A 57671-nucleotide genomic window follows, 5' to 3' on the forward strand; every position below is an offset into this window, starting at 1 on the left:
TAACCCCTTGAGCCGCGCCTGCGCAGCCGAACGACCTGCGAACGGCTGTTCAGGCGCGGTCCGCGGACGCAGGCGGCGTGGACGGCGGAGGACCCGTCCGTTCTGGTCGCCGGACAACCCCTAACCGTCCAGGTGCTCGGCCCAGACGTAGGCCTCGGGGAGCAGGTCGAGGACGGGCAGGGCGAGCAGCTCCGGTCCCCGCTGGACGATGATCCTGGCGTCCGGGAAGTAGTCGAGGAGCACCTGTCGGCAGCGCCCGCACGGCGGTACGACGCCTCGGCCCTGGTCGGCGACCGCGACGACCGTGGTGAGGTCGTACGCGCCCTGGCCGGCGGCCGCGCCGATGAGGACGAGCTCCGCGCACGGACCGCCGGTGAAGTGGTAGACGTTCACGGCCGTGACGATCCGCCCGTCGGCGTTGCGTCCGGCGGCCGCGACGGTGTGGTTGTCGGCGCGGGTGTAGCGCCGGGCCACCGCCCGGGCGGCCTCGACGAGCTCGTGATCGACGGCCTGCTGGTCGACGGCCTCGCGGTCGGTGGCCTCGCGGTCGGTGGCCTCGCGATCTCCGGCGGACATATTCGCTACACCTCCCTGATCGAACATGCCAGGCTTCGAGCATGGACCGTCCGCCCCTGATCGTGCCAACGCTCACCGCCGGGCCCTTCGCCCTCCGCCCCTGGCGCCTCACCGACCTCGCCGTGGTCCGGGAGGCGGCCGCCGACCCGTACATCCCGCTGGTCACCACCGTCCCGGCCGCCCCCGCCGGGTGCGACGACGCGGCCGGCCGGGCGTTCGTCGAACGGCAGTGGGCGAAGGCGGTGGACGGCACCGGCTACTCCTTCGCCGTGGCGGGCCGGGCGGACGACCGGGCCGTCGGCTTCGTCGGGCTGTTCCCGCAGGCCGACGGCCGGTCCTCGATCGGCTACTGGACGGCCGCCTCGGCGCGAGGCCGCGCGGTGGCCGGGCACGCCCTGCGGACGGTCGCCGACTGGGCGCTGGACGATCTCGGCCTCGCCCGGCTGGAGCTGTCCATCGAACCCTGGAACACCGCCTCCCTCCGGGTCGCCGAGCGGATCGGCTTCCGACGCGAGGGCCTGCTGCGCAGCCACCGCACCGTCGGCGACGAGCGCCGCGACATGTACCTCTACGCGCTGCTCCCCACCGACCCCCGCCAGGGCCCGTCCTGATGGACCGCCGCCAGCAGTTCCCGGGTGTACTCGGTGTGCGGGGCGCTGAACAGGCGGTCGCGGTCGGTGGACTCGACCAGCCGACCCCGGTGCATCACGGCGACCCGGTCGCAGAAGTGCCGTACGACGGCGAGGTCGTGCGAGACGAACAGGAAGGCGACGCCCAGGCGTTCGCGCAGCTCCATCAGCAGGTTGAGCACCTGCGCCTGGACCGAGACGTCGAGCGCCGACACCGGCTCGTCCGCGATGATCAGGCGCGGCTGCGGGGCGAGCGCCCGGGCGATGCCGATCCGCTGGCGCTGCCCGCCGGAGAACTCGTGCGGGTAGCGGTCCAGGTGGGCGGCGGGCAGTCCGACCTGCTCCAGCAGTTCGGCCGAGCGCTCCCGCCGCTGCGCCGCGTCGAGCGAGGTGTGCAGGCGCAGCGGGGTGTCGAGGGCCTGGGCGACGGTGCGACGCGGGTTGAGCGAGGCGTACGGGTCCTGGAAGACCAGCTGGATCTCACGGCTGAGCCTGCGCCGCAACTCCCGGTCTGGCCGGGTGACGTCCTGCCCGTCGTACAACACCCGTCCTCCGGTGGGCTGTTGGAGGCCTGCCAGGACGCGTGCGGTGGTGGACTTGCCGGAGCCGGACTCGCCGACCAGTCCGAGCGTCTCACCGGGCGCGATGCGCAGTCCGACGCCCTCGACCGCCCGGACGGGCTCGGCGCGCAGCCCGGGGAAGCGGCGCCGCCCGGGGAAGTGGACGGTGAGGTCCGCCACCTCGACCAGCCAGCGCTCTGGTTGTCCGATGACCCGGGGCGCGAATCCGGCGACGGGTGACGGATCGTCAACAGTCGGAAGTGGAGCGCCGGGTACCGACTCCAGGGTGAGCGCCGCCCCCACCAGCGCGCGGGTGTACGGCTCGCGCGGCGCGGCCAGCAGCTCGGCGGTCGGCGCGGACTCGACCTGGACGCCGCCGCGCAGTACGAGCGTGCGGTCCGTCATCCCCGCGACCACGCCGAGGTCGTGGCTTACCAGCAGTACAGCGGTGCCGTGCTCGCGCTGCAACTCGTCGAGCAGGTCCAGGACCTGCCGCTGCACCCGGGAGTCGAGCGCGGTGGTGGGCTCGTCCGCGATGAGCACCTTCGGGTCGTTCATCAGCGCCATGGCGATCATCACCCGCTGGCGCATCCCGCCGGAGAACTGGTGCGGGAAGTCGCGCACCCGGGCGGCCGGGATGCCGACCCGGTCGAGCATCGCGGCCGCTCGCCGACGGGCCTCGGTGCGGCCGGTGCCGGGGTGGTGGAGCCGGTACATCTCGGCGAGTTGGGCGCCGACGCCGTGGAAGGGGCTGAGCGAGGTGAGCGCGTCCTGGAAGACCAGCGCGGCCCGGCCGCCCCGGACCGGGCGCAGTTCGGACTCCGTCGCGCCCACCAACTCCTGTCCGTTCAGCCGGATCGAGCCGGTGACCGTGGTGGTACGCGGGTCGTGCAGGCCGAGGACGGCGAGGCCGGTGGCCGACTTGCCGGAGCCCGACTCGCCGACCAGGCCGAGGACTTCGCCGGGGGCGAGGTCGAAGGAGAGCCCCCGGACGGCGGTCACGGGTGCGCCGCCGCGCGGGTCGGCGAAGGTGACGGTCAGATCCCGAACGCTCAGCACAGGCTCGGAAGCGGGCCCGGAAGCCAGCCCGGAAGCGGGCCCGGAGACCAGCCCGGAAGCGGGCCCGGAGACCAGCCCGGAAGCGGGCCCGGAGACCAGCCCGGAAGCGGGTCCGGAGACCAGCCCGGAGGCAGCCCCGAAAGCAAGCCCAGGACCTGGCCCGGGAACGGCCCCGGAAACGGACTCAACAGTGGACGTCATCGAACGGCTCCAGTCAGCTCAGGCGGATTCGCGGGTCGAGCCAGGCCACCACCAGGTCGGCCAGCGCGACGAACAGCACCACGAAGCAGGCGGCCAGCAGCACCGCGCCGACCACCGCGGGCAGGTCCTGCCCGGACACGGCCTCCGCGGTGAACCGCCCGACCCCGTTCAGCCCGAACACCGTCTCGGTGATGACCGCCCCGCCGAGCAGTGCCCCGGTCTCCAGACCGAGCAGCTGCACCAGCGGTCCGGCCGCGCCGCGCGAGGTGTACTTGAGGTGGGCGCGCAGTCGGCCGAGGCCCTTGCCGCGGGCCGTGCGCACGTACTCCTCGTTCATCGTCTCCAGCAGCTGGGAGCGCGAAAGCCGGGCGAAGACCGCCGAGTTGACGAATCCGAGGACGAGCCAGGGGAGCAGCATCCCGCCCGCCCAGGCGGCGAGGTCCTCGGCCGGCGGGGTGTAGGAGGGAAGCGGAAGCAGGCCGGTGGAGTAGACCAGCGCCCACTGCGCGACGTACCCGAGGAAGTAGATCTGCACGCTGGCGCCGACGAGGGTGAAGCCCGAGAGCAGCCGGTCGGTGCGGCCGCCGTGGCGCAGCGCCGAGACGAACCCGGTGCCGAGGCCGAGCACCAGCAGGACGGCGAGGGCGCCCGCGGCCAGCGAGAAGGTGACCGGCAGGTGGTCGACCAGGGCCTCGGTGACGGGCTGGTGCAGCCGGTAGGAGTAGCCGAGGCAGGGCGCGTCGCAGTGGATGACCGAGCCGTCCACGTCGCCGATGTCCCGCCCGGTCACGACTCCGGCGAGGTAGTCGGTGTACTGGGTGAGCAGGGGCTGATCCAGGCCCATGCTCTGGCGCACCGCCGCGACCTGGCCGTTGTCGCAGCGCGGGCCGCAGGCGGCGCGGGCCGGGTCGGCGGGCGCGGCGTAGAAGAGGGCGAAGGCGGCGGCGGAGACCGCGACCAGGACGGCGAGGGCCTGGAGGGTCCGCCGCAGGGCGAAGGAGAGCATGGCCGGTCCAGGGTCGACGAGACGGGGGGAGTCGGTAGGGGCCCGCCCCCGCGGCGGGCGCGGCGGGGGCGGGTAGCGGCGGGGGCGGTAGCGAGGAAGCGGCTACGACGCTCAGGACTTCAGGTACAGCCAGGCCAGGCTCACCGTGCCGTAGATGGGGTGGACGAACGCCCCGCCGACGTTGGAGCCGCGCAGCTGGTTGACGGTCGGGTAGGCGAACGGCAACACCGGGACGTCCTTCATCACGGTCTTCTCCAGCGCGTACAACTCCTTGGCCTTGGCGCGCGGCTCGCCGATCTGGTTGATCCGGTCGATCTCCTTGTCGACCTCGGGGTTGCGGTAGCGCGCGGAGTTGAGGTCGCTGCCGGCGCGGCCGTCGAAGGAGAACGGGATCAGCGTGGACGGGGTCGGCCAGTCGACGGACGAGGTCTCCTCGAACAGGTCGTACGGGGAGTCGGCGCGGTGCACCTCGTCCAGGAACGCCTTGGGATCGATCGGCTTGGGCACGATGGTGATGCCGGACTTGGCGAAGCCGTCCACCAGCACCTGCGCGACGCGCTGCCCGTCCGGGGTGTTCTTGTATCCGTAGGTCAGGCTCGCGGGCGCCTGCTTGGCCTTGGCAAGCGCGGCCTTGGCGGCCTCCGGGTCTCCCTCGGGCCTGGCCGGGTAGAGGTCGTACTTCTCCCAGTCGATCAGCGCGGGCGAGCTGAGGGTGGTGGCGAGTTCGCCGATCCGGGAGCCGCCCTGGACCTGGCGGGCCTGCTGGCGCGGGTAGCCGAGGTGCAGCGCCTTGCGGACCTCGACGTCCGGCACCCGCTCGTTGTTGATCACCAGCTGGGTGACGAAGGCGCCCTGGCGGCCGGAGACGACCAGGTCCTTGGCCTTCGGGTCGGTGTCGGCGGTCTGGTACAGCTCGGGGGAGAGCACGTCGGAGGCGGTGGTGGCATTGGCGCCGCCGTCGCGTCCGGAGAGGATCTCCTGGTTGCTGTTGAGCGCCTCCTTGCCGTACGTGAAGACGAACTTGTCCGGGTACTGGCTGCGGATCGGGTCGGTCTCCGCCTTCCAGTACGGGTTGCGCTCCAGCACCATGCGGGTGTTCTGGACGTGCTCGACGATCCGGTACGGGCCGGTGGCGAACGGCTGCCGGTCGTAGTCCGTCCCGGTGTCCTTGTCCCGGCGCACCGGCGAGGACGAGGACTGCGCGGCCATGTACGGGACGTCGGCCTGCGGCTGCGGGAAGTGGAAGACGAGGGTGCGCTCGTCCGGCGTCTCGATCGCGGCCAGGTCGCCGTCCTGCGGGCCCGCGTACTTCGTGCGCGCCGCCTCGTAGCTCGCCTCGCCGGTGAGCCACTGCGGCCAGTACGGCGGGCCGACCTCGTAGCCCTTGCCGAAGGTGCGCTCGATGCCGTACTTGACGTCCTGGGCGGTGATCGGCTTGCCGTCCTCCCAGGCCACGCCGTCCTTGAGCCGGTACGTCCAGGTGCGCCCGCCGTCGCCGGAGGTGCCGGTGTCGGTGGCCAGGTCGCCGACCAACTTGGCCTTGCCGTCCACCACCTGATACTGCGTCAGCTGGCGTCCCCAGAGCAGCGAGGCGTTGTACGCCGCACCGGCGTAGACCTTCTGCGGGTCGAGGTGGCGGAACTCGACGCTGTTGTACACGTTCACGGTGCCGCCCGAGCGGGCGCCGGGCACGGCGGGGGCCGGGCCGGCGCTCTCCTTCTCGCCGCCGAGCGCGGCGGTCAGTGGGGACGTGTCCTTGGCGGAGGCCCCGGCGGTAGCCGGACCGGTGCCCGCGCCGGCTGAGCAGGCGCTCGCCAGCAGGGCGGTGGCGACGACGGCGAGGGACGGTTTGGTCCAGCGCATGGCGAATCTCTCCTTGCCCCGCTGTCGGGGCGGGCTTGGGGTGATGGATCGGAGACTTGGGGTGATGGGATGGGGAGCAGGGCTCGGTGGGCGGGGAGGGCGGGCCCTGCGGGCGGGGAGTTCGGAGGGGGCGGGGCTCAGCGGCCGGCGCGCGGGTCCAGCGCGTCCCGGACGGCGTCGCCGAGCAGGTTGAAGGCGAGCACGAAGAGCAGCAGCGCCACACCCGGGAAGACCATGTAGGTCGGGTCGGCCTGGAAGACCTCCGAACCGCGGGAGATCATCCGCCCCCAGTCCGGGATCGGCTCCGTGATGCCGACGCCGAGGAAGGACAGCACCGCCTCGGAGGCCACGAAGGTCGGCACCGCCATCGTGGCGTGCACCAGCAGCTGCGAGCGGACATTCGGCAGCAGTTCGTGGACGACGACATGAAAGCGGCCGGCGCCCTGGGCCCGGGCGGACTGCACGAAATCCCTTTCCCGGAGCGATCGGACGGTGGCTCGCAAGGAAAGTGCGAGCGGAATCCAGCCGAACGCGGAGAAGACCAGGATCAGTACCAGGAACTGCATCCACTCCGGTTCCGCGGCGCCCGGATCGACCAGTCGGGACTGGACGACGGGGCTCAGCGCGAGAAGCAGGAGCAGGGTCGGAAAGGCCAGCAGCACATTGGCCAGAAAGCCGAACAGCCGGTCCGTGATCCCGCCGAGGTAGCCGACCGCGACCCCGGCCAGTACGCCGAGCGTGGTGGTCACGGCGGCGGAGGCGAAGGCGATCAGCAGCGAGGTGCGGATGCCGTAGAGCAGTTGGGTCAGGACGTCCCGGCCGAGCCCCGGCTCCAGGCCGAACCAGAAGTCGCCGGAGATGCCGCCGTTCGGCAGGACCGGCAGGCCGCCGTCGCTGAGCAGGCCGGGGGTGTTCTGGCCGTAGTGCTCGGCCGGGTTCTTCCCGTACAGGGCGGCGATCAGCGGGGCGGCCAGGGCGAGCAGCAGGAAGAGCAGGACGACGGCGAGGGCGGCGGCGCCGACCCGGTCGCGCAGGAGGCGGCCGAGCGGCCTCGGTGCGGCGGGTGCAGGGACGGCGGGTGCGGGCCCCGCTGCTGTTTCGACCACGGCCATGAGAGGCGTACTCCCCGAATTCTCCGCCGCCCTGTGGGTGAGGGTGCGCTGGTGTGCATTTCCGAACCGGCCACCGGGGGTTTCCCGGCGGCCGTCCGAGCGCCATCAGACCGGACGCGGAGGGAGGTTCGCAAATCACCTTCGGAGGTTTTCCCGGGCATTGTTTCGGTGCGTATTGCGGCTTCATTCGGCGTCATCGTGCCGCAATACCGGCGTTGCAGGAGAACGGACATCGAGGGGCAAAGCGGGCGGGCCGTCCTGAATCCCGAGACCTCCGCCACATCGTCCCGGGCATTGATACGATCCGGGGGAGCCGCGACTGGCGCGCAGGGATGGAACCGACCATCGGGAAGCGGCTCCGTGCACCCGCACGACAGTTGCCGAGCGCCTGGGCCGTCCGTACTCGTCCGTACACCACGTCGTACACCACGAGGAGACCGCCTTGGCCACCCCGCAGACCCCCCAGACCTCGCACACGGCCGCGAACGCCGCCGGCGACGCCCCACAGACCCCGAAGACCCCGCACACCGCCGCCACCGCGGCCGCCGACACCGCCTTCCGCAGCGCCCTCGACGTGGTCGCCGGCGTGGAGCCGCGGATCGCCGCCGCCATCGGCCAGGAGATCGAGGACCAGCGCGCCTCGCTCAAGCTGATCGCCAGCGAGAACTACGCCTCCCCGGCCGTCCTGCTCGCCATGGGCAACTGGCTCAGCGACAAGTACGCCGAGGGCACCGCGGGCCGCCGCTTCTACGCGGGCTGCCGCAACGTCGACACCGTCGAGACCATCGCCGCGGAGCACGCCCGCGCCCTGTTCGGCGCCGACCACGCGTACGTCCAGCCGCACTCCGGCATCGACGCCAACCTCACCGCCTTCTGGGCCGTCCTGTCCCAGCAGGTGGAGAGCCCGGCACTGGAACGGGCCGAGGTCCGGAGCGTCAACGACCTCACCGAACAGGACTGGGCCGAACTGCGCCAGGCGCTCGGCAACCAGCGGATGCTCGGCATGTCCCTGGACACCGGGGGCCACCTCACCCACGGCTTCCGGCCCAACATCTCGGGCAAGATGTTCGACCAGCGCAGCTACGGCACCGACCCGGCCACCGGCCTGATCGACTACGACGCGCTGCGCGAGACCGCCCGCGAGTTCCGCCCGCTGATCCTGGTGGCCGGCTACTCCGCGTACCCGCGGCTGGTGAACTTCCGGAAGATGCGCGAGATCGCGGACGAGGTCGGCGCGACCCTGATGGTCGACATGGCGCACTTCGCCGGCCTGGTCGCGGGCAAGGTGCTGACCGGCGACCACGATCCCGTCCAGCACTCCCAGATCGTCACCACGACCACCCACAAGTCGCTGCGCGGCCCGCGCGGCGGCATGGTGCTGTGCAACGCCGAGCTGGCCGAACACGTCGACCGAGGCTGCCCGTTGGTGCTCGGCGGACCGCTCTCGCACGTCATGGCGGCCAAGGCGGTCGCCTTCGCCGAGGCCCGCCGCCCCGAGTTCCAGGCCTACGCCCGCGCCGTCGTCGACAACGCCCGGGCGCTCGCCGAGGGCCTGTTGCGCCGCGGCGGGAAGCTGGTCACCGGCGGCACCGACAACCACCTCGTCCTCGCCGACGTCTCCGGCTACGGCCTGACGGGCCGTCAGGCCGAGGCGGCGCTGCTCGACGCGGGCGTCGTCACCAACCGCAACTCCGTCCCGCAGGACCCGAACGGCGCCTGGTACACCTCGGGCGTGCGCCTCGGCACCCCGGCGCTCACCACCCGCGGCCTCGGCACCGCCGAGATGGACGAGATCGCCGCCCTGATCGACACCGTCCTGCGCGCCACCACCCCGGCCGCCGGCGCGAAGGGCGCCCCGTCCAAGGCCCAGTACGTCCTGGACGCCGCCGTACGCGACGGTGTCGCCAAGCGCGCCGCCGACCTCCTCGCCCCCTTCCCGCTCTACCCGGGCGTCGACCTCGCCTGACAGTGAGGATGTGACGTGGCTCCTCCGGTAGGTCTGACCCTCCGCCTGACCGACGCCCGGAGCCTGGTCCGGGCCCGCCGCTCCTGCCTCGGCGGGCCCGGACCTGCGCTGTCCGGACCGCCCCTGACCGGACCGGCTCCGCCCGGGCCGACCCGCTCCCGGATCAGCTCCGCCCTCGGATCAGCTCCACAGTCGGACCAACTCCGCTAGTACTGCAGCGACTTGTACTGCAGGAACTCCTCCAGGCCGTGGCGGCCGAGTTCGCGGCCGAGGCCGGAGCTCTTGTAGCCGCCGAACGGGGCGAGCGGGTTGAAGCGGCCGCCGTTGAGGTCGACCTGGCCGGTGTCGAGGCGGCGGGCGAAGGCGGCGGCGGTGTCCGTGTCTGCCGCCCAGACGCCGCCGGCCAGGCCGTACTCGGTGCCGTTGGCGAGTTCGACGGCGTGGTCCTCGTCCCGGTAGGGGAGGACCACCAGGACGGGGCCGAAGACCTCCTCCTGGGCGACCGCCATGTCCGGCGCGACGTCGGCGAGTACGGTCGGGTGGACGTAGAAGCCGGTGGGCAGCCCGGGGACGGGCTCCGCGCCGCCGACGACCAGCCGGGCACCCTCGGCGAGCGCACCCTCGATGTAACCACGCACCCGGGTCAGCTGCTTGGCGTTGACCAGCGGGCCGATCCGGGTCTGCGGGTCGGATGGGTCGCCCGGGACGTACTTGGCGGCGGCCTTGGCGGCCGTCGCGACCGCTTCCTCGTACTGGTCCTGGTGCACCAGCAGGCGGGTCCACGCGCTGCACGTCTGGCCCGAGTTGGCGAAGACGTTGGCGACGTTGACGTTGACCGCCCGGGCCAGGTCGGCGCCCGGCAGTACCACGTTGGCGGACTTGCCGCCGAGCTCCAGGGCGACCCGCTTCAGCCCCCGGCCGGCCGTCTCGGCGACCTGTCGGCCGACGGTGGTGGACCCGGTGAACGAGACCACGTCCACGCCCGGGTGGGCGGCGAGCGCCGCGCCCGCCACCGCGCCCGTGCCGGTCACCAGGTTGAACACGCCCGCCGGGAATCCCGCCTCGTGCACCAGACGGGCGAACAGCCGGGCCACCAACGGGGTGTCCTCGGCCGGCTTGAGGACGGCCGGGCAGCCGGCCGCCAGGGCCGGGACGACCTTGGCCACGATCTGGTGCAAGGGGTAGTTCCACGGCGTGATCGCCGCGACCACCCCGGCGGGCTCGGCGAGCACCACCGAGTTGCCGATCCGCTCCTCGAAGGGGTGCTCGGCGAGCAGCGCCAGGTAGGAGGTCGCCACGGCCAGCGGCAGCCCGGCGTGCACGGCGGCGGCGAAGCCGACCGGAGCGCCCAGTTCGGCGACCACCGTCGCGGTGATCTCCTCCTGGGCGGCGGCGATCCCGTCCCGCAGCCGGGCCAGCAGGGTGAGCCGGTCCTCGCGGGTGGTCGCCGCCCAGCTGCCGGCCGCCCGGCGGGCCGCGGCCACTGCGGCGTCGACGTCGGCCGCCCCGCCGGCCGGCACGGTGGCGAGTACCCGCTCGGTCGCCGGGTTCAGCACCGTGATCGACCCGGCGTCGTCCCGGGAGGGCCGCCAGGCGCCGTCGATGTACTGGTCGCCGTACTCCGCGTGCTGGTGCACCGGGTGTCCTCTCATCCGATTGGCCGCTTAACTAACAGCGCTAGTCAAAGGCCAGTCAAGGCGGCCCGGGTGGCCGCACGCAAGAGCCAATCCGGCCCGGTGGACCAGCCGGTTACCTCGGGGCGAACCGCGCGGTGTACTCGTCGAACGGCTCGATCCCCACGCCCGCGCGCCGCTCGTCCAGCCGCTCCGGGTCCTCGCACGGCCACGGCACCGGGCGGCCGTCCGCGACCGTGCCGATCTGCGTGCCGTAGCGCTGCTCGCGGCCCTCGTTGACGGCCAGTCGGTCCTGCAGGAACGCGAGGTCCCGAGCGCTCGCGGCGCCCACCGCCACTGCTTCCGCCATCAGCGCCACCGCCCGCCGCTGGACGTCGAGTTGGCGGTCCGCGTGCTGTGCGACCAGCCAGGCCGACCGGGCGGCCTCCGGACCCACGGACTGCTCCGTCGGCCAGCCGTGGCCCGCCATGATCTCGGCGAGCCGGTCCCCGTGCCGGGCCGTCAGCCGCCGCCAGACAGCCTGTTCGACGAGGTCCGGGCTGTTCGCCAAGGGGGCGGCAGCGGCGTCCTCGGCCAGCATCGTGATCAACTCCTCTGCCAGGGGCCGCAACTGGCCGTCCTGCGGGTGCTGCTCCGCTGCCGTCGCCGCCGTCGTCCCTGTCGTCGTCTCTGCCGCCATCGCTCTGCTCCTCGCGTCCGGGCCCGCTCCTCGGGGGTCGCCCGAGATCACGGTAGGCGGGGAAGGAGCGACGAAGATCATCCCCGAGGGCGGTGACTTGGCGGCGCCGCTGCGCGAGAATGGACGAACCGTCCCGAAGGCGCCGTGTTAACCCTCCGGCAGCGAAACGGCGGTTCACGAAACTCATCGCGCGAAAGGCTCCTCACGCCTGTGCGCGCGGCTGTAGATTGCAGCGAACTCAGCGCTGGGCCACTACTGTTGCCAGTGGTATGTCGTGGTGCGCATGGTCCGGTACCGGTGTGTCCCACGGTCCGACGGGGGACTGCCACCGGGCTGAGGTATGGCTCAAATCCGCAGGTCATCCCGTACCGCATAAGGAGCATCCCGTGACCGATGCCGCGTTGAAGGACGAGTCGCAGCGGCCTGCCGAGCCGGCCGGGCTGGAGGACGTTCCGGGTTGGTTCTGGGACCATGACCGGCACTCGTTCGACTGGTTCATGGGACGGCAGGAGAAGGCCGGGGTCACCGGCGACCTGCTGGAGATGGGTGCGTACCTGGGCCGCAGCGCGATTGTGGTCGGTGAGCACCTCCAGCCCGGCGAGACGTTCACCGTCTGTGACCTCTTCGACTCGGACGCGCCGGACGACGAGAACGCGGCCGAGATGGACATCTCCTACCGGAAGTCGCTGACCCGCTCCGCCTTCGAGACCAACTACCTCTCCTTCCACGACGAGCTGCCGGAGATAATCCAGGCCCCGACGTCCGTCCTGGCCGGCGGGCGGATCGCGGCGGGCGCGTTCCGGTTCATCCACATCGACGCCTCGCACCTGTACGAGCACGTCGTGGGCGACCTCCAGGTGGCCCGGGTCGCGTTGCAGGAGCAGGGCGTCGTGGTCTTGGACGACTACCGCTCCCAGCACACCCCGGGCGTGGCCGCCGCGACCTGGGGAGCGGTGTTCAACCACGGGCTCAAGCCGATCATGCTGACCGAGTGCAAGTTCTACGGCACCTGGGGCGACCCGGAGCCGTTCCAGCGCGACCTGCTCGACCGGGTGGACCTCGCCGCGGGCTGCTACCTCAGCACCGAGACGCTGAACGGGCAGCAGGTGCTCCGGATGACCGGCACCTCGGAGGGGATCGGCGCCTTCCGTCCCTCCCGCCACCACCGGCGGCTGGCCGCCGAGGTCGCCCGGCACGAGGCCGAGCAGGCGGAGGAGGAGTCCCGCCGGGCCCAGGAGGAGGCCGCCCGCAACCTCGCCGCCCGCCGCGCCCGCGCCGCCGAGCTGCGCCGCCCGGCCAACGTCGCCAAGCGCGCCGCCCGCGACCTGCTCCCCCCGGTCGTCACCTCGGTCATCCGCCGCGCCCGCCGCGGCTGACGGCGGGCAGCGGGCAGCGGACGGACTTCAACCGACAGATGTCAGCGAACAGATAACAGAATCTGAAATCTGTTATCTGTTCGCTGAAACTTGTCATCTGTCATCTGTCGGCCGTCGGCCGGCCACCCGCCACCCCGCGCCAACGCCGAAGGGCCGGTCGAGGAACTCGACCGGCCCTTCACCGCTACACGCCCCTCAGGTCCGCGAGTGCTCCCGGCCGGAGGTCTCGCCGGTCTCACCAGCCGCCCCAGCCTCCCCGGCAGCACCGGCCGCGCTCTCCTCGGCCATCTCGCGCCGAACGGCGGCCAGGGAGGGGTTGGCCCATGCGCTGGCGACGCCCCAGCGGTAGAAGGCCAGCCCGAGGGCTGCGACGACCAGCATGTCCCAGCCCTCGGGCAGGTAGCCGCGGCCGCCGAAGTCGGTGCTGCCGGCCCACGAGACGCCGGCCATCACGAACAGGTACGCGACCATCCAGGCGCCCGCCCGCAGGTGCGGCCGAAGCTCGGCCCAGGGCTTGCGCAGCTCGTACCAGGCCCAGATCGGCAGGCCGGCCGCCATCAGCAGGATGACCTTGCCGGTGAGGGGCCAGCGGGCCCAGTACAGGACCAGCGAGCCGAACACCATCGCGACGGGCGCGATCACCGGCATCGCCCGCAGCTGGACCGGCCGGGGCAGGTCGGGCGCGAGGCGGCGCAGCGCCATCACGGCGACCGGGCCGGTGACGTACGAGATCACGGTGGCCACCGAGACGATCTCGGCCAGCGAGCCCCAGCCGCGGAAGACCGCGAGGAACAGGAAGGCGACCACCAGGTTGAGCACCAGGGCCGGGCGCGGGATGCCGGTGCGGGCGTCCACCTTGCCGAAGATCCGCGGCAGGTGGCCGTTCTCCTGCACGCCGTGGATCATGCGCGAGGTGGTGGCGGCGTAGATCATCCCGGTGCCGCTGGGCGAGACGAACGCGTCCGCGTACAGCAGCAGGGCGAGCCAGTTGAGGCCCCAGACCATCGCGAGGTCGGCGAGCGGCGAGGTGTAGGCCAGGCTGCTCCAGCCGTGCGACAGGTCGGCGGCCGGGATGGCACCGAGGAAGGCGATCTGCAGCGCGACGTAGATCACCAGGGCGATCAGGATCGAGCCGATGACGGCCTTCGGCAGCGACTTGCCGGGGTTGCGGGCCTCGCCGGCCAGGTTGAGCGGGGACTGGAAGCCGTTGAAGGCCCAGACGATGCCGGACACCGCGACGGCGGTGAACACGGCGCTCCAGCCGTTCGGCGCGAAGCCGCCGTGGTCGGTGAAGTGGGCGGTGTCGAAGTGCGCGAAGAGTAGGGCGCCGGCGGTCAGCGTCGGTACGACGACCTTGAAGACGGTGATCGCGGTGTTGGTCTTGGCGAACATCGTGATCGCGAACCAGTTGAGGACGAAGTAGCCGATCAGCAGTACGCTGGCCAGCGCCACCCCGCTGAGTGTGAGCTCCTTGCCGTTGTACAGCCCTTGCGCCCAGCCGAAGTGCCAGGAGCTCATGTACTGGACGGAGGCGGTGGCCTCGCCGGGGATGACCGAGACGATGGCGATCCAGTTGGCCCAGGCGGCGAGGTAGCCGGCCAGCGAGCCGTGCGAGTACTGGCCGTACCGGACCATGCCGCCGGCCTTCGGGAACATCGACCCCAGCTCGCTGTACGTGAGCGCGATGGTCAGCGCCACCGCCGCTCCGATCACCCAGGCCAGGATCGACGCGGGGCCGGCCAGCCGGGCGGCCCGCTCGGCGCCGAACAGCCATCCGGATCCGATGATCGACCCGAGCCCGACGGCAGTCAGGCTGATGGTGCCGAGCGATCGGCGGTAGTTCTGATGTGATGCCGTCGGCGACTCGGTCTCACTCAACGTATCGGTCCTCTCGCTCGGGGTTTCATCGGGTGGTGTCGTGGTTTTTGCGTTGGTTTCCGGACAAACGGAAAGCAGCTTATGGGCCAAAAACGGGCGAATACCTCAGGGGAAGCTCAAACCGTCCGATCGTTGCCATCTCGTGTCCGGTTCCCGGGCCGCAGAGCGCCCAAGAGTCGCGCGGATCACAAGGATTGGGCCGCCCGCACGAGGTCGCACGAGGTCGCACGAGGCCGCATGGGACCGGCACGGTCCACTCGGTCCACTCAGTTCGCACGGGCCCGCACACGGAACCCGCGAGCAGTGACGGCCGTGAGCATCGACGGCCGAGGGCCGCGGGCCACAGGCCGGGAAAAAGGAAATTCCCCGCGGGTTCCTTTCGGATCCCACAGGGAATTCGATTGTGTCCGAGGGGGGACTTGAACCCCCACGCCCGATAAAGGGCACTAGCACCTCAAGCTAGCGCGTCTGCCATTCCGCCACCCGGACGGGGTGTGTGCTTCGGGGTTTTTCTCGCCCCCTCGGCGACAGAGAGAACATTACCAGGGTTCTGGAGTGCTTCTCACCTGCGTTTCCCCGGTGGGGGGAGGTCCGGGCCGGTCCGGATGGTCGGGCTGGCTGGGACGGGTCGCCAGGGCGCGCGAAACCCGGCCGAAGCGGTGGCGAGCGCGAAGGAAACAGTCGACCCTGGCGGCGGCCGTGGTCGGTTCCGGCCGGAAGCGGTCCGACACGGGCAAGTTGTCGACGGTGCCACGGTCTCGCCGGTGCCTCTTCTAGCCTCTGTGGACCGAGGGCGCCATGAGCGGAACGCCTGACTCCCGGGGCGCGGACAACTCCCGGGTCGCGGACGAAGGGCGGCTGGACGTGGAGCAGATCAGCGGGGCGGCGAAGGCCGAGCCAAGACGCGGCAGTCCGGAACGCGGGCCCGCCGAGCCGGAACGCGGGCCCGCCGAGCCGGACCGTACCCCCGCCGGGCTGGTGGAGGGCGTGTGGCGCTTCCCGGTGCCGGCCGCCGAGGCCTCGGTGCCGCTCACCCGGCACGCGGTACGCGACCGCCTGCTGGCCCAGGGGATGGTCGGGGTGCGCTACCAGGAGCTACTGGACGACGTGCTGTTGATCGTCTCCGAGCTGGTGAGCAACGCGGTGACGCACGCGGCGGAGCTGTCGCCCGAAGTGATCACCGAGCTGGCCGTGCGCCGGGGCTGGGTGCGGGTGTCGGTCGAGGACGGCGACCCGTACCGGCCGAAGGCGCTGGAGAGCGATGCCGGGCGAACCGGCGGCCGCGGCCTGCTGCTGGTGAAGAGCGTGACGCTCCAGGCCGGCGGGGTGTGCGACGTGGAGCGGACCGGGGAGGGCGGCAAGGTCATCTGGGCCTCGCTGCCCGTCCCCCCGGAGACCGGCGACTGAGCCGCACCCCGCCCGCGGCGAACCGCAACCGGCCGCCGCGAACCGCACCCCGCCCACCGCGAACCGCAACCGCCCACCGCCCGCGGCGAACCGCAACCGGCCCCCGCCCGCCGCGAACCGCAGGAGACGGCCCCGCCTCCTACCAGTCCCGCCCGGCGATCTCCCGGATCCCCGGCAGCGCCGCCTCGAAGACCGTCTCGAACCAGACCGAGAACGGCCGCTCGGCACGCAGCTCCCGCAGCTCCTGCGCGGTCACGAAGGCGAAGTCGTCCACCTCGTCCGGGTCGGGCTCGACGCTCGCCGTCACCAGCCCGACGAACAGGTGGTTCCACTCCCGCTCGATCAGCCCGGAGGCCTCGTCCGGCAGGTCGTAGCGCACGGTCCCCGCCTCGCAGAGCAGCGCCGGCGCGATGCCCAGCTCCTCGGCGGTGCGGCGGGCGGCGGCGACGAACGGCGGCTCGTCCGGGTACGGGTGGCCGCAGCAGGTGTTCGACCAGACGCCGGGGGAGTGGTACTTGCCCAGTGCCCGCCGCTGGAGCAGCAGCCGCCCCTGCCGGTCGAAGAGGAAGACCGAGAAGGCGCGGTGCAGCCGACCCGGCTGCTGGTGCGCCCAGAGCTTCTCGGCGGTGCCGATGGTGACGCCCTCGTCGTCGACCAGTTCGAGCAGGATCCCGGTGCCGGCGGCGTCGGTCCCGGCCGTGGTCCCCGGGTTGACCGTCACGTCTGTCTCGACGTCGAGACCGGTGTCGATCTCGGAGTCGAAGTGTGTCGGGTTGGTCGGCAGACTCTGGGGCATGAGGCCTCTTTCGGGGGCGGGAGCAACGGAAGCATCGGGTACGTCCGGTACACCGAGTGCAGCGGACGCAGCGAGGGCACCGGCGCCGGCGTCGGGCTCCAGTCTGCCGTATGGGTGGCGGTCGGTACCGGTCCCACGCACAACCGGGCGGATCATGACCGTCCTGCGACCGATTCCGGGCACGGATGGGCCCGAGACGTGCTCGGAAGGGTCATCGGAATAGCAGGACCGTTCGGTACGCGTTCGATTCACGTTCGAGCACCGCTTCGCCACCCTCCCGTCACCTCGCAGCCCCCCGGCCGCGTTCGGGCTGGTCGCCCGGGTCGCCTACCATCGCTTACGAGACGGTGCCCGCACTCGCGACGGCACCGGCGCGCCGATTCGCGGCCCGGCCGGACGGAAAGCCGGTGCCCCGGCACCCCCCGCGCACCGCACGACGGATCAGGAGACCCCGCATGATCGGCCTCGTTCTGGCAGCCGGCGCCGGCCGCCGGCTGCGCCCGTACACCGACACCCTGCCGAAGGCACTGGTGCCGGTCGACGGGGAGCGGACCGTGCTGGACCTCACCCTCGGCAACTTCGCCGAGGTCGGGATCCGCGAGGCGGCGATCGTCGTCGGCTACCGCAAGGAGGCGGTGTACGACCGCAAGGACGCCCTGGAGAGCAAGTACGGCGTCAAGCTCCACCTGGTCGAGAACGACAAGGCCGAGGAGTGGAACAACGCCTACTCGCTCTGGTGCGCCCGCGAGCTCTTCACCGAGGGCCTGCTGCTGGCCAACGGCGACACCGTGCACCCCGCCTCCGTCCAGCGCACCATGCTGGAGGGCAACGCCCGGCTGGTCGCCGAGGGCCGGGAAGCCGGCATCCTGCTCGCCCTCGACACGGTGAAGAAGCTCGCCGACGAGGAGATGAAGGTCGTCGTCGACCCGGCCGCCGGCATGCGCCGCATCACCAAACTGATGGACCCGACCGACGCCACCGGCGAGTACATCGGCGTCACCGTGATCAACCCGTCCGCCGCCGTCGACCTGGCGGACGCGCTGCGCGCCACCTACGAGCGGGACCCGCAGCTGTACTACGAGGACGGCTACCAGGAGATGGTCGACCGCGGCCTGCGGATCGACGTGCAGCCGATCGGCGAGGTGTCCTGGGTCGAGGTCGACAACCACGACGACCTGGCGAAGGCGCGGGAGATCGCGTGCCAGTACTGACCCGGCTGGTCCCGTCACCGCTGTTCGTCGAGATCCGTTCGGGCGCGCTGGACGCGCTCGGCGGCATCCTCGCCGACCAGCGGCTGTCCGCCTCGGGCCGGATCGCGGTGGCGATCAGCAACGGCTCGGGCGCGGCGATGCGCCGGCGCCTGGAGCCGGCCCTGCCCGGCGCCGACTGGTACAACGTGGACGACGGCAGCCTGGACAGCGCGGTCAGCCTGGCCGAGTCCATGCGCGGCGGGCACTACGACGCGGTCGTCGGCCTCGGCGGCGGCAAGATCATCGACGCCGCCAAGTACGCCGCCGCCCGGGTCGGCCTGCCGCTGGTCGCGGTCGCCACCAACCTGGCCCACGACGGCATCTGCTCGCCGGTCTCCACGCTCGACAACGACGCCGGCCGCGGCTCCTACGGGGTGCCCAGCCCGATCGGCATCATCGTCGACCTGGACGTGATCCGGCAGGCCCCGCCGCGCTTCGTGGCGGCCGGCATCGGCGACGTGGTCTCCAACATCTCGGCCTGCGCGGACTGGGAGTTGTCCCACGCGGTGACCGGTGAGCCGGTGGACGGACTGGCCGTGGCGATGGCCCGCTCGGCGGGCGAGAACCTGCTGCGGCACCCAGGAAACACTCAGGATCAGGACCTCCTGACGGCCCTCGCGGAGGCCCTGGTACTGTCCGGCATCGCGATGAACATCGCGGGCAGCACCCGGCCTTCCTCGGGCGCCTGCCACGAGATCTCGCATGCCCTGGACGTGCTGTATCCCAAGCGTTCCGCCCAGCACGGCGAACAGGTCGGCCTCGGCGCCGCGTTCGCCAGCTTCCTGCGGGGCGAGCGCGAGCTGACCGGTCTGATCGTGGAGCGCCTGGCGAGCCACGGACTGCCGGTGACCGCGGCTCAGATCGGCTTCACCGAGGCGGAGTTCACCGACGCGGTGCACTACGCTCCGAACACCCGCCCGGGGCGCTTCACCATCCTTGAGCACCTTGACCTCTCCCCCTCAGCCATCAGGGACGCGTACGCCGACTATGTCCAAGCCGTCAACAGCTGACCCCTCCACCACGGGCGCCGAGCGGCCCCCGGTGGACCTGACCCGCCGGCCCTCGGTCGAGGAACTGCGCGCGGTGATCCACCCGGAGGGCATGCTCCAGCGCCGCAGCGCCGAGCACTGGGCCGGGCGCCTGTACATGCGGCGGATCTCGCTGCGGATCACCCGCGTGCTCTCCACCGTGACGGCGATCACGCCGAACGGCCTGACGTACCTGATGATGTTCACCGGCGTCCTGGCCGGTGCCGCGCTGGTCGTGCCGGGCATCGCGGGCGCGGTGCTGGGGGCCCTGCTGATCCAGGTCTACCTGCTGCTGGACTGCGTGGACGGCGAGGTGGCCCGTTGGCGCCGGCAGACCTCGCTGACCGGCGTCTACCTGGACCGGGTCGGCCACTACATGTCCGAGGCGGCCCTGCTGACCGGCCTGGGCCTGCGCGCCACCGACCTGCTGCACCGCGAGGGCGGCGGCTCGCACTGGGAGTGGGCGTTCCTGGGCACACTGGCCGCGCTCGGCGCGATCCTGATCAAGTCCGAGACGGACCTGGTGGACGTGGCCCGGGCCCGCAGCGGCCTGACGGCGGTCCAGGACAGCGCCTCGGTGCCGCGCTCGGCTTCGGTGGCCAAGGCCCGCCGGGCGGCCTCCTTCCTGAAGTTCCACCGCCTGGTCGGCGCGGTCGAGGCCTCGCTGCTGATCCTCGCGGCCGGGATCGCCGACGCCGTCCACGGCGGGCTGTTCTTCACCCGGCTCGCGGTCGTGCTGCTGGCCGCGATCGCCATGCTGCAGACCGTGCTGCACCTGCTCAGCATCGTCCTCTCCAGCAGGCTGCGATGAGCGGGCACAGCGAGCGGATCATGGACAGGCGCGCGTGGGCGACCGCCCCCGCCGAGCGAAGCGAGGTGGGCGGATGAGTGCTCCGACCAACACGGAGACCTTCCGTCTCGGTGCCGTCATCATCACCATGGGCAACCGTCCCGAGGAACTGGCCGCCCTGATCGACTCGGTCCGCGCCCAGGAGGGCGCGACGATCGAGCTGGCCGTGGTGGGCCAGGGCGCCGCGCTGCCGTCGCTGCCGGAGGGCGTGCGCAGCGTGGAGCTGCCGGAGAACCTCGGCATCCCGGGCGGGCGCAACGTCGGCATCGAGCTGTTCGGCCGCGACGGCCGGGACGTGGACGCCGTCCTCTTCCTGGACGACGACGGGCACCTGCCGCGGACCGACTCGGCCCGCCTGCTGCGCGAGGCCTTCACGGCCGACCCGGAGCTGGGCATCGTGTCCTTCCGGATCGCCGACCCCGACACCGGCGTCACCCAGCGCCGGCACGTCCCCCGGCTGCGCGCCAGCGACCCGCTGCGCTCGTCCCGGGTGACCACCTTCCTGGGCGGCGCGAGCGCCGTGCGCTGCGCGGTGTTCGAGCAGGCCGGGCAGCTGCCCGCGGAGTTCTTCTACGCCCACGAGGAGACCGACCTCGCGTGGCGTGCGCTGGACGCCGGCTGGGCCATCGACTACCGGGCGGACGTGGTGCTGCACCACCCCACGACCTCGCCCGCCCGGCACGCTACCTACTTCCACAACGTGGCGCGCAACAGGGTTTGGCTCGCGAGGCGGAACCTTCCGGCCCTGTTGGTGCCTCTCTATCTGGGAACCTGGTTCCTGCTGACCCTGGCCCGCCGCCCCTCCCCGGAGGCGCTGAAGGCCTGGTGGGGCGGGTTCCGGGCGGGCTGGCGCGAACCCTGCGGTCCGCGGCGGCCCATGCGATGGCGTACCGTTTGGCGATTGACCAGGCTGGGCCGGCCACCGGTCATCTGATCGAATGATCGATCGCCGCGGCCGGTGGCCACACACCGGCCGGACTCTCCCCGTGATCCCAGTGGATCCCCCTCGGCGCAAGGCCGGCGGACCCCCGCCGACCGGCCGCCCCGACCGATCCCGCGTGAAGGACGAATGTGTCGACAGTGAGTGAACCCGTCAGCCTCTCAGCCCCCCGCGGGGCTGACGCGGGCCTGACCCCCAAGCAGCTTGCGGACAAGTACGGCCTGGCAGTCAGCGGCAGACGGCCCGGCCTGATCAGCTACACCAAGCAGCTGTGGGCCCGGCGCCACTTCATCTGGGCCTTCGCCACCGCCCGCCTGGTGGCGCAGTACACCGACGCCAAGCTCGGCCAACTGTGGCAGGTCGTGACGCCGCTGCTGAACTGCGCGGTGTTCTACCTGGTCTTCGGCGTGATCCTGAAGAGCAAGGACAACTTCCCGCCGGACACCTACATCGCCTGGCTCTGCATCGGCGTCTTCGTCTTCCAGTTCACCCAGAACGCGGTGCAGTCCGGCACCCGGGCGATCTCCGACAACCTCGGGCTGATCCGCGCGCTGCACTTCCCCCGCGCCTCGCTGCCGATCGCCTTCACGGTGATCCAGCTCCAGCAGCTGCTGATCTCGATGGTGGTGCTGGTCGGCACCGTGCTGATCAGCGGCATCACGCCGGGCCGCACCTGGCTGCTGATCATCCCGGCGCTCCTCCTGCAGATGATGTTCAACACCGGCATCGCCCTGGTCATGTCGCGGCTCGGCGCCAAGACCAGTGACATCTCGCAGCTGATCCCCTTCGTGATGCGGGCCTGGATGTTCCTGTCCGGCGTGATGTTCAGCATCCAGGACAAGATCAAGGAATGGCCGCACGCCATCCAGGTGCTGATGTCCGTCAACCCGGCGTCGGTCTACATGGACCTGCTCCGGCACGCGTTCGCGCCGATCATCTACAACAAGCACCAGCCCCAGCACCAGGATCTTCCGCACCACCAGTGGGCCTACGGCATCGGCTGGGCGGTCGTGATGTTCGTGATCGGATACGTCTTCTTCTGGAAGGCCGAGGAGGAGTACGGCCGTGGCTGACGTCGACCTGAGCAAGCTGGACACCATCCGGGACGCGGACATCGCCCGCGAGCCCACCGTCGTCGTCGACGACGTGCACATCGTCTACCGGGTGCACGGCGCCGGCTCCGGCAAGGGCAGTGCGACCTCGGCGATGAGCCGCATCATCAGCCGCAAGCGCTCCGCGGGCGTGCGCGAGGTGCACGCCGTGCGCGGCATCAGCTTCACCGCGTACAAGGGCGAGGCGGTCGGCCTGATCGGCTCGAACGGCTCCGGCAAGTCGACCATGCTGGCCGCCATCGCCGGCCTGCTGCCGACCGAGAAGGGCGGCATCTACACCAACGGCCAGCCCTCGCTGCTGGGCGTGAACGCGGCCCTGATGAACGAGCTCACCGGTGAGCGCAACGTCATCCTCGGCTGCCTGGCGATGGGCATGTCGCCGGCCGACGTGAAGAGCCGCTACCAGGACATCGTCGACTTCTCCGGCATCAACGAGAAGGGCGACTTCATCTCGCTGCCGATGCGCACGTACTCCTCCGGCATGGGCGCCCGCCTGCGGTTCGCCATCGCCGCCGCGAAGACCCACGACGTGCTGCTGATCGACGAGGCGCTGGCCACCGGCGACCAGGCGTTCCAGCAGCGCAGCAAGAAGCGGATCGAGGAGCTGCGCAAGTCCGCCGGTACGGTCTTCCTGGTCAGCCACGACAACAGCTCGATCCGCGAGGTCTGCGAGCGGACGATCTGGATCGAGCACGGCGAGCTGGTCATGGACGGCCCGACCGAGGAGGTCGTGAGCCGTTACGAGCGCGGCGAGCGCCCGTAACACCGTGGGGCGACCCACGGTGGTGGGTGCGTGAGCCACTCGTGCAGGGGGCCGGTTCCGGGGTTTTCCGGGGCCGGCCCCCTGCCGTGCGCCCCCGCCGGTACCCCGGGTGGCCCGCCGCCGCGGGGGTGAGCGCCCCGTGCGCCGGGCGGGGCGGTCTTCTCCGGCGCGGCCCGTGGTGTCAGGCTGTAGGCGCGGGGGCGGTGTGCCGGACGTGGCGCCCCTGCTCGGACGCGTGTCCGAGTCGGGCCGGTGATACCCAGCGGTGTAGAACGGGGGAGTGACAGCAGTGTCGGCTTCGGCCCAGCCCAGAGATACGTCGGTGAACCGCTCCGCGGGGGAGACCCTGGACAAGGCGGGCGCGGAGAACTTCCCGGTCGCCCCGTTCTTCCTGCCCGCCGCCTGGCGCGACGACCTGATGGCGGTCTACGGCTTCGCCCGCCTGGTCGACGACGCCGGCGACGGCGACCTGGCCGATCCGGCCGCCACCGCCGCCCTGCTCGGGGTCGACGCCAGGCCCCCCGCCACTCCTTCGGCCCAGCCCGGCCCGCCGACTCCGGCGGAGGTCGCCTTCCGCCTCGCGCTGCTGGACGGCCTGGAGCACGACCTCGACCGGGTGTTCGGGGCGGCGCTCCACCCGGGGGGCCCCGACGGCCCCCGGCACCCGCTGCTGCGCCGCCTCGTCCCGCTGGTCGACCGGCGCGGGCTCACCCCGGAGCCGTTCCGCCGCCTGATCGAGGCCAACCGGGTGGACCAGACCACCGCCCGCTACGCCGACTTCGACGACCTCATCGGCTACTGCACCCTCTCCGCCGACCCGGTCGGCCGCCTGGTGCTGGCCATCGCCGGCGTCTCCACCCCCGAGCGGATCGAGCTGTCCGACGCGATCTGCAGCGGCCTCCAGGTGGTCGAACACCTGCAGGACGTGGCCGAGGACCTGGCCCGCGGCCGGATCTACCTCCCGACCGAGGACCTCGTCCGGTTCGGCGTCACCGAGGCCGACCTCGCCGCCCCCACCGCCGACGGCCCGGTGCGCGAGCTGATCGCCTTCGAGGTGCGTCGGGCCCGCACCCTGCTCGACCGCGGCGCGCCATTGGTAGGTACGGTTCGGGGGAGGCTTCGACTGCTCCTGGCGGGATTCACCGCCGGCGGGTACGCGGCCCTGGCGGCCATCGAGGACGCCGGGTACGACGTACTCGCGCAGCAGGCGAAGCCGGACAAGCGCCGCCTCGCAGCGAAGGCGGCGGCCATCTTCGCGAAGGGAAGGTGAACGCCCGAGTGGCGGCATCACCACTGGCGTCGGCCCAGGTCATGGCGGCGTACCGGTACTGCGAGGCAGTCACCGGACTTCAGGCGCGCAACTTCAGCTATGGCATCCGGCTGCTTCCCGAACCCAAGCGGCTGGCCATGTCGGCCCTGTACGCCCTGGCCCGCCGGGTCGACGACATCGGCGACGGGGACCTCCCGTCCGACCGCAAGGCCGAGGCGCTGGTGCGCACCCGGGAACTGGTGGACGAGGTCCGCGCCGGGGCGGTCGCCGAGGACGACACCGACCCGATCAAGGTCGCGCTGGCCGACGCGGCCCGGCGCTTCCCGATCCCGCTCGGCGGCTTCGACGAACTGATCGACGGCGTCGAGATGGACCTCAAGGGTGCCGAGTACCAGACCTACGAGGAGCTGAAGGTCTACTGCCGCTGTGTGGCCGGCGCGATCGGCCGGCTCTCGCTCGGCGTGTACGGCTGCGAGGACCCCGAGCGCGGGGCACGGTACGCGGACACCCTGGGCCTGGCCCTGCAGCTCACCAACATCCTGCGCGACCTGCGCGAGGACGCCCTGAACGGCCGCACCTACCTGCCCACCGAGGACCTGGCCCGATTCGGCTGCGAGCAGGGCTTCGCCCTGCCCAGGCCGCCGGTCGGCGCCGACTTCACCGGCCTGGTGGCCTTCGAGGCCGCCCGCGCCCAGGCCGCCTTCGAGGACGGCCTGCGGCTGCTGCCGATGCTCGACCGCCGCAGCCGGGCCTGCACCGCCGCGATGGCCGGGATCTACCACCGGCTGCTCGGCCGGATCGCCGCCGACCCCGAGTCGGTGCTGCGCGGCCGGGTCTCGCTGCCGGGCTGGGAGAAGGCGTACGTGGCGCTTTCCGGGCTCGCCGGGGGGCGTTCTTGATTCTCACCACAGTTCTGTCACGCTGTGTCAGCGGGGAATCACCTGCGGGTGGAGCAGTGTTGACCACGACTGTGCCGACCACGAGCGTGCCGACCACGAACGGGCCCGCCACAGGCGTGCCGGCCACAGCGACCGCCGCCGGGCGGTCCAGCAATCGCGAGGGGGAGGGTCGATGACCGGGCGAGCCGATGCCGCGCGCCCGGCCGCCGTCGTGATCGGCGGTGGCCTGGCCGGGATCACCGCCGCGCTGCGGCTGGCCGAGGCCGGCCACCGGGTCACGCTGGCCGAGGGGCGGCCCCGGCTCGGCGGGCTGGCGTTCTCCTTCCAGCGCGGTGAGCTGACCGTCGACAACGGCCAGCACGTCTACCTGCGCTGCTGCACCGCCTACCGCGGCCTGCTGGAGCGGCTCGGCGCCACCCGGCTGGTCACCCTGCAGGACCGGCTGGACGTCCCGGTGCTCTCCGTCTCCGGGTCCGAGACGGCCCCGGTGCGCACCCTCGGCCGGCTGCGCCGGGCCGGCCTGCCCGTCCCGCTGCACCTGGCCGGCAGCCTCGCCCGCTACCCGCACCTCGGGCCGGCCGACCGCGCCCGGGTGGTCCGCGGCGCGCTCGCCCTGCAGGGTCTGGACCTCGCGGACCCGGCGCTGGACGAGATCTCCTTCGGCGAGTGGCTGCGCCGCAACGGGCAGAACGCGAACACCCTCGCCGCGCTCTGGGACCTGGTCGGCGTCGCGACCCTGAACGCCCGGGCCGACCAGGTGTCCCTGGCACTCGCCGCGATGGTGTTCAAGACCGGCCTGCTCTCCGACCCGGGCGCCTCCGACATCGGCATGGCCGCCGTCCCGCTCGGCACGATCCACCACGACCGGGCGCTCGCCGAGCTGGAACGCGCCGGCGTGAAGGTGCTGCTGCGCGCCCGCGTCGCGGAGCTCAAGCCCGCCGAGCCCCAGCACGCCGTCCGGCTGGAGGGCGCGGAGCCGATCGCCGCCGAGACCGTCGTCCTGGCCGGTGCCCAGGACAGCGCGGCCGCCCTGCTGCCCCCGAACGCGATCGCCGACCAGGAGCGGCTGGCCGACTTCGGCACCGCGCCGATCCTCAACGTGCACGTGGTCTACGACCGCAAGGTGCTGCGCCGACCGTTCTTCGCCGCCCTCGGCTCCCCGGTGCAGTGGGTCTTCGACCGCACCGCGCACTCCGGCCTGGCCGGCACCGAACTCGGCCGGGCCCACCCCGGCGCCCAGTACCTGGCGCTCTCGCAGTCCGCCGTCCAGGACGAGATCGACCTGCCGGTGGCCGAGCTGCGCCGCCGCTACCTGCCGGAGCTGGCCCGGCTGCTGCCGGCCGCGGCCGGCGCCGAGGTGCTGGACTTCTTCGTCACCCGCGAGCGCACCGCCACCTTCGACCCGGCGCCCGGCAGCGCGCAGCTGCGCCCGTCGGCCCGGACGAACGTCCCCGGCCTGGTGCTGGCCGGCGCGTGGACGGCCACTGGCTGGCCCGCGACCATGGAGGGGGCCGTGCGCAGCGGCCACGCCGCCGCCGACGAGGCACTCGCCGCGACCGGCACCCGGCTCCCGGTGGACCGGGGCGACGGGAGGTGGCCCCGGTGACGGCGGGCGCCGCCGTCGGGGACCCCGCCAGACCCGGCGGGCGCGCCGTCGGCCGAGCCGGTGTCACCGACTCCGGCCGCACCGACGCGGGCCCTACCGACGCCGGCCGCACCGACACCGGCGACACTGGCACCAGCCGCATCCACACCAGCCGCACCGACATCGCAAGCACCCGGCCGCCCCGGGCGGTCCGGCACCACGAGGGAGAGGGAACGCACGTGGAGTCACGCACCGGCATCGCCGTCGGAGGCACGGCGCACGCCGAACCGGTCTCGGTGCCGGAGCTGCTCGCCCGCAGCCGCACGCTCTGCACCCCGCCGCTACGGGCCGCGGTCGCCCGTTTGGCCGCACCGATGGACACCGTCGCCGCCTACCACTTCGGCTGGATCGACCGGGACGGCACCCCGGTCAAGGGCGACGGCGGCAAGGCCGTGCGCCCTGCTCTGGCGCTGCTGTCCGCCCAGGCCGCCGGCGCCGCCGCAGAGGTCGGCGTGCCGGGCGGAGTCGCGGTTGAACTGGTGCACAACTTCTCCCTGCTCCATGATGATCTGATGGACGGTGACGAGACCCGGCGGCACCGGGCCACCGCCTGGACGGTCTTCGGGCCGGCCCAGGCGATCCTGGTCGGCGACGCCCTGGCGACGCTCGGCACGGAGGTGCTGCTCGACGCCGCGGTGACCGGCGGTACGAGCCCCACCGATGTCGTGCGTGCCGTCCGGCTGCTCACCACGGCAAGCCGCCGGCTGATCGACGGCCAGGCCATGGACGTCGCCTTCGAGCAGCGCGACAGCGTCACCGTCGCCGAGTGCCTGGAGATGGAGGGCGGCAAGACCGCGGCGCTGCTGGCCGCCGCCTCCGCGATCGGCGCCGTCCTGGCCGGGGCCGACGACAAGGTCTCCGAACCGCTCCAGCGCTACGGCCACCACCTGGGCCTGGCCTTCCAGGCGGTGGACGACCTGCTCGGCATCTGGGGCGCCACCGAGGTCACCGGCAAGCCGCACTGGGGGGACCTGCGCCAGCGCAAGAAGTCCCTGCCGGTCGCCGCCGCGCTGGCCGAGGGCGGGGCGGCCTCGCGCAGGCTCGCCGAGCAACTGGCCGACCCGAAGGGCCGCGGAGAGGAGGGCGAGCCCGAGCTCGCCGCCCGGGCCGCGCTGATCGAGGAGGCCGGCGGCCGCGCCTGGACCCAGGAGGAAGCCCGCCGCCAGCACACGACTGCCCTCGCCGCCCTGGACGAGGTGCCCATGTCCGACGAGGTGCGCGAGCACTTCGTCGCACTCGCCGAATTCGTGGTGGTACGAGAGAGGTGACGTTACGTTGACAGCAACCGCGGACGGCCGGCTCGACCCTGAGTACGATTCCGAGCCGGTCGCGGTGGGCGACCGCCCCCCGACCCTGCTGGGCGCCGGGCGGTGGCAGCCCGAGGACACCGACCGGCTCCGGCCGGCCGGTGAGGCGGATCTCGGACCGGCCGACGCGCGGGAGGCCCTGGCCCGCGCCACCACGCACCTGCTCTCGCTGCAGAGCTCCGAGGGCTGGTGGAAGGGCGACCTGGAGACCAACGTCACCATGGACGCCGAGGACTTACTGCTCCGGCAGTTCCTCGGGATCCGGACCGAGGAACAGACCAAGGCCACCGCCGAATGGATCCGGTCCCAGCAGCGGGAGGACGGCACCTGGGCCACCTTCCACGGCGGGCCGCCCGAACTGTCCACCACCGTCGAGGCGTACGTCGCCCTCAAGCTCGCCGGCGACGACCCCGACGCCCCGCACATGCTGGCCGCCGCGCGGTACGTCCGCTCCGCCGGGGGCATCGCGGCCGCCCGGGTCTTCACCCGGATCTGGCTCGCGCTCTTCGGCTGGTGGCCGTGGGAGCGGCTGCCCGAGATGCCGCCCGAGATCATCTTCCTGCCCAAGTGGCTGCCGCTGAACATCTACGCCTTCGGCTGCTGGGCCCGCCAGACCATCGTCCCGCTGACCGTCGTCTCGGCCCACCGCCCCGTCCGTCCGGCGCCCTTCCCGCTCACCGAGCTGCACACCGACCCGGACCACCCCTACCCTGACCGGCCGCTCGCCCCCGCCACCAGCTGGGACGGCCTCTTCGAGCGCCTCGACAAGGTCCTGCACGCCTACCACCGGCGCGCCGTGCGCCCGCTGCGCCGGCTCGCCGTCTCCCAGGCCTGCCGCTGGATCGTCGAACGGCAGGAGGCCGACGGCTGCTGGGGAGGTATCCAGCCGCCCGCCGTCTACTCGCTGATCGCCCTGCACCTGGAGGGCTACGAGCTGGAGCACCCGGTGATGCAGGCCGGGCTCTCCTCCTTCGACCGCTTCACCGTGCACACCGGGGACGGCCGGCGCTGGTTGGAGGCCTGCCAGTCCCCGGTCTGGGACACCTGCCTGGCCACCATCGCGCTGGTGGACGCCGGGCTGCCGGCCGACCACCCGGCGCTGGTCTCGGCCGTCGACTGGATGCTCGGCGAGGAGATCCGCAAGAGCGGCGACTGGTCCGTCCAGCGGCCCTCGCTGGCCCCCGGCGGCTGGGCCTTCGAGTTCGAGAACGACACCTACCCCGACATCGACGACACCGCCGAGGTGGTGCTCGCGCTGCGCCGGGTCGCCCACCCCGACCAGGCCAAGGTCGACGCGGCGATGGACCGCGGCGTGCTCTGGAACCTCGGCATGCAGTCCAAGAACGGCGCCTGGGGCGCCTTCGACGTCGACAACACCAGCACGCTGCCCAACAAGCTGCCGTTCTGCGACTTCGGCGAGGTGGTCGACCCGCCGTCCGCCGACGTCACCGCCCACGTGGTGGAGATGCTCGCCGAGACCGGCCGGGCCCGCGACCGGGGCACCCGGCGCGGCGTCGAGTGGCTGCTGCGCAACCAGGAGGCGGACGGCTCCTGGTTCGGCCGCTGGGGCACCAACTACATCTACGGCACCGGCTCGGTGCTGCCCGCCCTGGTCGCGGCGGGCGTGCCGGACGAGCACCCGGCGATCCGCCGCGCCGTCCGCTGGCTGGAGGACCGGCAGAACGCCGACGGCGGCTGGGGCGAGGACATGCGCTCCTACGACGACCCGGCACGCTGGGCCGGGCGCGGGGACTCCACCGCCTCGCAGACCGCCTGGGCGCTGATGGCGCTGCTCGCGGCCGGTGAGGGCCCGGACGGCCGGGCCAACCCGGCGGTGGAGCGCGGGGTGGACTGGCTGGTGCGCACCCAGCTGCCCGAGGGCACCTGGGACGAGCCGCAGTTCACCGGCACCGGGTTCCCGTGGGACTTCTCCATCAACTACCACCTGTACCGGCTGGTCTTCCCGGTCACCGCGCTCGGCCGCTACCTGCACGGCAGCCCCGCCGTCGGCCGGGAGAACGGCGAGACCCCGGCGATCGGGGCGGCGCGGTGACCACCGCCCCCCTCCTGGTGCTCTGCGCGCTGGGTCCCGAGGTCTGGGCGCTGCGCGGCGGCGACTGGCGCGGCTCGGCCGGCGGGCCGCCGGTGCTGGTGCGCACCGGTATGGGCCGACGGCGCGCCGCGCTGGCCGTCCGCCGGCTGCTCGGCTCCGCCCCGGGCGGCTACGGCGCGGTCGTGGTGGCCGGCTTCGGCGCCGCGGTCGGCCCGGGCGTGCTGCCGGGCGACGTCGTGGTCGCCGACGGCGTGCGCGACGCGGAGGGGCACCTGTACCCGGTCGACTCCGGCCCGGAGCTCGCCCGGGCCCTGAAGGAGCTCGGCCTGACCGCGCACGCCGGGGTGCACCACACCGCCGACCACGTGGTCCGCGGCCTCGAACGGCGGGCCCTGCACCTGCAGGGCGCGCTCGCCGTCGACATGGAGGCCGCCGCGGTGCTGGCCGCGCTGCGGGAGCGGCGGCCGACGCTGCCCGCCGCCGTCCTGCGGGTGGTGGTGGACACCCCCGAGCGCGAACTGCTGCGGCCCGGCACCCTCCCGGCCGGGGTGCGCGCCTGGCGGACCCTGCGGGCGACGGTACCCGCCCTGGTCGACTGGTACCGGCAGGAGGCCCGGCCCGGCTCCGCAGACCTGAACCACCCCACATCCTCGACGCTCCCTCAGGAGGCGAGCTAGCCATGGCCATGCCGTTGCGCCAGACCGTGCGGGTCGGCACCTACCTCATGCAGCAGAAGCTGCTCAAACGGCGGGACAAGTTCCCACTGATCGTCGAACTGGAGCCGCTGTTCGCCTGCAACCTCGCCTGCGAAGGCTGCGGCAAGATCCAGCACCCGGCGGGCGTCCTGAAGCAGCGGATGCCGGTGGCCCAGGCGGTCGGCGCGGTCCTGGAGTCGGGTGCCCCGATGGTCTCGATCGCCGGCGGCGAGCCGCTGATGCACCCGCAGATCGACGAGATCGTCCGCCAGCTCGTCGAGCGCCGCAAGTACGTCTTCCTCTGCACCAACGCGCTGCTGCTGCGCAAGAAGATCGACAAGTTCAAGCCCTCGCCGTACTTCACCTTCGCCGTGCACATCGACGGCATGCGCGAGCGGCACGACGAGTCGGTGGCCAAGGAGGGCACCTTCGACGAGGCGGTGGCGGCGATCAAGGAGGCCAAGCGGCGCGGCTTCCGGGTCACCACGAACAGCACCTTCTTCAACACCGACACCCCGCAGACCATCGTCGAGGTGCTGGACTTCCTCAACGACGAACTCAAGGTCGACGAGATGATGATCTCCCCGGCCTACGCCTACGAGAAGGCCCCCGACCAGGAGCACTTCCTCGGTGTCGACCAGACCCGGGAGCTCTTCCGCAAGGCCTTCGCCGGCGGCAACCGGAGCCGCTGGCGGCTCAACCACAGCCCGCTCTTCCTGGACTTCCTGGAGGGCAAGGCCGACTTCGAGTGCACCCCCTGGGGCATCCCCAACTACTCGCTGTTCGGCTGGCAGCGGCCCTGCTACCTGATGGCCGACGGCTACGTGCCCACCTACCGCGAACTCGTCGAGAAGACCGACTGGAGCAAGTACGGCCGCGGCAAGGACCCGCGCTGCGCCAACTGCATGGCGCACTGCGGCTACGAGCCGACCGCCGTACTCGCCACCATGGGCTCGCTCAAGGAGTCGCTGCGCGCGATCACCGAGACCGTCGGCGCCAACCGCGGCCGCTGAGCGGGTCGTTCGACCGCTCCCGAGGACACCCCGCCCGGCCCGGGCCCCGCGCCCGGGCCGGCCCCGCCCCCGCCGGGCGGCGGCACCACCGCACCACTTCGAGTCGTGAGGTGTACCCATGTCACTGCTCTCCAGCGTCACGTCCCCGGCCGAGCTGCGAAAGCTCCCGGCCGCCGAACTCCCGCTGCTCGCCGAGGAGATCCGCGAGTTCCTGATCGGCGCCGTCACCCGCACCGGCGGACACCTCGGGCCCAACCTCGGCGTGGTGGAGCTGACCATCGCCCTGCACCGGGTCTTCGACTCCCCGTACGACCGGATCGTCTTCGACACCGGCCACCAGAGCTACGTCCACAAGCTGCTCACCGGCCGCCAGGACTTCTCCCGGCTGCGGATGAAGGGCGGGCTCTCCGGCTACCCCTCGCGCGCGGAGTCCGAACACGACGTGGTCGAGAACTCGCACGCCTCCACCGCCCTGTCCTACGCCGACGGGCTCGCCAAGGCCGCCCAACTGCTCGGCCAGCACGACCGGCGGACCGTCGCGGTGATCGGCGACGGCGCGCTCACCGGCGGGCTCGCCTGGGAGGCGCTCAACAACATCGCCGAGGCCCGCGACCGGCCGCTGGTCATCGTCGTCAACGACAACGAGCGCTCCTACGCCAAGACCATCGGCGGCCTCGCCAACCACCTGGCCACCCTGCGCACCACCCAGGGCTACGAGCGCTTCCTCGCCCTCGGCAAGGGCGCGCTGCAGCGCACCCCGCTGGTCGGCCAGCCGATCTTCGACGCGCTGCACGGCGCCAAGAAGGGCTTCAAGGACGCCTTCGCGCCGCAGGGCATGTTCGAGGACCTCGGGCTGAAGTACCTCGGGCCGATCGACGGCCACGACATCGGCGCCGTCGAGCAGGCGCTGCGCCAGGCGCGCAACTTCGGCGGCCCCGTCATCGTGCACTGCCTCACCGTCAAGGGGCGCGGCTACCGGCCCGCCGAACAGGACGAGGCCGACCGCTTCCACGCCGTCAACCCGATCGACCCGTACACCTGCCTGCCGATCACACCCAGCGGCGGGGTCTCCTGGACCTCGGTGTTCGGCGACGAGCTGGTCGCGCTCGGCGACGAGCGGCCGGACCTGGTGGCGATCACCGCGGCGATGCTGCAACCGGTCGGACTGGCCCGCTTCGCCAAGGTTTTCCCGGACCGCATCTTCGACGTCGGCATCGCCGAGCAGCACGCCGTCACCTCCGCGGCCGGCCTGGCCACCGGCGGTCTGCACCCGGTCGTCGCGGTCTACGCGACCTTCCTGAACCGGGCCTTCGACCAGGTCCTGATGGACGTCGCCCTGCACCAGCTCGGCGTCACCTTCGTCCTCGACCGCTCCGGGGTCACCGGGCCGGACGGCGCCTCGCACAACGGCATGTGGGACATGTCGATCCTGCAGGTCGTCCCGGGCCTGCGGCTGGCCGCCCCGCGCGACGCCGACCAGCTGCGGGCCCAGCTGCGCGAGGCCGTCGAGGTCGACGACGCCCCCACCGTGATCCGCTTCCCCAAGGCGAACATCGGTCCGACGGTGCCGGCCGTCGAGCGGATCGGCGGGGTGGACGTCCTGCTGCGCACCGGGCGGGCGCCGGAGATCCTCCTGGTGGCGGTCGGCACCACCGCCGCCGCCTGCCTGGACGCCGCCCGGCTGCTGCTCGCCGAGGGCTTCACCGCGACCGTGGTCGACCCGCGCTGGGTCAAGCCGGTCGACCCGGCCCTGCCGGAACTGGCCGCCGCTCACCGGCTGGTCGTCACCGTCGAGGACAACGGCCGCACCGGCGGCGTCGGCGCCGCCATCGCCCAGGCGCTGCGTGACGCCGACGTGGACGTGCCGGTGCGGGTGCTCGGCCTGCCGCAGGAGTTCCTCGGCCACGCCGCGCGCGGGGAGATCCTGGAGGAGACCGGCCTGACCGGCACCGGGGTCGCCGCCCAGACCGCCGTCTTCGCCAAGAACCTGCTACCGACCCGAGGAGCGAACCAGCGCCATGCCGGCTGACCCCGACCGTACCGCCGCCCGTTTCGACCTCGCCGCGCTGATCGCCGAACGCGGCGCCGAGCGGTACGAGCTGCACGGCCGCCACCTCAACCCGCAGCTGCCGCGGATGCTGCACACCATCGGCTTCGACAAGTACTACGAGCGCGCCAAGGGCCAGTACTTCTACGACGCCGAGGGCAACGAGTACCTCGACATGCTGGCCGGCTTCGGCATCTTCGCGCTCGGCCGCCACCACCCGGTCGTGCGGTCGGCGATCCAGCAGGTGATGGACCTCGACCTGCCGGACCTGGTCCGCTTCGACTGCTCGCCGCTGCCCGGGCTGCTCGCCGAGCGGCTGCTCGCGTACGCGCCCGGGCTGGACCGGGTGTTCTTCGGCAACAGCGGCACCGAGGCGGTGGAGACCGCGCTCAAGTTCGCCCGGTACGCCACCGGCCGCCGGCGGATCCTCTACGCCGACCACGCCTTCCACGGGCTGACCACCGGCTCGCTCTCGGTCAACGGGGAGAGCGGCTTCCGCAAGGGCTTCGACCCGCTGCTGCCGGACACCGCCATCCCGCTCGGCGACCTCGGCGCGCTGGCCAAGGAGTTGAAGCGCGGCGACGTCGCGGCCCTGATCGTCGAGCCGATCCAGGGCAAGGGCGTCCAGGCGCCGCCGCCCGGCTGGCTGCGCGCGGCGCAGGTCCTGCTGCACGAGCACAAGGCGCTGCTGATCTGCGACGAGGTGCAGACCGGGATCGGGCGCACCGGCGAGTTCTTCGCCTACCAGCACGAGGACGGGGTGCTGCCCGACCTGGTCTGCGCGGCCAAGGCCCTCTCCGGCGGGTACGTGCCGGTCGGGGCGACGCTCGGCAAGGGCTGGATCTTCGAGAAGGTGTACTCCTCGATGGACCGGGTGCTGGTGCACTCGGCCAGCTTCGGCGCCAACGCCCAGGCGATGGCGGCCGGACTGGCGACCCTGGAAGTGATGCGCGACGAGAAGGTGGTGGAGAACGCGCGCCAGGTCGGCGACCACTTCCGTGAGCGGCTCGCCGCGCTGGTCGACCGGTACGAGTTGCTCGCCGAGGTGCGCGGCCGGGGGCTGATGATCGGCATCGAGTTCGGCCGGCCCAAGTCGCTCAAGCTGCGCACCGGGTGGACGGCCCTGCAGGCCGCGCGCAAGGGGCTGTTCGCCCAGATGGTGGTCGTCCCGCTGCTCCAGCGGCACCGGATCCTGACCCAGGTGTCCGGCGACCACCTGGAGGTGATCAAGCTGATCCCGCCGCTGATCATCACGGAGCGCGACGTGGACCGCTTCATCGAGGCCTTCACCGACATCATGGACGACGCGCACCGGGGGAGCGGGCTGATGTGGGACTTCGGGCGGACGCTGGTGAAGCAGGCGGTCGGCAGCCGCTGAGTGTCGGTGCCGAACCGCGGCCGACCGGGTGGTCGGGAGGGTCGGCGGCGCGGTGCGGGAGCGTCGGCGGCGTGCTGTCGGAGTACCGCCGGAGTGGGGAGTCGGTCCGGCCGACTTCCCACTCCGTGGGAGACACCGCGTCAGAGCTCGGTCCGGCGGCGCCGGATGACCACGACGAGATCGACGGCGGCGAACAGGGTGAGCAGACCGCAGGCGACGGCGAAGCCGGTGAGGGTCCCGCGGCTGGGGGCGCCGTACGCGGGGGAGGCGGCCGCCCAGATCGCGAAGCCCGCCGTCGCGAGCGCGAACAGCGGTGTGAAGGTGAGCGAGAGCAGGAAGCGGAGCTTGAGATCGCTGCGGGCGGTGGACGGCTCGGTGCCGCTGCGCCACCGCCGCCGCGGGGTGGTGGCGCGCATGGCCGTTCACCTCCGTGCCGCGCGGGTGGGGGCTACGATTCCAGCGTACGTCCGAGGGAGCGGGTGGGGGAGAGGCGCGATGACGGGGTCGGACGCGGCGGCGGACGCAGAGGGCTATGCGGGGCTGCGGATCGAGCGTGCCCGGGAGCTGGCCCGGCGGCACGGTTGGGCGTTCGTCCGGGTGCTGGAGCCGGGGGCGATGATGACCATGGACCACCGGGAGGGCCGGCTCAACCTCGCGGTGCGCGACGGTGTGGTCGAGCGCAGCTGGGAGGGGTAGCGCCCGCCCGGTGGCCGCGGCGGGCGGGCTCAGTGGACCCGTCGTCGGACCAGCCGCTGTTCGGCGGCGACGACCAGGGGTTCCAGCAGGGGCAGCGAGAGCAGCACCAGCAGCCCGGCGGCCCAGCCGGCCAGCACGTCGGTCACCCAGTGGGTGCCCAGGTAGACGGTGGTCAGGCCGATCGAGCAGGCGGTGGCGGCGGCGATCACCGCGCCGGTGCGCCGCCAGCGGACCGCGAGGTAGGCGAGCAGGCCCCAGGTGACGACCGCGTTGGCGGTGTGGCCGGACGGGAAGATGGTGCCGCCGGAGAAGAGCTCGGGGGAGCCGACGTACTGGGCGTAGTGCGGGCCGAGCCGACCGGTGACGATCTTGACCGCGCCGACCGTGACGTTGAGCAGCAGCAGGGCGACGGCCATCACCAGCAGCGGGCGCAGCCGCCCCAGCCGGTGGGCGCGCCAGCCGAGCCAGACGAAGGCGGCGATGGCGGAGGGGCCGCGCTGCCCGGCGACCACCCAGGTGTCGAGCAGCGGCTCCAGGCGGGGCCAGCGTTCGTAGGGGCGGAGCAGGCGGACCGACCAGTCCAGGTCGACCAGGGCGGTGTTGAGCAGGACACCGGCCACGACCAGCAGGTAGGCGACGCAGGTCACGGCGAGCAGGGCGGCCTGCCGGCGGCTCATCGGCGGCCAGCCGGGCTCACGGCGGTGGTCCTGCGTGGGGCGGTGGTCCTGCGTGGGGCTCGGGCGCTCGCGGTGGGTGGTGGTGAGCGGCTCCGGCCCCTGGTTCGGAAAGGGCGCGGGGGTACTCGGGGCTTGCACGGGGGTGACCTTACCCACCCGACCGGGGCTATTTCGGAGGGAATTGTCATTTTCCCGGGAAATCGACAATTGGTGGGACGTGGTCCGGCCGGGGGAGTGATTTCCGGGATTCTCTGATCGAATGCCAGTGTGGTGTTCGAATGATTCTGCAAAAGTGCCGGTAAAGAAAACGGGGCGGGAGGCCGGCTCGGCCGGCTTCCCACCCCGTGGTAACCCTGTGTAGGTTCGGTGCTCAGTCGAGGGGGCCGCCCGCGACGTAGATCACCTGTCCGGAGACGAACCCGGCGCCCTCGCTCGCCAGGAACGAGATGGTGTGGGCGACATCCTCGGGCAGACCGACCCGCTGGACCGGGATCTGTGAGGCCGCAGCCCGCTTGAAGTCTTCGAAGTCCATGCCGACCCGGGCCGCGGTGGCCGCGGTCATGTCGGTGGCGATGAAGCCGGGGGCGACGGCGTTGGCGGTGATGCCGAACTTGCCCAGCTCGATGGCCAAAGTCTTGGTGAAGCCCTGCAGCCCGGCCTTGGCGGCCGAGTAGTTGGCCTGGCCGCGGTTGCCCTGGGCGGACGAGGAGGACAGGTTGACGATGCGGCCGAAACCGGCGTCCACCATGTGCTTCTGCACCGCGCGGGTCATCAGGAAGGCCCCGCGCAGGTGCACGTTCATGACCGTGTCCCAGTCGGACTCGGACATCTTGAAGAGCAGGTTGTCGCGCAGGACGCCCGCGTTGTTGACCAGGACGACCGGGGTGCCGAGCTCGGTGGCCACGCGGTCGACGGCGGCCTGGACCTGGTCGGCGTCCGAGACGTCGGCGCCCACGGCCAGGGCCCGGCCGCCGGCCGCGGTGATCCGGTCGACGGTGTCCTTCCCGGCGGCCTCGTCCAGGTCGAGGACGGCCACGGCGTAGCCGTCGGCGGCCAGTCGCACGGCGGTGGCGGCGCCCAGACCGCGCGCGGCGCCGGTGACGACGGCGACCCGGGTGGCGGTGCTCTGCTCGGTCATGCTCGCTCTCGTCTCTCTCGGGGTTGTCTCCGCGGGGAGCGCCCCGGGGAGGGTGGCCACACCCTACCCGCGAGTAGGTGGGCCGGCCAGGGTCGGAGCGCGGCGGGTGACGGTCGGTAAGGACCGACCGGTCGGCTTTCTGCTGAGAACGGGTTACCGTGAAGGCGTGGCGGGCGCGTAAATATGCCAATGTTGCCGAACCTGCGTCTACTATCCGCCCCTGCCTGCCAGCAAGGGCCCGCCGTTTGTATAGTGTCCGCCAGCAGCCACCGGCTGCACGGCTGGAGCGCCCTCCCTCATAGCTGGACGCCCACTCGCCGTTACTGCCCCACCCGGGTGTCCCACACACACCGGGTGTGACATCGGGACGGATACATGGTGCTGGGGGAGATCCCGACGACCCGCGTGTCCGCGCGACTGCAGCAGTCGCCCGGACACCTGATTCGCGTTGCACAGCAGGTTCACACCAGGCTGTGGTCGGAACATGTCGGAGCCGATCTCACGGCTCCGCAGTTCGCCGTACTGCTGGTCCTGGCCCTGGAGCCGGGTGCCGACCAGCGGACGGTCGGCGAGCGGGCCTCGCTGGACAAGGCGACGATGGCGGAGATGGTCGCGCGGCTGGTCCGCCGCGGCCTGGTGCTGCGAAGGCGTGACCCGGCCGACGGCCGGCGCAAACTGCTCGCCCTCTCGCAGAGCGGTGCCCAGGCGGTGCGTGAGGCCACCGGCGGTGTGGTCCGCGTGCAGCGCACCCTGTTCGAGCCGCTCACCGCGGAGGAGCAGGTGGAGATCGTGCGGGTGATGGCCAAGATAGCCAGGCTGGAGCCCGCCGCGGTCGCCGTCTTCACCGACGCGCGGCCGATACTGGACGCGCAGCGGGCGATCGGCTACCTGATCAGAGTGAGCCAACAGGTGCACACGAAACTCTGGTCCGAGCACGTCGGCGCGGAGCTGACGGCGCCGCAGTACGCGGTGCTGGACGCGCTGGAGCTGGAGCCGGGCGCCGACCAGCGCACGGTCGGTGAGCTGGCGTCGCTGGACAAGGCGACGATGGCCGAGATGGTGAGCAGGCTGGTGCGCCGCGGTCTGGTGCAGCGCCGGCGCGACCCCTCGGACGGCCGCCGCAACCTGCTGTCGCTGTCGCCGGCGGGGCAGGACCTGCTGCACCGCTCGGCGGCCGGAGTGGCGGAGGTACAGCGGCTGCTGCTGGCCCCGCTGGACGAGGGTGAGCACGGGCCCGCGCTGGCGCTCATCGGTAAGGCGGCGCGGTTCTAGCCGGATCCCTTTGAGCTCCAGCCAAAACGATTCGCCAACGTACGGAAGACCCGGCGTTGACGGCCTGATGCGCTGACGGCCCGATGTGCCGAGGGCCTGGCGTGCTGGGTGCTCGGCATGCCGAGGGCTCGGCGCGTCGAGGGTCTGATGTGCTGAAGGCGTACGGCAGTTGGCGTTGGTGAATCGCGGTACGCCGAAGACCGCCCACCCCTGGTCGGGGTGGGCGGTCTTTCGATATGACCGCTCGTCAGAGAAGTCGGACGGCAGGTGCCGTCAGTTCCAGTCGAACTCCTGCGGGTCCGGACCGATCCGCGTGCCGGTGGCGACATCGGCGATCGCGGCGAGGTCCTCGGCGTCCAGCTCGAAGCCGGCGACGTCCAGGTTCTCCCGGATGCGGGCGGGGGTGACCGACTTCGGGATCGCGATCACGCCGCTCTGCAGGTGCCAGCGGAGCACGACCTGGGCGACCGTGCGGCCGTGCTTCTCGGCGATCTTCGCCAGCGCCGGCTCGGAGAGCAGCTCCTTGCCCTGGCCCAGCGGGCTCCAGGCCTCGGTGGCGATGCCGTGCTGGGCGTGGAAGGCGCGCAGCTCGGTCTGCGGGAAGTACGGGTGCAGCTCGACCTGGTTCAGCACCGGGACGACCGAGGTCTCGTCGAGCAGTCGGGTGAGCTGCTCGGGCCCGAAGTTGGAGACGCCGACCGACTTGACCCGGCCGTCCGCGCGCAGCTGCTCGAACGCCTTCCAGACGTTCAGGTAGCTGCCGTGCATCGGGCGCGGCCAGTGGATCAGGTAGAGGTCGATGTAGTCGAGGCCGAGCTTGGCCAGCGACGCGTCGAACTCGCGCAGGACGGCGTCGCGGCCCTGCTCGCCGGTCCAGTCGCGGGTGCCCGAGTTCCACAGCTTGGTCGTGATGTAGAGGTCCTCGCGGGCCACACCGCCGGCCAGTGCCTCGGCGATCGCCTGGCCGGTGCCGGTCTCGTTCTCGTAGATGGCGGCGGTGTCGATGGAGCGGTAGCCCGCCTCGATCGCGTTGCGGACGGCGGCCGTGGCCTCGTCGTCCGGGACCTGCCACACGCCGAAGCCGAGCTGCGGGATCTGCGCGCCGTCGTTCAGGGTGACGCTGGGGATGTTGCTCACGGGAAGGGGTGCCCTCCTGGTTGTCCGTGTGATTCCAGAAGGGGGCAACTGGCGCCCGGGCGGGATTGTTCCCGCCGTTCGGGGGAATCTTGCGGGGGGTCGGCGGCCCTCCCGGGCGGGGATCGGTGGCCGGGCGTCGAAAAAACCTGTTGCGCGGATCACATCGGGGTTGGCAGGCTCGCGGCCATGACCTCCTGAGATACCGGCCGTTCGTGCCCTCCCCGTCCCGTCCGGCAGTCCGTCAGCCTGGCCGTCCCGTCGGGCCGTCCGGCCCGACGCCCCGGACGCGTCGGCGGCGCCGGATCGAGCCGCCGCGCGCGGTACCCGCCGCCTTTCGAGTGAGCCGGGTCCGCCGCGCCGCGCCGCCCGGGCCTGCGCCTCATGGCCGTCTTCCCTTCGCATCATCCGCACCCTCCCGTACCCTCCCGCATCGGAGTGTCATGCCGCTCACCCCCCTGCCGCTGGCCGACCCCGGCAGTCCTGATCTCTCCTCACCCCTGGCCTTCCTGCGCTGGCTGCAGCGCGGCCAACGGCGCGGGCAGGTGGTCGCCACCTGCTGGGCGCTGCTGGAGATGGGCGGCCAGGCGGCGCTGCCGATACCGCTCGGGTGGGGCGTGCAGGCCGCCGTCGACGGCGAGGCCGCCGGGATCTGGCGGGCCGGCGCCCTCGCGGTGGCGCTCGCCGCGCTGGCCGCGCTCGGTGCCGTGATGCTGCACCGCCAGGCCGTCTGGAACTGGATCCACGCCGCTTGCCACGTGCGGCAGTTGGTGGCCCGACAGGCCTCGCGGCTGGGTGCCGGGCTGTCCCGCCGGATCGCCACCGGGGAGGTCGTCGCGGTCGGCAGCGGGGACGTCGAACGGATCGGCTGGTACGTCGAACTCGTCGCCCGGGTCCGGGCGGCGGTGATCGTCTGGCTGGCCGTGAGCGTGGCCGTGCTGGTGGTCGAACCGGTGCTCGGGATCGGGGTGCTGCTCGGCGTCCCGGTGCTGGCGGCCGCCGTCTGGCCGCTGATCGGGCCGTTCGAGCGCCGGTACGAGCAGCAGCGCACGCTCGGCGGCAAGGCCACCGAGCTGGCCGCCGACACGGTGGCCGGGCTGCGGGTGCTGCGCGGCATCGGCGGCGAGGAGCTCTTCCTGGAGCGGTACCGGGTGGCCTCCCAGAAGGTCCGGGCCGCGGCCGTCCGTTCGGCCCGGCTGTGGTCGCTGATGCAGGCCCAACAGGTGCTGCTGCCGGGCCTGTTCGTGGTCGGGGTCACCTGGTACGGTGCCCGGCAGGCGGCCGCCGGGGAACTCGCCGTCGGCACCCTGATCGCCGTGTACGGCGCCACCGCGTTCCTCGCGGCGCCGCTGCGGATCCTGGGCGAGGCCGCGCACGCCTGGAGCGTCGCCCGGGTCTCCGCCGGGCGCGCCGTCCGGGTGCTCTCACTCGAACGGACCAATGGCGTGGCCGAGGCCTCGCTGACCCGGCCCGGGCAGGCCGACCTGTTCGACCCGGCGACCGGGTTGACCGCGCGGGCCGGTGAGCTGACCGCGGTCGTCTGCGGGGACCCGGACTTCGCCGGGGCGCTCGCCGAGCGGCTCGGTGGGCACGTCCCGGTGGCCGAGGGCGAGCAGGAGCAGCCCTCCGTCCGGCTCGGCGGGACCGAACTGGACACGGTGCCGCTGGCCGAGGCCAGGGCGGCGGTGCTGGTGCACGACAAGGAGCCGGTGCTGCTCTCCGGCACACTGGCCGGGCTGTTCGAGATCCCGTCCTCGGGGCGGGTCTCGGTGGCCGAGGCGCTGGCCGCCGCCCGGTCCGACGACGTGCTGGAGGCCCTGGTGGACGGCTCACCGGACTGCGGGGGCGACGCGATGCGCGCCCGGATCACCGAGCGCGGGCGCTCGCTGTCCGGCGGGCAGCGCCAGCGGCTCGCGCTGGCCCGTGCGCTGGTGGCCGACCCGCCCGTCCTCGTGCTGGACGAGCCGACCAGCGCGGTGGACGCCCACACCGAGTCGAGGATCGCGACCGGGTTGCGGGACACCCGGGCCGGGCGCACCACCGTGGTGTTCGCGACCAGCCCGCTGCTGCTCGACCAGGCGGACCGGGTGGTGCTGCTGCGCGAGGGCCGGGCGGCCGTCGCGGGGCGGCACCGCGACCTGATGCGGACCGAGCCCGCCTACCGGGCCGTGGTCACCCGCGACGAGGAGCCGGCGCCGGTGGGGGAGGCCGTATGAGCGGCCGAAGGGGCGCGCGCGGTGTCCGCCCTGCCCGTCCCGCCTGTCCTGCCTGTCCTTCCACGCAGCTGAGGAGCACGTCATGAAGCCCCCCGTCCATCAGGAGCAGGGGCCGACCACCACCCTGCCGGTCGGCTCCCCGGCCGCCGTGCGCGCGTACCTGCGCCTGCTCGCCCGGCGCCACCGCGCAGGGTTCTCCTCGGTGGTGGCACTGCACTCGGTGGCCACCGTGGCCGGGCTGGTCGGGCCCTGGGTGCTCGGCAGCCTGGTCGAGTCGCTGGCGACCGGCACCGCCGAGGGCGCCATCGCGGTCGCGGTCGGCTGGTACCTGCTGGCGCTGGTGGTGCAGTCCGCCTTCACCGGCTGGTCCCGGATGCGCGGAGCGGTCCTCGGCGAACGGGTGCTGGCCGACCTGCGTGAGGACTTCCTGGTCCGCTCGGTCGCGCTGCCCACCGGAGTGCTGGAGCGGGCCGGCACCGGGGACCTGGTCTCCCGGGGCACCACCGACGTCGACCGGCTGGACAAGTCGGTGCGCGAGGCGGTGCCCGAACTCGCCGTCGCCGTCGTGTCGTTGCTGCTGGTGATCGGCGCCCTGCTGGTCACCTCGCCGCTGCTCGCGCTCACCTCGCTGATCGGGCTGCCGCTGCTGCTGGTCAGCTCCCGCTGGTACTTCCGGCGCGCGCCGGAGTCCTACCGCAACGAGTCGTCCGGGTACGCCGCGGTGAACACCGTGCTGGCCGAGACGGTGGACGCCGGGCGGACGGTCGAGACGCTGCGCCTGGGCGACCAGCGGATCGGGCTGACGGACCGCAAGCTGCGCGAATGGCTCGCCTGGGAGCGCTACACCCTGTGGCTGCGCTCGGTCTGGTTCCCGACCATCGACGCGGTCTACTCCTCGGCGGTGCTGGCCACCCTGGTGCTCGGCGGACTGTTCACCCTCCAGGGCTGGATCACCGTCGGCCAGTTGACCACCGGGGTGCTCTACGCGCAGATGCTGACCGGCCCGGTCGACCTGATCCTGCGCTGGTACGACGAGCTGCAGATCGGCCAGGCCTCGCTGGCCCGGCTGGTCGGCGTCCGCGAGGTGCCCGAGCACGAGGGCGACGAGAGCGCCAGCCCGGACGGCCGCCGGGTCGAGGCCCGGGAGGTCCGGTTCGGCTACCGCGAGGGCGCGGACGTCCTGCACGGCATCAGCCTGGACGTCGCGCCGGGCAGCCGGGTCGCGCTGGTCGGGCCGTCCGGCGCGGGCAAGTCCACGCTGGGGCGGCTGCTGGCCGGGATCTACGCCCCCGGGCGCGGCAGCGTGACGCTCGGCGGCGCGGCGTTGGCGCGGATGCCGGCCGAGCGGGTGCGGGCCGAGGTCGCCCTGGTGAACCAGGAACACCACGTGTTCGTCGGCACCCTGCGGGACAACCTGCGGCTGGCGGCGCCGATGGCGGAGGACACCGAACTGCGGTCCGCGCTGGACGCGGTGGAAGCCGGCGGCTGGGTGGACGCGCTGCCGCACGGCCTCGACACCGAGGTCGGCTCCGGCGGCACCGTGCTGACCCCGCCGCAGGCCCAGCAACTGGCCCTGGCCCGCCTGGTGCTGGCCGACCCGCACACCCTGGTGCTGGACGAGGCCACCTCGTTGCTGGATCCGCGCGCCGCCCGGCACCTGGAGCGCTCGCTCGCCCGGGTGCTGGAGGGCCGCACGGTGATCGCCATCGCCCACCGGCTGCACACCGCGCACGACGCGGACGTGATCGCGGTGGTCGAGGGCGGGCGGATCAGCGAGTACGGCAGCCACCCGGAGCTGGTGGCGGCCGGCGGCCCGTACGCGGCGCTCTGGCGCTCCTGGCGGGACGAGCGGTAGCGGGCCGGTGCCGTCCGGGCCTGCCCAGGTCTATCGGGCAGGGATCGGCCGGGCGGACCTCAGAGGGGCGGGCTCCAAACCCGCACGGGGTCGGATTGCCCCGTGCGGGTTACTCCCTGACCCGTAAGGGCGCGTAACCGGGCAAATCGGCGTCCTGGCCCGCAGACTGCTCCGGTGACCAAGATTTCGGACGGCTCGGCCGGCTCCAAACGCAGCGAGATCGGTGGGATCCCCACCCGGTACATCGGGATCGGCGTCCTCGGCGTCCTCGCCGTGTGGTTCCTGTTCGCGAACCTCGACGAGGTGAAGATCCAGTTCTGGGTCTTCACCGTCACCACGCCGCTCTGGATCGCACTGCTGGCCACGCTGCTCGCCGGCGGTGCGCTGGGCTGGCTGCTGAAGGGGCGACGCGGCCGGTGACCAGCGCTCCCGGGCCGGCCCAGGCAGGGCCCGCGGCCTTCACACCGCTGATCGAGGTGCGCGGTGTCAACAAGCACTTCGGCGACCTGCACGTCCTGCAGGACATCGAACTGACCGTCGGCCGCGGCGAGGTCGTCGTGGTCATCGGGCCCTCCGGCTCCGGCAAGTCCACGCTGTGCCGGGCGATCAACCGACTGGAGCCGATCGAGGACGGCACCATCCTGATCGACGGCGAGCCGCTGCCCGAGGAGGGCAAGGGGCTGGCCCGGCTGCGCGCCGAGGTCGGCATGGTGTTCCAGTCCTTCAACCTGTTCGCGCACAAGACCGTGCTGCAGAACGTCTCGCTCGCGCAGATCAAGGTCCGCGGCCGGCCGCGGGCGGAGGCGGACACCAAGTCCCGCGCACTGCTGGAGCGGGTCGGGCTGGCGGCGCAGGCCGACAAGTACCCGGCCCAGCTCTCCGGCGGCCAGCAGCAGCGGGTGGCGATCGCCCGGGCGCTGGCGATGGACCCGAAGGCGCTGCTGTTCGACGAGCCCACCTCGGCGCTCGACCCCGAGATGATCAACGAGGTGCTGGACGTCATGCGCCAGCTCGCGCGCGAGGGCATGACGATGGTCGTGGTCACCCACGAGATGGGCTTCGCCCGGGCCTCCGCCAACCGGGTGGTCTTCATGGCCGACGGCCGGATCGTCGAGGACCGCGCCCCGGAGGACTTCTTCAGCGCCCCGGAGAGCGAGCGCGCCCGGGACTTCCTGTCCAAGATCCTGAAGCACTGAGGCGGCGCCGTGACGAGGAAGACCACGCCCGCCGCCCCGGGCCGGACGCTGCTCGCCGCCGCCCTGCTGCTCGCCGTGCTGGCCGCCGGCTGCGGCAAGGCCGGCACCCCGCCGCCCAAGGGCCCGCAAGCGAGCGCGCTGCCCAGCTACCAGGTACGGGACGCCGCCTCGATCACCGGCTCGCTGACCCTGGACGCCGCCCGGAGCCGGGGCTACCTGGTGGTCGGCGCCAAGGAGGACCAGCCGTACCTGGGCGAGAAGAACCCGGCCACCGGCGAGTACTCCGGCTTCGACATCGAGATCGCCAAGATGGTCGGCGCCGACCTCGGCTTCGGGCCGGACCGGATCCAGTTCAAGACCATCGCCTCGGCCAACCGCGAGACCGCGCTGCAGAACGGTCAGGTGGACTTCTACGTCGGCACCTACACCATCAACGACAACCGGAAGAAGCTGGTCGGCTTCGCCGGGCCCTACTTCATCGCCGGGCAGTCGCTGCTGGTGCGCAAGAACAACACCAGCATCCACGGCCCGCAGGACCTGGACGGCAAGAAGGTCTGCTCGGCGGCCGGCTCGACGCCGTACCAGCGCATCCGGTCGCAGTACCCGAAGGCGCGCCTGATCGGCTACGACACCTACTCGGCCTGCGTGGACAACCTGATCACCGGCCAGGTCGACGCCGTCACCACGGACAACGCGATCCTGCTGGGCTACGCGGCCAAGGCGCCGGACGAGCTCAAGGTGGTCGGCCCGCTGTTCTCCCAGGAGCCGTACGGGATCGGGACGCCGAAGAACGACACCGTGCTGCGGTACGCGATCGACGACGCGCTGGCGCGGAACGAGCAGAACGGCGACTGGAAGAAGGCCTACGAGGCGACCCTCGGCCTCTCGGGGGAGCCCGCACCGACGCCGCCGCCGATCGACCGGTACTGAGAGGGCCGCGCCGTGAAAACGCTGACCGACAACTGGTCGACCTACTGGGACGGCTTCCTCGGCACGCTCGCGCTCTTCGCGGTGAGCGCCGTGCTGTCGCTGGTGCTGGGGGTGCTGATCGCGGGCTTCAGGGTCTCGCCCGTCCGGCCGCTACGGGTGTTCGGGACGGCGTGGGTGACGCTGCTGCGCAACACGCCGCTGACCCTGCTGTTCTTCATCGTGGTGCTGGGCCTGCCGCGCTTCGACATCACGCTGCCGTTCTTCACCTTCGCGGTGGCCGCGCTCGGCTGCTACACCTCGGCCTTCGTCTGCGAGTCGATGCGCTCCGGCATCAACACCGTGCCGGCGGGGCAGGGCGAGGCGGCGCGCAGCCTGGGCATGAGCTTCGGGCAGACGATGAGCGTGGTGGTGCTGCCGCAGGCGTACCGGTCGGTGGTCGCGCCGATCGGCAGTGTGATGATCGCGCTGGCGAAGAACACGGCGATCGCCGGCTCGTTCAGCGTCACCGAACTGCTCGGCACCTACCGGACCATCAACGAGCTCGGCTACAGCATCATCTGGACCTTCGTCTGGATCGCCGTCGGCTACCTGATCATCACCCTGGCCATCAGCGCCGTCTTCAACCTGCTGGAACGACGAGTGGCGGTGTCGCGATGACCGTTCAAGCCTCGGCGCTGTACGACGTCCCCGGTCCGAAGGCGCTCGCCCGGCACCGGCTGTACGGGGGGATCGCGCTGCTGCTGATCGCGGCGATGATCGGCTGGATCGTCTACATGCTGTTCCACACCCACCAGTTCACGTACCAGAAGTGGATGCCCTTCGAGTACCGGGGCGTCCAGGACCTGCTGCTGCGCGGGCTCGGCAACACCCTGAAGGCCTTCGGCTGGACGGTGCTGTTCGCGCTGCCGTTCGGCGCGCTGTTCGCGGCCGGCCGGCTGTCCGACCACCGGGTGGTGCGCTGGCTCTCCACGCTGGTGGTGGAGTTCTTCCGGGCCATGCCGCTGCTGGTGATGATCTTCTTCGTCTTCGTGGCGCTCAAGGTGCAGCCGCTGTGGGCGCTGGTGACCGGGCTGGTGCTGTACAACGGCTCGGTGCTGGCCGAGGTCTTCCGGGCCGGCGTGCTCGCGGTGCCCAAGGGACAGCGCGAGGCGGCCTACGCGCTCGGCATGCGCAAGACCCAGGTGATGACGTACGTGCTGGTGCCGCAGGCCAACCGGGCGATGCTGCCGGCCATCATCAGCCAGCTGGTGGTCGCGCTCAAGGACACCTCGCTCGGCTTCCTGATCACGTACGAGGAGTTCCTGCACGCGGGCAAGCTGATCGCCACCAACCTCGACTACGACCTGCCCTTCATCCCGGTGGTGATCGTGATCGCGCCGATCTACATCGGCATGTGCCTGCTGCTCTCCTGGCTCGCCCGCTGGGTGGAGCGCCGCAGCCGGCGCAGCCCGAGCGTGCGGGGCGGGGCGCCGGTGGTCGAGGCCGGGGTGGCGATGGGGCTGCCGCCGTCCGCGCAGCAGTGAGAAGGCTGGTTCGATCCTGAACCATAGGTACGGATGGGGATGGGGCCGGTACCTCAAATTTCCTCTTATGATTGCGGAGGCTGGACGACGACGACCGGGTGGAGGGGCAATGGAGCCGGTGTTCGACTCGCGGCACATCAGGACGTTCCACGAGGTCGTGAGGGCCGGCTCCTACTCGGCCGCCGCCCGCGAACTCGGCTACACCCAGCCCGCCATCACCCAGCAGATGAAGGCGCTCGAACGCACCGTCGGCGTCGCGCTGTTCACCCGGGCCGGGCGCGGACTGCGGCTCACCGAGGCCGGCGAAGCGCTGTCCCGGCACGCCGAAGTGATCCTCGGCAGCCTCTCCGCCGCCCAGCAGCAGCTCGCCGCGCTCGCCCGGCTGCGCGCCGGGCGGGTCCGGGTCTGCGCCTTCCCCAGCGCCAACGCCACCCTGATACCCGAGGCGATGGCCCGGCTGCTCGCCGAACACCCCGGTGTGCGGGTCGAACTGCTGGAGGCCGAGCCGCCGGACTCCGTCCAGCGACTGCTGCGCGGGGAGTGCGACATCGCGCTGGCCTTCCGCTACCCGGGCGCCGCGACCGAGGTGCCGGACGGGCTGGACGAGATCCCGCTGATGGAGGACCTGCTCACCGTGCTGCTGCCCGTCGGGCACCCGCTCGGCCGCCGGCACGCCGTGCGGCTCTCCGACCTCGACGGCGAGCGCTGGATCGCCGGGTGTCCGCGCTGCCGGGCCAATCTGCTGCACGTCTGTGCGGAGGAGGGCTTCGCGCCGGACATCGTGTTCTCGACGGACGACAACCTCGCGGTACAGAGCCTGGTCGCCGCCGGGGTCGGGATCGCGCTGATGCCCGCGCTGGTGCTCTCCTTCATGTGCCACCGCAAGGTCACCGGGCGGGCCGTCGAGCCGCACCTGCGCCGGCAGGTGAGCGCGTACGTGCTGAGCGAGCACCGGCGGATCCCGGCCACCGGGCTGGTGCTGGACCACCTGCGGCAGGCGGCGGCGAGCCGGGTCGGGTGCTGAGGGGCCGGTGCGGCGGATGGCCGGGGGCTCCGGTGGGTGGCTGCGGGTGCTGCGGCTGAGTGCGGTCGATTCATAAGCTGGATTTGGGGGAGGGCTTAAGAACCATCGTTGGACGTGATAGGTGTATGCGTCCGAACCTGCTGGCATGACACCCTCAGCCACGGTCGGCAGCGACCGACTCACCGAGCGGATGGCCGCCCTGATCGGCGAGATCCGTGCCGTCGTGGACCGCGGACTGCCTCCGGAACTCACCGCCTACCTGGTCGGCGAACGCCTCGCGCCGCACCTGCACGCCGACCCCGACGGGCCTGACGCGCTGCTCACCCCCGCCCAGTGCGAGGGCGACCCGCAGCGCTACCGCCAGCACGTCCTGCACGCCGAGGAGGACGGCAGCTTCTCCGTCGTCGCCCTGGTCTGGCTGCCCGGCCAGCAGACCCCGATCCACGACCACGTCTCCTGGTGCGTGGCCGGTGTCCACCGCGGCCAGGAGAGCGAGACCCGCTACCGGCTGGTCTCCGACGGCCGCACCGCCCGGCTGGTCGAGACCGAGCACGTGGCCGGCCCGGCCGGCACCGTCGCCGCCTTCGCCCCGCCCGGCGACATCCACCTGGTGCGCAACGCCTGTAGCAGCACCGCCATCTCCATCCACGTGTACGGCGCGGACGTCTCGCGGCTCGGCACCAGCATCCGGCGGGTCTACCGGCTGCCCGCCGACCAGCAGCAGTGAGGGCGGCGTGGCACTGACCCTCCGGGAGCGCGCCACGCGCACCCGCTCACTGCCCCCGCTCGGCGGGGACGCCCCCGGCCTGCTGCTCGCAGCCGCCGGGGTGGCCGCCGCGATCGGCGTCCACGCGGCCGTGCCCGCCGTGCCCAAGCTCACCGCCGCCGTTGTGCTCGGCATGGCGGCCGCGCACCTGCCCGGGCTGCGCCCGGTGGTACGCGGGGTGGCACGGCCCGGGCTGTCCACGGCCGGCAAGCGGCTGATGCGGCTCGGGATCGTCCTGCTCGGGCTCAAACTCAGCCTGGACGACGTGCTCGGCCTCGGCTGGGCCACCGTCGCCATGGTGCTCGCGGTGGTCGCGGCCACCTTCGCCGGCACGCTCTGGCTGGGCCGTCGGCTCGGCCTGCCCGGGGACCAGCCGCTGCTGGTCGCCACCGGGTACTCGATCTGCGGGGCCTCGGCGATCGGTGCGGTCAGCCAGGCGGCCGGCAGCGAGGAGGAGGACGTCGCCTCCTCGGTCGCGCTGGTCACCCTGTGCGGGACGCTCGCGATCGCCGTACTGCCGCTGCTCCAGCACCCGCTCGGGCTCGGCGAGGTGGAGTTCGGGCGGTGGGTCGGCGCGAGCGTGCACGACGTCGGGCAGGTGGTCGCCACCGCGCAGACCGGCGGGACGGGCGCGCTGCGCGAGGCCGTCCTGGTCAAGCTGATGCGGGTGGTGCTGCTGGCGCCGCTGGTCGCCGGGGTGGCGGTCGGGGTGCGGCGCAGGGTGCGGTGGGACGGGGGGAACGCCGCCGGGCCGGACACGGCGGACACCGGTGGCTCCCAGAGCACGGTCAAGATCGGCCGTCGCCCGCCGATCGTCCCGCTGTTCGTGGCGGGGTTCCTCGCGATGATCGTCCTGCGGACCACCGGGGTGCTGCCGGAGCGGGCGCTCACGCTCGCCGGGGACGCCCAGGAACTGCTGCTGGCCGCCGCGCTGTTCGGCCTCGGCAGCGCCGTGCACCTGCCCACCATGGTCCGCACCGGCGGGCGGCTCGCCCTGCTCGGGCTCGGCTCCTGGGTGGTCGTCGCGGGCGTCTCGTACGCGGGGGTGCTGGTCACGATGTGACGGGCGCGGGGGCGGACTCGGCTATTGTCGGGCGGGTACTCGTCCGCCGGGACGGCTCCTGCCCCCGAGTCCGCTGAGGAACACGCATGTCCACCGCACTGCCCGAACGGGACGCTCACGAGGCCGTCGTCACGCTCGACCGGCGGGACGGCCCGTTCGGCGAGGTGGTCCTGCGCCAGCGTGGTCGGCACTTCGAGATCATCGCCAACGGGTGTTTTCTGATGGACACCGCCGACGGCCGCTCCGAACGCCTGCTGATCCAGGCGGCGTTGGACGAGCTGGACCGTACCGGCAGCCCCGTCGGGCGACCCTCGGTGCTGATCGGGGGCCTCGGCGTCGGCTTCTCGCTGGCGTACGCGGTGGCCGAGCCGCGCTGGGGGCGGATCGCCGTCGTCGAGCGCGAGGGCGCCATCATCGACTGGCACCGGAACGGGCCGCTCGGCGCCTTCTCCGACGGCGCGCTGGAGGACGAGCGGGTCCGGATCCTCCACACCGACCTGCTGGAGTACCTGGCGGCGGCCGACGGCGAGCGCTACCACGCGCTGTGCCTGGACATCGACAACGGCCCGGACTGGACCGTGACCGACTCCAACGCCGGGTTGTACGGCGCCGACGGGCTCGCCGTGCTCTGGCAGCGGCTTCAGCCGGGCGGGGTGCTGGCGGTGTGGAGCGCGCAGCCCTCCGCGGAGTTCGAGGAGGCGCTGCGTGCGGCGGGCTTCTCGGGCGTCGTCACGCACGAGATCCCGGTCAGCCGCGGTGTGCCGGACGTGGTCCACCTGGCGCGGCGCGCGGGCTGATTGCGCGAGGGGCGCGCCAACTGGCCTGCCGCGCCTGGCCGTTGTCTGTGGCTCTTTGGCACGCGGCTCCTGTTGTCGCCAACTCGTGGTGGCTCTGCGCCAGTTGGTCGGGTGGGCCGGGCAGCAGCTGTTGGCCTCGGCGTGGGTGGTGCGGTGCTGTGGCGCCTGGGGTGCGGACGAGGATGGAGCGCCTGGACGGTGACGACCACGATCGGTTGATGGCGGCCCCGGAGCGGTACCCGATGTTCAACGTGATGAACCGGGGGCCGGAGATCGACCTGGGCCTGGACGCGCTGTTCGAGTTCGGGATGGCGCGGATGCTGGACGGGGCCGGCGCGGTGATCGAGCGGCGGGGCGCGGGTGGGGCGGGGCGTGCGGGGTGACGGCGGGGGCGGACCGACGGCTGACAACTGACAGATAACAGCTGACAGATAACAGAATCTGAAATCTGTTATCTGTCAGCTGTTATCTGTTCGCCGTCGGTTGTTCGCCGCCGTCCGCCCGCCCGGGCGCGGCTCAGCCGAAGGGGCTGGTCTCCGGGCCCGAAACCGTCGCCGCTTCTTCCTCCGGGTCGGCACCCGGGGCGGACGGGAGGCTTTCCGGGGCGAAGGGGTTGAAGTCAGGCGGGGGCACCATGACCGGCGTGCCCTTCCGCGGGGCGTCCTCCGTGGAGGCGGCCGGCGCGGGCACGACCGGCGGGGTGGAGGGCGGCGGCGGGACGGCCGGGCCCTGCGCCGCGAGCGTGGTGCCGAACGGGTCCGGCTTGTCCGCCGTCACCGTGCCGAACGGGTCGGCGGCCGGGGTGGCCGGGTCGGTGCCCGGGGCGGACGGGAGGCTTTCCGGGGCGAAGGGGTTGAAGTCAGGCGGGGGCACCATGACCGGCGTGCCCTTCCGCGGGGCCCCGGCCTCCGGCTCGGCGTCGACCGCCGCCTCCGCGACCGACGCGGACGGACGGAAGTCCGCGGGCGGGACGTCCTCCGGCGCGCCGTGCAGGTTCACCGGCACCTCCTCCGGCTGCTCCGGCGTCTTCTCGACGGGAGCGGCAGCGGTGGTCACCGGCACGGCCACCGGCACGGCGCCGGCAGCCTCCCCGTCCCAGCCGAACTGGACGCTCTTCAGCAGCTCCGCGAACGCCTGCGTGTACAGCTCCCAGTCCTCCGGCTGCGCCGTGGACAGCTGGACGCAGAGCACGGTGGCGCCGTCCGGCAGCGGGACGAAGGCCTCGACCGCCGAGGTGACCACCCAGCGCCGCTGCCCGTCGGCGGACAGCGGTCCGGGCACCGGGACGGTCCGCCCCTCGACCAGGACGGCGGCCGGCCCGGCCGGCAGCAGGACCGTCCACACCTCGGCGTGCCGCCGGACGGTGGCCAGTTCGGTGGCGAGCGCGGTGATCGGCAGCGGGTGCCGGGCGAGCGAGACGACGAGGGCGGCGTCGGAGGCCCGGCCGTCCACGTCCAGGGCGCAGACGCCCGCGTAGACCGCGCCGGCGTCGTGGACCAGGTCGGCGAGGGTGGCGGAGATGACCGCGAAGTCGCGGCGCGGTTCCGGCCCGGTGCCGCTGAACAGTTCCTCGGCGACCTCGGCCAGATGTCCCGTCAGTTCCTCGGCGGCCGCGGCGGTGGCCGGGCCGACGCCGTCCGCCCCGCGCGCCGGAGCGGGCACCGTGCGGGCGCAGACCCCGGCCGGACCGCCCGGGGAGGTCAGCGGGTGGAAGCCGGGCGGGACCACCAGCCGGACCTCGGCGCCCGCTCCGGTGGCCAGTTCGACCGCATGGCGGGTGTGCTGCCCGGCGGCCAGCGCGGCCAGTGCCGGGGCGAACGGCGGGCGCAGCTTGGCGTCGGCGAACTCGCCGGTGACCGGCAGTTGGAACAGCGCGGCCGAGGTGGTGCCCCGGTCGGCGATCGCGCCGCGCACCGCCCCGCCGCCGTAGCGGGCCTGCAGGGCGGCGGTCACCCGGTCGGCGACCCGGGCGCCGGTGCCGGGGCGGGCCGTGCCGGCGGTGATCACCGTGCCGAGCCGGTCCACGGCCGAGTGCACCGGGCCGTTGGGCGCCAGCGGAAGGCCGAACAGCGCCTCGGCGGCGGGGTGTTCGGCCGGTCGCAGGGCGCTGAGCGAAGCTGCCGGGTGGCGGGAGGTGCGCTCGTCGAAGAGGGCGTCGGTGAGCGTGCCGAGGGTCGCACAGACCTGCTCCGCCGCTGCGAAGGGGTTGGCCTCCGCGCTGAACTGGACGTCCTGGGTCAACTGATGAGCCCCCCGCTCTGCTGCGTCTGCGGTCGCTGGTTCGGGTGGGTCCGCGCGCGCCCGTGGTGGCGGGCCGTCGGATCCCTGCTCATTCCTATCAGAGCCCGGTGTCGGGGCCGAACCGGCGGATCACTCGGCGCCGGCCTCGGCCGGTTCCTCCGTGGCCTGCGGGGACGATTCGCCGACCGCCGCGACGGCGAGCGCGGTGACCGCCTCGGTGATCCCGGGGACGGCGAACAGCCCGGCGAGGTCCCGCACCAGGCGCCCGGTCGGGCCGTCCGGTCGCTCGTCCGCGAAGAAGGAACCGAGTTCGGCGGCGAGCGCGGGTTCCCGGGCGGCGGTGAGGGTGAGGGCGGCGACGAACTCCTGCACCAGGTGCAACTGCAGTTCCTCCAGCGGCACCGAGCGCTCGGCCAGCCACTCCAGCGAGGTGATCTCGGCGTTGGCGATCCAGGCCCGGACGGTCAGCCGCAACCCGGGGCTCGGCGAGGGGAACGCGAGGTGGGAGAGGATCTGGTCGTGGGCGGCCCGGCGCACCTCGTCGATCACCGCCGAGGTGCCCGCGCTGGCCGCCACCGAGCCGCCGCGCAGCAGCGCCGCGAAGCCGGGCCCGTGGCTCTGCACGAAGTCCAGGTAGCGGCCCATCACCCGGTACAGCCGCTCGGACAGCGGCCCGTCGGCGGGCTCCTCGAACCGCGCCGAGAGCTCCCGCCCGGCCCGTCGCAGCGACTCCTCGTACAGCGCCTGCTTGCCGGGGAAGTAGTGGTACACCAGCGGCCGGGAGGCGCCCGCGGCGGCGGCGATGTCGTCGATCGACACCTCCTCCGGTGGGCGCCGGCTGAACAGCTCCAGCGCGACGGCGATCAGCTGCTCGCGCCGCTCGTCCACACTGAGCCGCCGGCGCGGCCGCTCACCCGTCGCGGCCCGGTCCGGGGCCTGGCCCGCCGCCCGGTCCGGTGCGGGGTTCCGGGCAGCGCGGGCGGTCGTCGGCGACGGCGTACGGGAGGCCATGCGCGCCACCCTATCCGGCGCCTGCCACGGGGCCTATGAGGCGTGGAGGTCCAGGTAGCGGCGGTAGGCCTCGCGGCCGTCGGGGACGAAGTCGTCGCGGGTGAGGCGGTCGGCGAGTTCGGCGGGGGTGAGCCAGGCGTGCCAGGCGACCTCGGACTCCTGCGGCGAGACCGGGCCGTCCCACCGGGCCTCGTACATGTCGCACCACCAGGAGAGCCGGTCCTGCTGGAAGAGGAACTTGAACAGCGGGCGCGGCGCGATCCCGTGCACGCCGAGTTCCTCCTCGGCCTCGCGGACGGCGGCCGCGGCGTACGTCTCGCCGGAGCCGACCACGCCGCCGACGAACATGTCGTACGCGCCGGGGGCGAACAGCTTGGTGTCGGTGCGGCGGTGGACGAAGATCCGCCCGGCCGGGTCGCGGACCAGGATGAAGACGCACCGGTGGGTGAGCCCCCGTCGGTACACCTCCCCGCGCACCGCGGTCCCGATCACCCGGTCGTGCTCGTCGACGACGTCCAGCAGCTCTTCGGCAGGGTTGGTCATGACCGACAGGTTAGGGTTTCCGGGCCCGCTTCGAACGCGGGCGCGAACGGACGAGCGGAACCGACAGGCTGAGGGCGGCACGCGGTGGTGGAGATCTGGGGCGAGACGGCCGAGGGGTTCGAGCCCGTACGGGAGGCCTTCGCGCGGAACTTCCACGAGTACGGCGAACTGGGCGCGGCCTTCGCGCTGTACGTGCGCGGCCGCAAGGTGGTCGACCTGTGGGGCGGCGACGCCCGGCCCGAGGTCGGCGGACGACCCGCGCCGGCGGTGCCGTGGACGGCGGACACCGCCCAGGTGCTGCGCTCGGTCACCAAGGGCCTGACCGCGACCACCGCGCTGCTGCTGGCCGAGCGCGGCCTGCTCGACCTGGACGCGCCGGTGGCCTCGTACTGGCCCGAGTTCGCGGCGGCGGGCAAGGGCGGGGTGCCGGTGCGCTGGCTGCTGTCGCACCAGGCCGGGGTGCCCGCGCTGGACGTGCCGCTGCGCCTGGAGGACGTGCTGACCTGGGAGCGCGCGGCGGCGGCGGTGGCCGCGCAGGCGCCCGCCTGGGAGCCCGGCACGGCGCACGGCTACCACCCGTACACCTTCGGCTGGTTGGTCGGTGAGGTGGTGCGGCGGGTGAGCGGGCGCACGGTCGGCCAGTTCTTCGCCGAGGAGGTCGCCCGGCCGCTCGGACTGGACCTGTGGATAGGGCTGCCGGCCGGTGCCGCGCCGCGGGTCGGCCGGCTGGTCGACCTGCCCGCCCCGGAGGCGGCCCGGACCGGGCCGAGCGGGCTGCGGCTGCGGCCCAAGCAGTCCGTCCGGGAGGCCTACCAGGACCCGACCTCGCTGACGGCGCGCTCCTTCGCCTCGGTCCGCCCCGGGGTGGACCTCAACGACCCGGCGGTGCAGGCCGCCGAGATCCCCGGCGCGGGCGGCATCGGTACGGCCCGCTCGCTGGCCCGGTTCTACGCGGCGCTGATCGGCGCCGCCGACCGTCCGGACGGCTCCGGAGCCCTGCTGCCGCCGCTGCTCGGGCCCGAGGTGCTGACCCGCGCGGTCGGGCCGGCGGTGCACGGGCCGGACCGGGTGCTGATCGTCAATTCCACCTTCGGCCTGGGTTTCTGGCGGCACGGCCCGACCGCGCCGATGGCCTCCCCGGCGAGCTTCGGCCACCCGGGCCGGGGCGGCTCGCTGGGCTTCGCCGACCCGGAGCTCGGGCTGGGCTTCGGCTACGTCACCAACGGCATGCAGCCGGGCGTCACCGGCGATATCCGCTCGCGCAACCTGATCCGCGCGGTGCGGGGGTGCCTGGGGCTCTCCGCCTGAGGGCAGGCCCCTGTTCCGGACGCGCGCCGGCGGTCAGGCCCCTGTCCCGCGCTGACGCGCGCCTGAGGTCAGGCCTGGCCGGTCTCGAAGCGGGCGATCTTCCCGTGCTCGACGGTGAAGCGCCAGGCGGTGCGCATCTCGCCCCAGGTGTCGTTGGTGAAGTTGGCGACCAGGGAGTGGCCGCCGTTCGCCTCCGTCTGGACGTCCATCCGGCCGCGGACCCCGAAGATCTCCTTGTCGATCCACTGGACGAGGTCGCGGTCGGAGCCGTCGTCGGACATGGTCGCGCTCGGGGTGAGCGTGTCGAGGAAGGCCGCGCGGTCGCCGGCGTTGATCGCGGTGACGAAGGTGCGCACGACGGGGTCGGAGAGCTTGGCGGGGGCGATGGTCATCGGGACTCCGGAGGTGAGGAGGCGGGGAGTCCTGTTTAAGGCGTTCGTCGGGTGTGCCCGGGCATGTCGGCGGCGCGTCGAGAAAATCGCGGATTCATGTGCTTAGATCCCGAAACGGGCGATTTGCCCGATCGGGGGTTGTACGGCGAAGGGCGTCCGGACGGACGCTCGACGCGGGCCACGGGGAGTGGCGGCGGAGCGGGAGGCCGGAACCGGTCTCCCGCTCCGCGTTTCCCCGCAGGGCCCCCGACGGCGCGAGACGGCGGTGAACCGGAGCGCGGCCGGCCGGCGGGGGCGTGGCCGGGACGGGAGCGGCTAGAAGAAGCCGACCGCGTCGGGGGAGTAGCTGACCAGCAGGTTCTTGGTCTGCTGGTAGTGCTCCAGCAGCGCCTTGTGGTTCTCCCGGCCGATGCCGGAGTTCTTGTAGCCGCCGAAGGCCGCGTGGGCCGGGTAGGCGTGGTAGCAGTTGGTCCACACCCGGCCGGCCTGGATGGCGCGTCCGGCGCGGTGGGCGGTGTTGAGGTCCCGGGTCCACACGCCCGCGCCGAGCCCGTACTGGGTGTCGTTGGCGAGGGCGACCGCCTCGGCGAAGTCCTCGAAGCGGGTGACCGAGACGACCGGGCCGAAGATCTCCTCCTGGAAGACCCGCATGCTGTTGACGCCCTCGAAGACCGTCGGCGTCACGTAGTAGCCGCCGGCCAGGGCGCCGCCGAGGTCGGCCCGCTCTCCGCCGGCCAGCAACTTGGCGCCCTCGGCCTGGCCGATCTCGAAGTAGGAGAGGATCTTCTTCAGCTGCTCCGCACTGGCCTGGGCGCCGACCTGGGTCTCGGTGTCCAGCGGGTCGCCCTGGCGCATCGCGCGCACCCGCGCCAGGCCGTCGGCGAGCAGCCGCTCGTA

At 72.7% G+C, this 57671-nt stretch carries 52 protein-coding genes, 1 tRNA gene and 1 riboswitch (1 of these 54 only partly in view); of the genes, 34 read left to right on the top strand and 19 right to left on the bottom strand.

What is annotated here, in order from left to right:
* Positions 1-120: 120 nt before the first annotated feature.
* Positions 121-576 carry a cytidine deaminase gene (locus tag P3T27_RS17975; protein WP_280679594.1) on the bottom strand — a complete coding sequence of 152 codons (456 nt, stop codon included), beginning with the start codon at positions 574-576 and terminating at the stop codon, positions 121-123.
* A 41-nt stretch (positions 577-617) separates the two neighbouring features.
* On the opposite strand from P3T27_RS17975, the gene P3T27_RS17980 reads away from it, so the two are divergent.
* Complete coding sequence (locus tag P3T27_RS17980; RefSeq protein WP_280679596.1) at positions 618-1187, top strand: GNAT family protein; 570 nt, start codon at positions 618-620, stop codon at positions 1185-1187.
* Here the strand turns inward: P3T27_RS17980 and P3T27_RS17985 are convergent.
* The 4 genes from P3T27_RS17985 to P3T27_RS18000 form a co-directional block, all read right to left on the bottom strand.
* Complete coding sequence (locus P3T27_RS17985; RefSeq protein WP_280679598.1) at positions 1145-2824, bottom strand: ABC transporter ATP-binding protein; 1680 nt, start codon at positions 2822-2824, stop codon at positions 1145-1147. The two genes, P3T27_RS17980 and P3T27_RS17985, sit on opposite strands and share 43 nt — an antisense overlap.
* A gap of 214 nt (positions 2825-3038) precedes the next feature.
* On the bottom strand, positions 3039-4031 hold the full coding sequence (locus P3T27_RS17990; RefSeq protein WP_280679599.1) for an ABC transporter permease: 993 nt from the start codon (positions 4029-4031) through the stop codon (positions 3039-3041).
* Positions 4032-4142: 111 nt separating this feature from the next.
* Positions 4143-5894: an ABC transporter substrate-binding protein gene (locus P3T27_RS17995; RefSeq protein ID WP_280679600.1), complete on the bottom strand. Its 1752-nt coding sequence runs from the start codon at positions 5892-5894 to the stop codon at positions 4143-4145.
* Between the two features lie 137 nt (positions 5895-6031).
* On the bottom strand, positions 6032-7006 hold the full coding sequence (locus P3T27_RS18000; protein WP_280679601.1) for an ABC transporter permease: 975 nt from the start codon (positions 7004-7006) through the stop codon (positions 6032-6034).
* A gap of 305 nt (positions 7007-7311) precedes the next feature.
* A riboswitch (ZMP/ZTP riboswitch) is annotated at positions 7312-7407 on the top strand.
* A 41-nt stretch (positions 7408-7448) separates the two neighbouring features.
* Between P3T27_RS18000 and P3T27_RS18005 the strand changes: the two genes are divergently transcribed.
* Positions 7449-8972: a glycine hydroxymethyltransferase gene (locus P3T27_RS18005; protein WP_280679603.1), complete on the top strand. Its 1524-nt coding sequence runs from the start codon at positions 7449-7451 to the stop codon at positions 8970-8972.
* A gap of 206 nt (positions 8973-9178) precedes the next feature.
* On the opposite strand, the gene P3T27_RS18010 is transcribed toward P3T27_RS18005, so the two are convergent.
* The gene (locus P3T27_RS18010) at positions 9179-10609 is read right to left on the bottom strand and encodes an aldehyde dehydrogenase family protein (protein WP_280679605.1); all 1431 of its coding nucleotides are present in this window, start codon (positions 10607-10609) and stop codon (positions 9179-9181) included.
* A 112-nt stretch (positions 10610-10721) separates the two neighbouring features.
* Positions 10722-11186, bottom strand: coding sequence for a DUF6624 domain-containing protein (locus tag P3T27_RS18015; protein WP_280679752.1), 465 nt, complete (start codon positions 11184-11186; stop codon positions 10722-10724).
* Positions 11187-11671: 485 nt separating this feature from the next.
* Here P3T27_RS18015 and P3T27_RS18020 point away from each other — a divergent pair, with 485 nt between their 5' ends.
* Entirely contained in the window at positions 11672-12661 is a 990-nt protein-coding gene (locus P3T27_RS18020; protein WP_280679607.1) for a class I SAM-dependent methyltransferase, read from the top strand.
* Positions 12662-12856: 195 nt separating this feature from the next.
* On the opposite strand, the gene P3T27_RS18025 is transcribed toward P3T27_RS18020, so the two are convergent.
* Together P3T27_RS18025 and P3T27_RS18030 are read right to left on the bottom strand one after the other, a co-directional pair.
* On the bottom strand, positions 12857-14539 hold the full coding sequence (locus P3T27_RS18025) for an APC family permease (protein ID WP_280679609.1): 1683 nt from the start codon (positions 14537-14539) through the stop codon (positions 12857-12859).
* Positions 14540-14943: 404 nt separating this feature from the next.
* Positions 14944-15028, bottom strand: a tRNA-Leu gene (locus tag P3T27_RS18030).
* A gap of 486 nt (positions 15029-15514) precedes the next feature.
* On the opposite strand from P3T27_RS18030, the gene P3T27_RS18035 reads away from it, so the two are divergent.
* Complete coding sequence (locus P3T27_RS18035) at positions 15515-15946, top strand: ATP-binding protein (protein WP_280679754.1); 432 nt, start codon at positions 15515-15517, stop codon at positions 15944-15946.
* A 139-nt stretch (positions 15947-16085) separates the two neighbouring features.
* Here the strand turns inward: P3T27_RS18035 and idi are convergent, their stop codons facing one another.
* Positions 16086-16742, bottom strand: a complete 657-nt coding sequence (idi, locus tag P3T27_RS18040) for an isopentenyl-diphosphate Delta-isomerase (protein WP_280679611.1) — start codon at positions 16740-16742, stop codon at positions 16086-16088.
* 455 nt (positions 16743-17197) lie between these two features.
* Between idi and P3T27_RS18045 the strand changes: the two genes are divergently transcribed.
* The 15 genes from P3T27_RS18045 to P3T27_RS18115 all read left to right on the top strand — a co-directional run bounded on the left by P3T27_RS18045 (position 17198) and on the right by P3T27_RS18115 (position 34992).
* Positions 17198-17953 (top strand): phosphocholine cytidylyltransferase family protein, encoded by a 756-nt coding sequence (locus P3T27_RS18045; RefSeq protein WP_280679613.1) that lies wholly within the window; start codon positions 17198-17200, stop codon positions 17951-17953.
* Positions 17941-19002, top strand: a complete 1062-nt coding sequence (locus P3T27_RS18050; protein ID WP_280679615.1) for an iron-containing alcohol dehydrogenase family protein — start codon at positions 17941-17943, stop codon at positions 19000-19002. Before P3T27_RS18045 ends, P3T27_RS18050 begins: the two co-directional genes overlap by 13 nt.
* 91 nt (positions 19003-19093) lie before the next feature.
* A complete protein-coding gene (locus tag P3T27_RS18055) occupies positions 19094-19831 on the top strand; it encodes a CDP-alcohol phosphatidyltransferase family protein (RefSeq protein ID WP_280679756.1) in 738 nt (245 codons plus the stop codon).
* Between the two features lie 73 nt (positions 19832-19904).
* Positions 19905-20804, top strand: a complete 900-nt coding sequence (locus tag P3T27_RS18060) for a glycosyltransferase (protein WP_280679617.1) — start codon at positions 19905-19907, stop codon at positions 20802-20804.
* Between the two features lie 137 nt (positions 20805-20941).
* Complete coding sequence (locus P3T27_RS18065) at positions 20942-21883, top strand: ABC transporter permease (RefSeq protein WP_280679619.1); 942 nt, start codon at positions 20942-20944, stop codon at positions 21881-21883.
* Positions 21876-22685, top strand: a complete 810-nt coding sequence (locus P3T27_RS18070) for an ABC transporter ATP-binding protein (RefSeq protein ID WP_280679621.1) — start codon at positions 21876-21878, stop codon at positions 22683-22685. The genes P3T27_RS18065 and P3T27_RS18070 overlap by 8 nt, the downstream gene beginning before the upstream one ends.
* A gap of 322 nt (positions 22686-23007) precedes the next feature.
* Positions 23008-23955, top strand: a complete 948-nt coding sequence (gene hpnC, locus P3T27_RS18075) for a squalene synthase HpnC (protein WP_280679628.1) — start codon at positions 23008-23010, stop codon at positions 23953-23955.
* Positions 23956-23996: 41 nt separating this feature from the next.
* Complete coding sequence (hpnD, locus tag P3T27_RS18080) at positions 23997-24854, top strand: presqualene diphosphate synthase HpnD (protein ID WP_280679758.1); 858 nt, start codon at positions 23997-23999, stop codon at positions 24852-24854.
* A 172-nt stretch (positions 24855-25026) separates the two neighbouring features.
* Positions 25027-26460 carry a hydroxysqualene dehydroxylase HpnE gene (gene hpnE, locus P3T27_RS18085; RefSeq protein WP_280679630.1) on the top strand — a complete coding sequence of 478 codons (1434 nt, stop codon included), beginning with the start codon at positions 25027-25029 and terminating at the stop codon, positions 26458-26460.
* 236 nt (positions 26461-26696) lie between these two features.
* Positions 26697-27767: a polyprenyl synthetase family protein gene (locus tag P3T27_RS18090; protein ID WP_280679760.1), complete on the top strand. Its 1071-nt coding sequence runs from the start codon at positions 26697-26699 to the stop codon at positions 27765-27767.
* A gap of 7 nt (positions 27768-27774) precedes the next feature.
* A complete protein-coding gene (gene shc / locus P3T27_RS18095; protein ID WP_280679632.1) occupies positions 27775-29859 on the top strand; it encodes a squalene--hopene cyclase in 2085 nt (694 codons plus the stop codon).
* Positions 29856-30536 carry a 1-hydroxy-2-methyl-2-butenyl 4-diphosphate reductase gene (locus P3T27_RS18100; RefSeq protein WP_280679634.1) on the top strand — a complete coding sequence of 227 codons (681 nt, stop codon included), beginning with the start codon at positions 29856-29858 and terminating at the stop codon, positions 30534-30536. The genes shc and P3T27_RS18100 overlap by 4 nt, the downstream gene beginning before the upstream one ends.
* 2 nt (positions 30537-30538) lie before the next feature.
* Positions 30539-31567 (top strand): adenosyl-hopene transferase HpnH, encoded by a 1029-nt coding sequence (gene hpnH, locus P3T27_RS18105; protein WP_280679636.1) that lies wholly within the window; start codon positions 30539-30541, stop codon positions 31565-31567.
* Positions 31568-31685: 118 nt separating this feature from the next.
* The gene (gene dxs, locus P3T27_RS18110; RefSeq protein ID WP_280679638.1) at positions 31686-33596 is read left to right on the top strand and encodes a 1-deoxy-D-xylulose-5-phosphate synthase; all 1911 of its coding nucleotides are present in this window, start codon (positions 31686-31688) and stop codon (positions 33594-33596) included.
* The gene (locus P3T27_RS18115; protein ID WP_280679640.1) at positions 33586-34992 is read left to right on the top strand and encodes an aspartate aminotransferase family protein; all 1407 of its coding nucleotides are present in this window, start codon (positions 33586-33588) and stop codon (positions 34990-34992) included. Before dxs ends, P3T27_RS18115 begins: the two co-directional genes overlap by 11 nt.
* 140 nt (positions 34993-35132) lie before the next feature.
* Here the strand turns inward: P3T27_RS18115 and P3T27_RS18120 are convergent, their stop codons facing one another.
* On the bottom strand, positions 35133-35408 hold the full coding sequence (locus P3T27_RS18120; RefSeq protein ID WP_280679642.1) for a DUF6343 family protein: 276 nt from the start codon (positions 35406-35408) through the stop codon (positions 35133-35135).
* Positions 35409-35487: 79 nt separating this feature from the next.
* Between P3T27_RS18120 and P3T27_RS18125 the strand changes: the two genes are divergently transcribed.
* Positions 35488-35688: an I78 family peptidase inhibitor gene (locus P3T27_RS18125; protein ID WP_280679644.1), complete on the top strand. Its 201-nt coding sequence runs from the start codon at positions 35488-35490 to the stop codon at positions 35686-35688.
* Positions 35689-35717: 29 nt separating this feature from the next.
* Here P3T27_RS18125 and P3T27_RS18130 read toward each other — a convergent pair whose 3' ends face one another.
* Both P3T27_RS18130 and fabG read right to left on the bottom strand, forming a co-directional pair.
* Positions 35718-36503 (bottom strand): phosphatase PAP2 family protein, encoded by a 786-nt coding sequence (locus tag P3T27_RS18130; RefSeq protein ID WP_348534111.1) that lies wholly within the window; start codon positions 36501-36503, stop codon positions 35718-35720.
* 232 nt (positions 36504-36735) lie between these two features.
* On the bottom strand, positions 36736-37503 hold the full coding sequence (gene fabG / locus P3T27_RS18135) for a 3-oxoacyl-ACP reductase FabG (RefSeq protein ID WP_280679646.1): 768 nt from the start codon (positions 37501-37503) through the stop codon (positions 36736-36738).
* Between the two features lie 375 nt (positions 37504-37878).
* Between fabG and P3T27_RS18140 the strand changes: the two genes are divergently transcribed.
* A complete protein-coding gene (locus tag P3T27_RS18140) occupies positions 37879-38775 on the top strand; it encodes a MarR family winged helix-turn-helix transcriptional regulator (RefSeq protein WP_280679648.1) in 897 nt (298 codons plus the stop codon).
* A gap of 273 nt (positions 38776-39048) precedes the next feature.
* On the opposite strand, the gene P3T27_RS18145 is transcribed toward P3T27_RS18140, so the two are convergent.
* Positions 39049-39912, bottom strand: coding sequence for an aldo/keto reductase (locus tag P3T27_RS18145; protein ID WP_280679650.1), 864 nt, complete (start codon positions 39910-39912; stop codon positions 39049-39051).
* A gap of 440 nt (positions 39913-40352) precedes the next feature.
* Here P3T27_RS18145 and P3T27_RS18150 point away from each other — a divergent pair, with 440 nt between their 5' ends.
* From P3T27_RS18150 to P3T27_RS18205, 12 genes are all read left to right on the top strand, one after another.
* Positions 40353-42125, top strand: coding sequence for an ABC transporter ATP-binding protein (locus tag P3T27_RS18150; protein WP_280679652.1), 1773 nt, complete (start codon positions 40353-40355; stop codon positions 42123-42125).
* 82 nt (positions 42126-42207) lie between these two features.
* On the top strand, positions 42208-43980 hold the full coding sequence (locus P3T27_RS18155) for an ABC transporter ATP-binding protein (RefSeq protein WP_280679654.1): 1773 nt from the start codon (positions 42208-42210) through the stop codon (positions 43978-43980).
* Between the two features lie 174 nt (positions 43981-44154).
* A complete protein-coding gene (locus tag P3T27_RS18160; RefSeq protein WP_280679656.1) occupies positions 44155-44400 on the top strand; it encodes a LapA family protein in 246 nt (81 codons plus the stop codon).
* Positions 44401-44447: 47 nt separating this feature from the next.
* The gene (locus P3T27_RS18165) at positions 44448-45176 is read left to right on the top strand and encodes an amino acid ABC transporter ATP-binding protein (protein ID WP_280679762.1); all 729 of its coding nucleotides are present in this window, start codon (positions 44448-44450) and stop codon (positions 45174-45176) included.
* Between the two features lie 9 nt (positions 45177-45185).
* Positions 45186-46106 (top strand): glutamate ABC transporter substrate-binding protein, encoded by a 921-nt coding sequence (locus tag P3T27_RS18170; protein WP_280679658.1) that lies wholly within the window; start codon positions 45186-45188, stop codon positions 46104-46106.
* 12 nt (positions 46107-46118) lie between these two features.
* Positions 46119-46763, top strand: a complete 645-nt coding sequence (locus tag P3T27_RS18175; RefSeq protein WP_280679660.1) for an amino acid ABC transporter permease — start codon at positions 46119-46121, stop codon at positions 46761-46763.
* A complete protein-coding gene (locus P3T27_RS18180; protein WP_280679661.1) occupies positions 46760-47629 on the top strand; it encodes an amino acid ABC transporter permease in 870 nt (289 codons plus the stop codon). The genes P3T27_RS18175 and P3T27_RS18180 overlap by 4 nt, the downstream gene beginning before the upstream one ends.
* Positions 47630-47747: 118 nt before the next feature.
* Positions 47748-48653, top strand: coding sequence for a LysR family transcriptional regulator (locus P3T27_RS18185; protein WP_280679764.1), 906 nt, complete (start codon positions 47748-47750; stop codon positions 48651-48653).
* Positions 48654-48798: 145 nt separating this feature from the next.
* A complete protein-coding gene (locus P3T27_RS18190) occupies positions 48799-49380 on the top strand; it encodes a cysteine dioxygenase family protein (protein WP_280679663.1) in 582 nt (193 codons plus the stop codon).
* 13 nt (positions 49381-49393) lie between these two features.
* Entirely contained in the window at positions 49394-50482 is a 1089-nt protein-coding gene (locus P3T27_RS18195; RefSeq protein WP_280679766.1) for a putative sulfate exporter family transporter, read from the top strand.
* A gap of 86 nt (positions 50483-50568) precedes the next feature.
* On the top strand, positions 50569-51279 hold the full coding sequence (locus P3T27_RS18200) for a spermidine synthase (RefSeq protein WP_280679665.1): 711 nt from the start codon (positions 50569-50571) through the stop codon (positions 51277-51279).
* A gap of 182 nt (positions 51280-51461) precedes the next feature.
* Positions 51462-51662 carry a hypothetical protein gene (locus P3T27_RS18205; protein WP_280679667.1) on the top strand — a complete coding sequence of 67 codons (201 nt, stop codon included), beginning with the start codon at positions 51462-51464 and terminating at the stop codon, positions 51660-51662.
* A 133-nt stretch (positions 51663-51795) separates the two neighbouring features.
* Here the strand turns inward: P3T27_RS18205 and P3T27_RS18210 are convergent, their stop codons facing one another.
* The 3 genes from P3T27_RS18210 to P3T27_RS18220 all read right to left on the bottom strand — a co-directional run bounded on the left by P3T27_RS18210 (position 51796) and on the right by P3T27_RS18220 (position 55074).
* Positions 51796-53520, bottom strand: a complete 1725-nt coding sequence (locus P3T27_RS18210; RefSeq protein WP_280679669.1) for a hypothetical protein — start codon at positions 53518-53520, stop codon at positions 51796-51798.
* Positions 53521-53649: 129 nt separating this feature from the next.
* A complete protein-coding gene (locus tag P3T27_RS18215) occupies positions 53650-54531 on the bottom strand; it encodes a TetR/AcrR family transcriptional regulator (protein WP_280679671.1) in 882 nt (293 codons plus the stop codon).
* A gap of 33 nt (positions 54532-54564) precedes the next feature.
* A complete protein-coding gene (locus P3T27_RS18220) occupies positions 54565-55074 on the bottom strand; it encodes an NUDIX domain-containing protein (protein ID WP_280679673.1) in 510 nt (169 codons plus the stop codon).
* Positions 55075-55158: 84 nt separating this feature from the next.
* Between P3T27_RS18220 and P3T27_RS18225 the strand changes: the two genes are divergently transcribed.
* The gene (locus P3T27_RS18225) at positions 55159-56382 is read left to right on the top strand and encodes a serine hydrolase domain-containing protein (protein ID WP_280679675.1); all 1224 of its coding nucleotides are present in this window, start codon (positions 55159-55161) and stop codon (positions 56380-56382) included.
* 68 nt (positions 56383-56450) lie between these two features.
* Here the strand turns inward: P3T27_RS18225 and P3T27_RS18230 are convergent, their stop codons facing one another.
* Positions 56451-56774, bottom strand: coding sequence for a nuclear transport factor 2 family protein (locus P3T27_RS18230; protein ID WP_280679677.1), 324 nt, complete (start codon positions 56772-56774; stop codon positions 56451-56453).
* 315 nt (positions 56775-57089) lie between these two features.
* On the bottom strand, positions 57090-57671 hold the final stretch of the coding sequence (locus P3T27_RS18235) for an aldehyde dehydrogenase family protein (protein WP_280679679.1). 942 nt of this gene lie beyond the right edge of the window; the window shows 582 of its 1524 coding nt (coding positions 943-1524); the start codon falls outside the window, past its right edge — the gene reads right to left on this strand; the stop codon is at positions 57090-57092.

It is taken from the genome of Kitasatospora sp. MAA19, assembly GCF_029894125.1.
Lineage (GTDB): Bacteria > Actinomycetota > Actinomycetes > Streptomycetales > Streptomycetaceae > Kitasatospora.

Bases quoted from the DNA above. Each gene is read 5' to 3' on its own strand.
- P3T27_RS17995 (WP_280679600.1), bottom strand. From the start codon at position 5,894: ATGCGCTGGACCAAACCGTCCCTCGCCGTCGTCGCCACCGCCCTGCTG.
- P3T27_RS18155 (WP_280679654.1), top strand. From the start codon at position 42,208: ATGAAGCCCCCCGTCCATCAGGAGCAGGGGCCGACCACCACCCTGCCG.
- P3T27_RS17990 (WP_280679599.1), bottom strand. From the start codon at position 4,031: ATGCTCTCCTTCGCCCTGCGGCGGACCCTCCAGGCCCTCGCCGTCCTG.
- P3T27_RS17980 (WP_280679596.1), top strand. From the start codon at position 618: ATGGACCGTCCGCCCCTGATCGTGCCAACGCTCACCGCCGGGCCCTTC.
- P3T27_RS18215 (WP_280679671.1), bottom strand. From the start codon at position 54,531: ATGGCCTCCCGTACGCCGTCGCCGACGACCGCCCGCGCTGCCCGGAAC.
- idi (WP_280679611.1), bottom strand. From the start codon at position 16,742: ATGCCCCAGAGTCTGCCGACCAACCCGACACACTTCGACTCCGAGATC.
- P3T27_RS18125 (WP_280679644.1), top strand. From the start codon at position 35,488: ATGACGGGGTCGGACGCGGCGGCGGACGCAGAGGGCTATGCGGGGCTG.
- hpnH (WP_280679636.1), top strand. From the start codon at position 30,539: ATGGCCATGCCGTTGCGCCAGACCGTGCGGGTCGGCACCTACCTCATG.
- P3T27_RS18140 (WP_280679648.1), top strand. From the start codon at position 37,879: ATGGTGCTGGGGGAGATCCCGACGACCCGCGTGTCCGCGCGACTGCAG.
- P3T27_RS18055 (WP_280679756.1), top strand. From the start codon at position 19,094: ATGCTCCAGCGCCGCAGCGCCGAGCACTGGGCCGGGCGCCTGTACATG.
- hpnD (WP_280679758.1), top strand. From the start codon at position 23,997: ATGGCGGCGTACCGGTACTGCGAGGCAGTCACCGGACTTCAGGCGCGC.
- P3T27_RS18060 (WP_280679617.1), top strand. From the start codon at position 19,905: ATGAGTGCTCCGACCAACACGGAGACCTTCCGTCTCGGTGCCGTCATC.
- P3T27_RS17975 (WP_280679594.1), bottom strand. From the start codon at position 576: ATGTCCGCCGGAGATCGCGAGGCCACCGACCGCGAGGCCACCGACCGC.
- P3T27_RS18180 (WP_280679661.1), top strand. From the start codon at position 46,760: ATGACCGTTCAAGCCTCGGCGCTGTACGACGTCCCCGGTCCGAAGGCG.
- P3T27_RS18015 (WP_280679752.1), bottom strand. From the start codon at position 11,186: ATGCTGGCCGAGGACGCCGCTGCCGCCCCCTTGGCGAACAGCCCGGAC.
- P3T27_RS18205 (WP_280679667.1), top strand. From the start codon at position 51,462: ATGGAGCGCCTGGACGGTGACGACCACGATCGGTTGATGGCGGCCCCG.
- P3T27_RS18230 (WP_280679677.1), bottom strand. From the start codon at position 56,774: ATGACCATCGCCCCCGCCAAGCTCTCCGACCCCGTCGTGCGCACCTTC.
- hpnE (WP_280679630.1), top strand. From the start codon at position 25,027: ATGACCGGGCGAGCCGATGCCGCGCGCCCGGCCGCCGTCGTGATCGGC.
- P3T27_RS18120 (WP_280679642.1), bottom strand. From the start codon at position 35,408: ATGCGCGCCACCACCCCGCGGCGGCGGTGGCGCAGCGGCACCGAGCCG.
- fabG (WP_280679646.1), bottom strand. From the start codon at position 37,503: ATGACCGAGCAGAGCACCGCCACCCGGGTCGCCGTCGTCACCGGCGCC.
- P3T27_RS18150 (WP_280679652.1), top strand. From the start codon at position 40,353: ATGCCGCTCACCCCCCTGCCGCTGGCCGACCCCGGCAGTCCTGATCTC.
- P3T27_RS18000 (WP_280679601.1), bottom strand. From the start codon at position 7,006: ATGGCCGTGGTCGAAACAGCAGCGGGGCCCGCACCCGCCGTCCCTGCA.
- P3T27_RS18115 (WP_280679640.1), top strand. From the start codon at position 33,586: ATGCCGGCTGACCCCGACCGTACCGCCGCCCGTTTCGACCTCGCCGCG.
- dxs (WP_280679638.1), top strand. From the start codon at position 31,686: ATGTCACTGCTCTCCAGCGTCACGTCCCCGGCCGAGCTGCGAAAGCTC.
- P3T27_RS18200 (WP_280679665.1), top strand. From the start codon at position 50,569: ATGTCCACCGCACTGCCCGAACGGGACGCTCACGAGGCCGTCGTCACG.
- P3T27_RS18045 (WP_280679613.1), top strand. From the start codon at position 17,198: ATGATCGGCCTCGTTCTGGCAGCCGGCGCCGGCCGCCGGCTGCGCCCG.
- P3T27_RS18220 (WP_280679673.1), bottom strand. From the start codon at position 55,074: ATGACCAACCCTGCCGAAGAGCTGCTGGACGTCGTCGACGAGCACGAC.
- P3T27_RS18190 (WP_280679663.1), top strand. From the start codon at position 48,799: ATGACACCCTCAGCCACGGTCGGCAGCGACCGACTCACCGAGCGGATG.